This window comes from Luteimonas sp. AC640a (assembly GCF_979256585.1).
On sequence record NZ_CEEDOV010000013.1, the window covers coordinates 1 to 51,342 of the forward strand.

Below are 51,342 nucleotides of genomic sequence, written 5' to 3' on the forward strand. Positions count from 1 at the left end.
GGGCACGCAGCCCAAACTCGCTGCGCTCAGACACGGGCTGCTCTTCGACCCCGCCGCCCTGCGATGCTCGGCTCGCTCTACGGCTCGATTGAAATCAAAAGCCGAAAGCCAAAGCGAGGGCCAGAGCCAAAGCAAAAGCAAGAGCCAAAACAAGCGCCAACGCCCAAGCGTAAGCCCACACCTATCCCCACCCGCGCGACACCGCCTAGACTTCGGGCATGCCGGATCTGATCGCACGCATTCTTTATCTGCTCGCCGCGCTCGTCGGCGCATTGCCGGCGCCGGTGCTGCGCGGCATCGCCAGCGCAGTCGCTGCGCTCGGCCGACTCGCGGGCAGCCGCGAGAGCCGGGTCGCGCTGCGCAATCTCGAACTCGCCTATCCCGAACTGACCGACGACGAACGCGCGGCGCTGCAGCAGGCAATCCTGCGCACGACCGCGCTGCAGACGCTGGAAACATTGCGCCTGTGGACACGTCCGCATGCGCGCAATCTGCAGATGCTGCGCGAACAGCACGGCGTCGGTCTTTTCGACGCAGCACTGGCCGATGGCCGCGGTCTGATCGTCTGCGCCCCGCATTACGGCAACTGGGAGCTGCTCAACCAGTGGCTGGCCGCACGCACGCCGATCTCGATCCTCTATCGCGCGCCGGATTCGGCGATCGGTGAAGCGTTCCTGCGCCGCGTGCGCGCCGGCGTTCCGGACCGCGTGCGGCAGGTGCGCGCGGAAGGCCCGGCTGTGCGGCAGCTGTGGAAGACGCTCAAGGACGGCGGCGTCGTCGGCATCCTGCCCGACCAGCAGCCCAAGGCCGGCGACGGCGAATTCGCACCATTCTTCGGCTTGCCCGCACTGACGATGACGCTGGCATCGCGCCTCGCAGAGCGCACCGGCGCGACCGTGCTGTTCGCGTACTGCGAGCGCATTGGCGACGGTCCGGATTTCGCGTTGCGTATCGAACCCGCGCATCCCGCGATCGCCGATGCCGATCTGGTGCGTGCGACCACCGCACTCAACGCCGGCGTCGAACACATCGCGCGGCGCGATCCGGCGCAGTACCAGTGGACCTACAAACGTTACAAGGCCCGGCCGTCCGGCTCCCACGACGACAACCCCTATCTCGACCTCGAACGCCGACGATGAGCCCGTGCCGATGACCGCCAGCGAAGACCACGTGTCCACCCCGCCACCCTTGCCCGACGCATCGATGGCGCCCGCGCCGCAGCTGCAGCTCGAGACCGACGTCTGGCAGCCGCTACCGCTGCGTGCGCGCACGCTGGCGACGATCGCCACGCTGATCGGCACCTTGATTCCGCTGGCGATCGCGCTGGGCGTCGGCCTGATCGCCGCCGATCGCCAGCCGCTGTCGTTCGCGATCGCCGGCGCGCTGCTGCTGGTGATTCCGGCCTGGACGGTGTGGGTTGCGCGACGGCGCTGGCTGCGCACGCACTGGCGACTCGACGACGACGGCTTCGGCGTGCGACGCGGGCACATGTGGCGCAGCGACACGCGCGTGCCCGGCAACCGGGTGCAGCATCTCGACGTGCGACGCGGCCCGCTGGAACGCGCGTTCGGACTGGCGACGCTGATCGTGCACACTGCCGGCACCCGCAATAGCGCGCTGTCGCTGTCGGGTCTCGACTTCGAAGAAGCCGAGCGTCTGCGCGACACGCTGGCCGCGCGCGCCGCCCGTGACGACGACCATGACGACGCCTGAGCCGGCCGCGCCCGAGGCGTTGCTGCCCGAGAACCACGAGCGCCGCCTGCATCCGGGCTCGTGGCTGTTCGTGCTGCTGCAGAACCTGCGGCAGTTCATCGTGCCGTTGGCGGTGCTGCTGTTCGCCGGCGGCCGTCGCGACGACGGCTATCCGTGGTGGCTGCCGATGATCGGCGTCGGCGCACTGGTCGTCGTGTCGGTGTGGCAGTACCTGACGTTCCGCTACCGCATCGACGACGACCGCCTGATCGTGCGCAGCGGTCTGCTCGAACGCAGCGTCCGGCAGATTCCGTATTCGCGCATCCACAACGTCGCCATCCACCAGACCCTGCTGCATCGCCTGATGGGCGTCGCCGAAGTGCGACTGGAATCGGCCGGCGGTACCAAGCCCGAAGCGCAGATGCGCGTGCTGCGCATGCCCGAGGCACTGGCGCTCGAACAGCTGATCCGCGATCGCGGCCGCACCGATGCCAGCGTTGCGACGCCCGACGGCACGCCGGTCGCCGCACCCGCCGGCACGACACTGCTGGCCCTGTCGACCTGGGAGGTGATCAAGCTCGGTCTGATTTCGAACCGTGGGCTGATCGTCGTCGCCGGTGCGGTCGCGCTGTCGTTCCAGGTCATGCCCGAGCGCGCCATGGGGCGCCTGCTGGTCGAATACGGCCGCGAGGCGTTCGGCTACGCCAGCGGCTTTGCGACGACGTGGATGGCCAAGGGTCTGGTGCTGATGGGCGCGCTCGCGACGGCGCTGGTGCTGATCCGCGCGTTCTCGGTGATTCTGTCGCTGCTGCGCTATCACGGCTTCCGACTGCAGCGGCAGGGCCGGCGGCTGACCGTCGAGCGCGGCCTGCTGGGCCGGTCGCGCAGCAGCGTGCCGCGCCGGCGGATCCAGGCGTGGACACAACAGGAAGGCGTGCTGCACCGCCTGTTCGCGCGTCGCACGCTGGAGATCGACACCGCCAGCGCGCGCACCGGCGACGGCCAGGGCAATGCGAACGCGCAGCGCGGACTCGATGCACTCGCGCCGATTGCATCGCCCGACACCTGCGATGCGATCGTGCGCGACGTCGCCCTGCTGCCGTCATGGCCGCCGCAGCACTGGCAGCCGCTGCATCCACGCGCCTGGCAACGGCTGATGCTCGGCGATCTGTTCGTGACCGTCGGCCTGTGCGCCGCGCTGGCCTGGTTCTTCCAGTGGTGGGGCGCGCTGGGCCTGCTGTGGCTGCCGTGGTCGATGTTCGTTGCCCGCCGCCACGCCGCGCGCGCCGGTTACGCGGTCGACGATGCACTGGTCGCCGTGCGCGAAGGCTGGTGGTCGCGCACCTGGCGCTTCGCCGAACTCGGCAAGCTGCAGGCCGTCGAACTGCGCCAGTCGCCGCTGGACCGCCGCTTCGGCATGGCCTCGGTGTGGCTCGACACCGCCGGCGCCAACGCCCTGACCACTCCATTGCGATTGCGCTTCCTGTCGCTCCACGATGCCCAGCGCATCCACGCGACACTCGCCCACACGATCGCGAGGCGCCCGCTGCGCTGGTAATCGGCGACTGATCCTCTGTTTTTAGCAATGAGATTCATTATCATGTGCGGCCCGCACCGTCTGGCTGCCTCGCAATGCGTCTCCGTCGATCCGTTTTCCTTGCCGTTGCAGTCGCGCTCTGTCTCCCAACGCTCGCCACCTTTGCGCAGGACGTCGCGGATACTGCAGCGACCGACCTCGACACGGTGCGTGTCGTCGGGCGCGCGCAGAGCCTCTATCGCCGTGACGATGCCGCGGTGGGCACACGCACCGATACGCCGCTGTCGCAGGTGCCGCAGTCGATCCAGGTGCTGCCGCGCGAGCTGATCGACGATCAGGCGGCGCACGATGTCACCGATCTCTATCGCAGCATCAGCGGGATCAGCTTCTTCAGCTATGCCGGCGTCACGTTGCGCGGCTTCCGTCAGGAAAACGTGCTCTATGACGGACTGCGCGGCGATCCGTACGCCGGATTCTCGGTGCCCCAGCTGTTCAACATCGAACGCCTGGAAGTGCTCAAGGGACCGGCGGGCGCACTGTACGGCGGCGGCGAACCGGGCGGCATCATCAACTACGTGACCCGCAAGCCGCAGGCACAGGCACGGCGCCGGATCGACGTGGCCACCGGCAACGCCGACTACGCGTCGGGCTCCTTCGAAGCCACCGGCGCCATTGCGCCCGGCGCCCGCTATCGGCTCGGCCTGCATGCCGACGGCGACGCGGGCGTGCGCTGGAATGCCGACAGCGAAAGCCGGATCGGCGACGCATCGGTGGCGTTCGATGTCGGGCAGACCGGCGAACTGACGCTGCAGCTCACCGACATCACGCAGAACCAGGGCGGCAACCGCCTGCGCGGCGTGCCGGTGAACAATGCCGGCACGTTCCTGACCGACCGCCGCTGGAACCACAACGAGGCAACCGACTTCCTCGACATGGACGCGCGCGTCGCGCTGGCGCAGTACCGCGCATCGCCCTCGGCGGACTGGGATGTCGATCTGTCGGCGCGCTGGTTCGAAAACAGCGAGCACCAGATCTATCACGAGCCGATGGGGTTGATCGATCGCGACCGCGACGGCACCGCCGAATGGATGACACGCCAGCTGCGCAACCAGATCCGGGATAACGAAGGCCTGACCGTGGCGGGTAATGCGGTGTGGCGCTTCTCCACCGGCGCCATCGAGCACAAGCTCCTGTTCGGCGCCGACTGGTACCGGCTCGACGCGGACTTTGCCGCGCAGACGGCGAACAGCGCGGACCTCGCCCGCAATGCAGGCCCGGTGCCGGGCATCGACCTGTTCGCGCCGGTGTACGGACGCAGCGGCTGGTTCGATTACGGTCTCGACGCGCTGCCGTGGCGCACGACGCGCACACGCGGCGTCCGTTACGGCGGCTACGTGCAGGACGAGATCGCACTGACCTCGCGCTGGCGCGTGCTGGCGGGTCTGCGCTGGGACGGGTTCGACGACGAGGATCGCGTTACCGGCCGAGCGGGCGACGGCCAGGATCTGAGCTGGCGCCTGGGCAGTACCTACGCGCTGACCGACGGCATCAACGCCTACGCCAACGTGGCCAGCGGTTTCCTGCCGCAGGCCACCGCGAACCAGGATCCGGCCGCCGGCGGCCCGTTCGAAGCCGAGCGCAGCCGGCAGTGGGAAGCGGGCCTGAAAACCGAACTGGCCGGCGGACGCATCACGCTCGGCACCGCGCTGTATCGCATCGAGCGCAGCAACATCGTGCAGGCGACCGGCGATGTCGTGGACGGCGTCAACCAGCTTGCCCCGCTGGGCCTGGTACGCAGCGAAGGCCTGGAGCTCGACCTGCTGGCCGACGTCACCGATCGCTGGGTGCTCAACCTCGCCTACGCCTGGAACGATGCGCGCGTGATCGATGCCGGCAGCAACGGCATCGTCAATGCATCCGGCGACCGCTTTGCCAACGCGCCGCGCAACAAGCTGGGGCTGTGGTCGCGTCACGATCTGCCGGCGCTGTCGTCGGCCCTTGGATTCGGCCTCGACTACACCGGCGAACGCGTCAGCCTCGACGGCCAGCGCGTGAAGCCCTACACCGTGTTCGACGTGAGCTGGCAGACGCACTGGCGGTCGTGGAAATTCCAGGCCAACGTCAAGAACGTCTTCGACAAGGTCTACGCGGCCAGCGGCTTCATCGCCCGCAACGGGCACTTCCCCGGCGAACCGCGACGCCTTTACCTGCAGGCCGCCTACACGTTCTGATCGACGCACGTGAGCACCACGCCAGCCGCGCGCCAGCACACGACCGCCGCAGCCCCGAAGGGCGGCGGCGGGCGTCGCCTGTGGTTCGACCTGCACAGCTGGATCGGCCTGAAGCTGTCGATTTTCATGGCGTTCGTGTGCCTGACCGGCACGCTGGCGACGGTCTCGCAGGAGATCGACTGGCTGGTGTTTTCCGAAGCGCGCGTCACGCCGAACACGCAACACGCCAGCTGGGGCGACATGACGGCGGCCGTGCAGCGGGCGTATCCGCAGTGGACGCTTGAATCGTTGTCTGCACCGCATGCGTCGCGCTTTGCTGCGCGCGCGGTGATGCGCCTGCCCGATGGCGCGCGCCGCTTCGTCTGGGTCGATCCCTACAACGGACGCGTCACCGGTGACACGACGTGGTTCAACGCGCAGCGGATCCTGCGCAATACGCACCGGCACCTGATGCTGCCGCTGAAGATCGGCGTGCCGCTCGTCTCGGCATTGGCGGTGCCGCTGCTGCTGACGCTGATCAGCAGCCTGTACATCTACAAGCGCTGGTGGCGCGGCTTCCTGACCTTGCCTCGAGCCGACAGGCCGCGTCGACTGTGGGGCGACGTGCATCGTCTGGCGGGCGTCTGGAGCGTGTGGTTCATCGTGGTGATCACGCTGACCGGCGGCTGGTATCTCGTCGAATCGCTGGGCGGCGGCGCAGGCCGTGCTGCGGAGATCGCGCTCCCCTCCGCCGAGATCGCCACCGCCCCCGCCGATGCGGACGCGATCGATCACGCGGTCGCCGATGTCGCACGACGGTGGCCGGAACTGCAGGTCCGCGGCCTGCACGACGTGAGCACGCGCAGTCTGCTGCTCGATGGCGAAGCGCAGGCCTGGCTGGTGCGCGACCGTGCGAATGCGGTCGGCTACGACCTGCAGGACCGCCGCATGACAGGCCAACGCGATGGCCGCGACATGGGCATCCACCAGCGCATCTCCGAGATGGCCGATCCCCTGCATTTCGGTACGTTCGGCGGGTGGCCGGTCCGCTGGCTGTGGTTCGTGTCCGGCGTCCTGCTCACCACGCTGAGCGTGACCGGCGTCTATCTCTATGGCCTGCGCGTGTCCGATGCGCTGCGCTCCGCGGCGCGGCGCCAGGGCAACACGGTCGCCCGGGCCATCAGCCCATGGCGCCAGGTGTGGACCGGCGTGGCACGTTGGCGCTGGATCTGGATTCCGCTGCTGTGCGTTTGGGCCTGGCTCCTGGCCACTGCGCTGCGCGCCGCCTAGCGCGCGCGTCGCGACTTGAGGTAGTGCGAGACCATGCCGACCCAGTGTTCGATGCGCTTGGCCAGCGGCATCGGCGCCTGGAACAGCAACCAGCTGTAAGCGCGCAGTTCCCAGAACGTCGGCGCGGGCTTGGTGCGGAATTCGGCCTTGGCCATGCGCAACCAGCGCGGCGTGATGCCGGCCTGCTGGCGATAGAACTCGAGCATGCGCTCGCTGCCGACGACGTGGCGATACACGCGCAACGGCGATGGCCCGAACGACTTCAGCGCGTTGCTGCCGTGTTCGCGATGGCCAACCAGGGTGTCGGACAGATAGATCTTGTGCGCGCCGAGGATGTCGGCGCCGTAGACGATGCAGTCGTCAGGACGCGAGAGCCAGTCGGCGGCGCGCTCGGGCGGCAGCGTCAGCAACCGGGTCATCAGTGTGCTGCGCAGGCTCACCGCCGATGTCGCCGCGCCCTGGAAGCGGTGGTAGTAGGCGTTGAGCAGGATCGACAGGCCGAGATCGCGATCCGGACCGGGCTTAAACATCGGCTTGTCCAGATCGCCGAACAGCTGCATGTTCGTGTAGACGAAATCGACTTCCGGCCGCGCGGCATAGACGTCGACAATGCGCTGCAGATAGTCGGGGTTCCAGCGGTCGTCGGAATCGAGCAACGCGATGATGTCGCCGCGCGCCTGCGCGAAGCCGGTGATCCAGGCCTGCAGCTGGCCGCCGTTGGCCTGCTCGATCACCTGGATCTTCGGGTGGTCACCGTAATGGCGGCGCAGCAGCTCGGGCGAGCCGTCGCGCGAGCCGTCGTCGACGATGATGATTTCCAGCGCGCTTTCCGCCTGCGCGAGCACCGACTTGATCGCCTCGACGACGAACGCGGCGTAGTTGTAGCTCGAGACGAGCACGCTGACGGTGGGGCGGACGGGAGCGGTCATGGACATCGGGGCGACGCCGCGCATGCGGCGCCGGCATCATAACAATGCGCCCCGCCACGCCCGGACGCCGCCGGCGCGATCGGCGACAATCTCGGCATGTCGATTCCCGCACCCGCACCCGCCGCCGCGCCGCTGCCGATCTCCGGCGTCGTCATCACCAGGAACGAGGGCGACCGCATCGGCCGCTGTCTCGATTCGATGCGCGGCCTGTGCGCTGAACTGGTCGTCGTCGATTCCGGATCGACCGACGACACCGTCGCGGTCGCCACCGCGCATGGCGCACGCGTCGTGCACCAGGACTGGCTGGGCTATGCGGCGCAGAAGACCTTCGCCAATACGCTGGCCGTACACGACTGGCTGCTGCTGCTCGACGCCGACGAATGGCTGTCGCCCGGCACCGACGCAACAGTCCGCAAGCTGTTCGCGGACGGCCGCGTGGAGACCGCCGACGCCTGGCTGCTGACCCGTCGCAACTGGTTCCTCGGCCATCGCCTGCGCGGCGGCGAACCGATGGAACGTCTGGTCCGCGCGGGCTGGCGTTACCTGCCCTCCCAGGTCCACGAGCGCCCGGATCTCGAAGGCAAGACGGTCGCGAAACTCGACGCCGACTTCGAACACGACACCTCGCGCAGCCATGCCGAGCACGTCGCCAAGCTGTCGAAGTACGCCGCGCTGTGGGCGCAGCAGCGGCGCGATGCCGGCAAGCGCGCCAATGCAGTCGATGGCCCGCTGCACGCGGCCGCGTACCTGCTCAAGCAATACCTGTTGCGCGGTGCATTTCTCGACGGCGCCCCGGGCTGGCGCTTCCACAAGGCGCAGGCCGACTACGTGCTGGAGAAATACCGGCGGCTGCGCAGCCTGTCCTGACCGCCACGCGCTTCAACCGATCCGCAGGATGGATCGAGCGCAGCGACACCCATCGAATTTCGGGATGCCATGCGTGGCGTCTCGCGAGTTTTCTGTCCGTCATCCCCGCGTAGGCGGGGATCCATGGACATTGCGTTCAATGAATTGACCTCCATGGATTGACCAGCCATTCGGCTGTTGAAAAGCGCTTCAGCCTGCGCGGTAACGACGCCTGCAGGTGTCTTGCGGGAGGTCCCCCCCTAACGCCTGGGCCCGTGCACCAGACCGAACTCGGTCCACGTCAGCCGCCCGGCGGCGACTGCATCGCGGATCGCCTGGTTGGCCGCCTTCATTTCCGGCTTCACGTAGCCACGCGCGTGGTCGAGATGGATGCACACCGCCGAGAAGCGGATCTGCTTGCCGATCACGCCGGCATTCGCGAGCCGCTCGCCGAGTTCGAGATCCTCGCCGCCGTAGGTCATGCGCTCGTCGAAACCGTTGACGCGCACGAGGTCCCCTTTCCAGCCCGACGCATTGTTGCCAGCCCAGCGCGCTTTCGTCGGCGTGGTCGCATTGAGCACGCGCTCGCGCCACCCAGGACGCGCCCAGAGCTTCAGCGAACGCTTCTTGCGCGGCAGGCCATTGGCCTTGAGCCAGTCGAGATCGGTGTGCAGCCCGCGTGCGATGACGGCCTGGTCGATCTTCAGACTCAGGTCCATCGGCAGCTTGCAGTAGCCACCGCCGAGATACCGGCCCGGTTCGCGCAGGCGCAGATGCTGGCTGACGAAATCAGCGCGCGGCACGCAGTCGCCGTCGGAGAAAATCAGATAGTCAGCGCGTGCATCCTCGATGCCGCGATTGAGGATGGTGCACTTCCGGAAACCGGCGTCCTCGTGCCAGACGTGTCGCAGCGGATACGGCAGGTCCGGCGCGAGCGCCGCGAGCATCTCGCGCGTCGCCGGGCCGGAACCATCGTCGGCGACGATCAGTTCGAAATCCTGCCGGTCCTGCTGCGCATAGCCCCACAGACACCGCTGCAGCCAGTCGGCGTTGTTGTAGGCGCTGATGATCAGGCTGGCGGCGGGTGTCTGCATGCCGGTGATTCTAAGCGAGGGCCCGGTGTCGGGTCGGGCTCAGCGCAGGCGCTTCAGGCGCGCGTAGAAGAAGCCGTCCATGCCCGATTCGCCGGGCAGGCGCTGGTGGCCGGCGCCGGTGTCGCGGCCGAAGCGCGCATCCAGCGGTTCGAGCGCAAAGTCCGCATGGCGCGCGAGGAACGCTTCAACCTGGTCGGCGTTCTCGCGTCGCAGGATCGAACACGTCGCGTACAGCAGCGTGCCGCCCGGCGCGACGACCGCGGCCAGCGCATCGAGCAGCTGCGCCTGCAGCGCGGCGAGCGCATCGAGATCGGCGGGGCGACGGTGCAGCAGCACGTCGGGCTGACGACGCACGATGCCAGTCGCCGAGCACGGCGCATCCAGCAGCACGGCGTCGAACGGCGTGCCGTCCCACCAGCGCGCGGTGTCCAGTGCATCGGCGGTGCGCACACGTGCCTGCGCGCCGATGCCCAGACGCCTGAAGGTCTGTTCGATGCGCGCGACGCGCGGCGCGGCGATGTCGATCGCCAGCAGACGCAGCGCGGGATCGCATTCGAGCAGATGCGCGCTTTTGCCGCCGGGCGCGGCGCAGGCATCGAGTACATGCGCGCCGGGCGCCAGCTGCATCGCATCGGCCACGCGCTGCGCAGCGCCGTCCTGGATCGACACATCGCCATCGGTGAAGCCCGGCAAGGCATCGACCGGCACCGGCGTCGCGAGACGCAAGGCGTCGGGCATGCCGTCCGGCACGTCGGCCTGCAGACCGGCCTGGATCAGCCGCGTGTAATAGGCGTCGCGCGTGCCGCGGCGGGTGTTGACCCGCAGCCACTGCGGCGCGGCGGCGGCGCTTGCGGTGAGGATCGCCTCGACATCCTGCGGCCAGTCGGCGCGCACTTCCTGCAGCAACCACGCAGGCCAGGCGGCATCGGCGCCCGCGCTCGGCAGACCGTCCTTCTGCGCGCGTCGCAGCAGCGCGTTGACGAGGGCTGCCTGGTGCGCGCGGCCCAGCAGGCGCGCGGCATCGACGGTCGCATTGAGCGCGGCGTGCGCCGGCAGGCCCATCGGATCGAGCTGGGCGAAGCCGGCGTAGATCAGCGCGCGCAGCGGTGCATCGCGCGCACCGGGCGGACGCGGCATCCAGCGCGACAGCGCGGCGGCATAGCGGCCCTGATGGCGGATCGCGGCGAAGGCCATGGCCTCGACCAGCGCGCGGTCGCGCACGTCGTCGATGCCGGCCAGTGCCGTCGACAGTTCCGCTTTCAACGAGCGGCCGTGATGCAGCACCGCGTCGATGACGCGCGCCGCTGCGAGCCGGGCCTGTGCGCCGTGATCCACGTCAGGCGCCCGCGCCGCGCAGATCACTGCGCGCGTTGAGGTAGTCGGCCACGTCGATCACACGACCGCCGGCGCGCTGCACGCGCTGCAGGCGCAGCGCGCCCTCGCCGCATGCGATCACGATGCCCGCGCGGCCAGCGGCCAGAACGCTGCCCGGTGCCTGCCCATGCACCAGTGGCGCGAGACTCGCGCCATGGATGCGCAGACGCTCACCGGCGACATCCGCCTCCGCCACCGGCCAGGGATTGAAGGCACGTACGGTGTCGGCCAGCACGCGCGCCGGCTGCGACCAGTCCAGTCGCGCCTCGGCCTTGTCGAGCTTGTGCGCGTAGGTCACGCCTGCCTCCGGCTGCGCGGCCGGCCCGAGCTGCATACCGGCACGCAACAGGCCCAGGCCGTCGGACAACACCTGCGCACCCAGCGCCGCGAGCCGGTCGTGCAGGCTGCCGCCGGTGTCCTCGTGCGTGATCGGCGTGGACTGGCGCAGCAGGACTGGCCCGGTATCGAGCCCCTTCTCCATCTGCATCAGGCACACGCCGGTCTCGACATCGCCGGCCTGGATGGCGCGCTGGATCGGCGCGGCACCCCGCCAGCGCGGTAGCAGCGAGGCATGCACGTTCCAGCAGCCGTACTTGGGGATGTCGAGCACCGCCTGCGGCAGCAGCAGACCATAGGCAACGACGATCATCAGGTCGGGTTCTAGCGCGCGCAGGGTGTCGAGCACCTCGGCGCCCTTCAGCCGCTCGGGCTGGTGCACGGTCAATCCACGCTCGACCGCCATCTGCTTGACCGGTGACGCGGTCAGTGCGCGGCCGCGGCCGGCGGGACGATCGGGCTGGGTATAGACGGCGACCACTTCATGGCGGGCATCGGCCGCAAGCAGCGAGGGCACGGCGAAATCCGGCGTACCGGCGAAGACGAGTTTCATAAGCGTGGTGTCCTGGAAGGCGTACTGCCTCGGCGTGACGCGGTGACGGCGAGCGCCGTCGGATCCATCGGCGCCGCGCGCGGCGGTCGACTCAGCCGCGCTCGTCCTTGCGCAGCTTCTCGAGCTTCTTCAACGCGCGGTCGCGCTTGAGCGGCGACAGGTAATCGATGAACAGCTTGCCGTCGAGATGGTCGATCTCGTGCAGCACGCAGGTCGCCAGCAGGCCATCGACACTGAGTTCGAACGGCTTGCCGTGACGATCGAGCGCGGTCACGGTGATGCCGTCGGCGCGGGTCACGTCGGCAAATATCCCCGGGATCGACAGGCAGCCTTCGGTATGGACACGCAGATCCGCAGAGCGGTCACGGATCTCCGGGTTCACGAACACCAGCGGCTGCTCGCGGCCTTCGGTCACGTCGATGACCATGAAGCGTTCGTGGGTATCGATCTGCGTCGCGGCCAGGCCGATGCCGGGCGCCTCGTACATGGTCTGGAACATGTCGTCGAGCATGCGCTGGAAGGCGGGGTCGGCGAAACGGTCGGCCGCAACGGGCTCGGCCAGTTTGCGCAGGCGGGAATGGGGGTATTCGAGGATCTCGAGCAGGGCCATGGGGTCGAATAGCGAAGGCGGTCACAGCCGCGTGGACGAAACAACCATTGTAACGCGACGCACACTTGCGTCCGCGCGGACCTTTCAGGCTATATTGCGCCGCTGCAAGGGGAAAAATCCAAGGGGAGCAGGTAGATGGCCGGCACGCTTCAACGCCTTTCAAGGTCGTTCCGCACGGGTTGTGCCGTTGCGTTGCTGACTGTCACCACGTTCGCAGCTGCCCAGCAGATGCGCGGCGATCATCCCGAGACCTATGTCGTGGTCCGCGGCGACACCCTCTGGGGCATCGCCGGTCGGTTCCTCGAAAAGCCATGGCTGTGGCCGGAAATCTGGCAGGCCAATCCGCAGATCGCGAACCCGCACCTGATCTATCCGGGCGACGTGATCAGCCTGGCGTATCTCAATCGCGTGACGATGCGACCGGGCCCGCGCCCGGTCGACGTCGCGCCGATCGGTGCGATCCCGCTGTCGGATATCGAGCCGTTCCTCAAGAACCGCCGCATCGTGTTCGACTTCGAGACCCTGCCTTACGTGCTCGGTTACGAGGACGGCCGCCTGCGCGGCAGCGTCGACCGCAACGTCTACGTCAAGGGCCTGGACACCGCACGTCCGGGCGAACGCTACGCGGTGCTGCGCGCCGCCACCGAGTTCTACGGCGCGCGTCGTTCGCGTGACCTCGACTTCCGCGGCAAGCGCATCCCGGGTGAAAGCAACCTGTGGTCGCACACCCAGCCCAAGTCGCGCCAGCAGGACGCGTTCCTCGGCTACGAGATGGTGCAGATGGGCGTCGGCACGGTGGTGCACGGCCCCACCGCGCAGAGCGACACCACAGCGCTGGCGCTGGACAACAACGGCTACGAGGCCCGCGCAGGCGACCGCATCGTGCCGGTGAATCCGCAGCCCTACGACCTGCAGTTCTTCCCACATCCGCCGAGCGCCGACGCACTCGCCTCCGAAGCCCGCGTGATCGGCGTCGCCGACATGCTGGTCACCGGCGGCCCGCGCGACGTCATCGCGATTTCGGCCGGCCACCAGAACGGCGTCGACAACGGCACCGTGTTCTCGGTCTGGCGCACGGGTTCGCACAACGTCGATCGCGTGGCGCATCCCAACACCTCGCGCATCACCGAGTCGCCGAATGCAGGCACCCGTCGTGACCGCCTGCCGGACGAGTACGCCGCGCACGCAATGGTGTTCCTGACCTTCGACTTCGTCAGCTATGCGCTGGTGATGGAAGGCGAGAAGCCGGCCGGCGTCGGCTACACGCTCAAGCACCCCGACGCCGAACAGTAAGGGCGCGCCCGCGTTGCGCGGGCTTTCCCGACGGCATCAGACGACGGCACCTTCGGGTGCCGTTTTCGTGTGCGGCCTAGGCTTCAGTCATGGACGACGATGCCGATCTGCACGCGCTGCTGCGCTTGATCCACGCCGGTGGCGCTGCTGCGCCGCGGCGCCGCCTGCTCGAACATGCACAAGGCCCGGCCGCCGCGCTGGCGGGCGGCGCGTCGGCCTGGCGCGAAGCCGGTCTCGATGCCGCGCAGCGCGCGGCGCTAAGCGGTCCGGAAGACGCGGTCGACGACTGGCGCCGCTGGCTCGCCGGCGCACCTGCGCGCCATGTGATCGGTTGGCACGATCCCGACTACCCCTTGCTGCTCAAGCGCATGCAGGCGCCGCCGCTGGCGCTGTTCGTCGAAGGCGATCCCTGCCGCCTGTGGCACGCCGGCGTGGCCGTGGTCGGCAGCCGCGCGCCGACCGCGGGCGGCCGTGACAACGCGGCGCTGTTCGCGCGGCGCTTCGCCCTCGATGGCCTGTCGGTGGTCAGCGGTCTGGCCAGCGGTATCGACGCGGCCGCGCACAGTGCGGCGCTCGATGCGGGTGGCGATACCGTCGCCGTGCTCGGCAGCGGCATCGACATGCCCTACCCGCGCTCGAACCTCCGCCTGCACGCGCGCATCGTCGAAGCCGGCACAGTCGTGAGCGAGTACGCGCCCGGCACGCCGGCGCGACGCGAGCAGTTTCCCAGCCGCAACCGCATCGTTGCCGGGCTCGCGCTCGGCACCCTGGTGGTCGAGGCCGCGCAGCGCTCGGGCGCATTGATCACCGCGCGCCTGGCTGCCGACGCGGGTCGCGAGGTCTTTGCCATCCCCGGCTCGATCCACAACCCGATGGCCCGCGGCTGCCATCGCCTGCTGCGCGATGGCGCCACCCTGGTCGAAGCGCCCGAGGAGGTGACCGGCGCCCTGTCCGCGATCGCCGGCGAACTCGCCGACGCCTTGCGAGAGAGGCTCGACGCCCCCATCCAGAGCGTCGAGACGATACTGAACACGGCTGGCGCGGGTGCCGCATCCGATCCCGACAGCGTCGACCCTGACTACAACCGGTTGTGGAAGGCCCTCGGGCACGACCCAACCGGTATGGATGAACTGGTCGCGCGCAGTGGATTGACGGTCGCCCGGGCGTCGGCCATGCTGCTGTCCATGGAGCTGGATGGACGTGTGGCTCAGCTGCACGGTCGGTATTCCCGAAAGTCCTGACACGACGCGCCCAAGGGCGCAGGCCGAGGGGAAATGAAAGAAAGCATCCTGGATGTGCTGCTGTACCTGTTCGAACACTATTTCACCGAGGATGCGGACCTCGTCCGCGATCGCGACTCCCTCCAGAGCGGCCTGCTCCAGGCCGGTTTCAGTCCCGCCGAAGTCAGCAAGGCCTTCGACTGGCTCGATGCGCTGGCCGACCAGCGTCCGGCCGTGCCGGTGGTTCGCGCAAACGGCCCGACCCGCGTGTTCTCCGGTCCCGAACTCGACCGGCTCGATGTCGATTGCCGCGGTTTCCTGCTGTTCCTGGAACAACACGGTGTGCTCGATGCCGACCAGCGCGAACTGGTCCTCGACCGGGCAATGGCGCTCGATCAGGACGAACTGGATCTCGACGATCTGAAGTGGGTCGTGCTGATGGTGCTGTTCAACCAGCCCGGCAGCGAAGCGGCCTACGCGTGGATGGAAACGCAGATGTTCGCCGACGAGCCCGAGCCGGTGCACTGACGCGGCAACCCGTTCGACGAAGACACCGACAGGCGCCCACCCGGGCGCCTGTCGCGTTTCAGGTGTCTTGGGCCGCCCACAGTGCCGCTGTAGGATGAACACGGGGAGCGGCCGGACGTCCGGCCCGGCAGGATCATCGATGGCGGACACCTCGTTCCACGCGACGCCCGACGATGGGCGCACCGGCCAGATGCGCGCCGACGCCGGGTTCTCTCCGACGCCGCCCCGGGCGAGCGCTTCACAGACACCACCGGAACGTCGCCGAGCCTGAGTCCCGTCACCCACCGCCACACCGCCTGTACGCCCGAACGAGAAGGACGCCTGCCCGATGACCGAGTGGTACTACGCCGACACCACCAACACCCGTCAGGGCCCGATCACGACGCCGGCGCTGCTGCAGCTGCGCCAGCAGGGCACGCTCGGTGACGGGACGCTGCTGTGGCGCGACGAGCTGGATGGCTGGACGCCGCTGCACGCGCTGGCGCACGAGCTGGGACTGGTGGATCCGACGGCGTCGCCCGTCGCGGCCACGACGACGGACGGCCGGGCGCTGGAACCGGTCGCGCCTGCAACAACAGATGCCGGAACGCCGGCAGAATCCGTCGACGACGGCTGGCGCCCGGCCGGCGATGCGCGGGTTCCGCCCGCACAGCCAGCGACTGCGTCCGACGCGGCCTCGCCCTATTCGCCGCCGGTCGCGCCGGTGGTCCGCGCCGCGCATGTCGTGCACGGCGGCGATGTCATCGATGCGGGCTTTCTCAAGCGCGCGGCGGCGTTGTTCATCGATTCGCTGCTGGTCACCGCGGTCTACTACGCCATCGTCCTCGCTGCGATCGTGCTGTTCGGACTCGGCGGCACGCTCGGGCGGCTGGGATCCGGCACGCCCGATTTCGGCGTCGCGGGCATCTTCCTGATCGCGGTGATCTATCTCGCTTGGCCGCTGGTCAGCGGGCTCTACTACGTGCTGATGGAGTCGTCCGCGCGCCAGGCGACGCTCGGCAAGATGGCCGTCGGCATCAAGGTCACCGGGCTCGACGGCGGCCGCATCAGCCGCGGGCGAGCGTTCGCGCGATGGGCGTCGCACCTGCTCGCCTACGTCACGCTGTGCATCGCGTACCTGGTCGCGTTGTTCACCGAGCGCAAGCAGGGCCTGCACGACATGGTCGCGAGCACCTACGTCGTGGACCAGTGGGCCTACACCGACCATCCCGAACACCAGCAGCGCACGCTGGGCACGGTGGCCATCGTGATCCTCGTGCTGTGGGCCGGCCTGCTGCTGCTCGGTGTCGGCGCCGTGGTCCTGGCCGGTATCGCCGCCTCGCTCTGACCCCACACACCACCGCGTTTCCATCACCCGACAAGGACGTCCACCGATGACCGACTGGTATTACGCCGACGGGCGCAACACGCGCCACGGCCCCGTGACCCAATCCGCGCTGCTGCAACTCCGCCAGGACGGCATCGTCGGCGACGCCACGCTGATCTGGCGCGATGGCCTGGCCGGCTGGCAGCCGTTCCGCGAACTGGCAGCCGAACTCGGCGTCGCGCCTGCCGCCGGCATCGAGGCGTGGGCACTGGAGCCGGTGGCACCGGTCGCGACAGCGGCCGCCAGCGACGAGGTGGATGCGAGCTGGCGCCCGCTCACCGCCACCGGCGCAGGTGACTCGGGATATGCAGGCTCGCCCTACGCACCGCCGACCGCCAACGTCGCCCGAGCCGATGCCGTCACCCAGGGCGGCGATGTCGTGCTGGCCGGCTTCCTCAAGCGGGTCGCGGCGTATGCCATCGACGCCGTCATCGTCGGCATCGCCAGCGCGGTCGTCGGCGGGCTGATCTACGAACTGCTCGGCGTCGGCGGTTTCGGCCGCGGATTCTGGCTGGAGCAGGCGGTCATCAACGCGGTCTCGCTGGTGCTCTCGGCGCTGTACTTCGCCTGGTTCCATGCCGCCTACGCGATGGCGACGCCCGGCAAGATGGCGGTCGGCATCAAGGTCGTGCGGCTGGACGGCGCGCGGATCTCGTTCCTGCGCGGCATCGGCCGTTATTTCGCGACCATCCTCAGCAGCGTGATCCTGATGATCGGCTTCCTGATGGCCGGCTTCACCCAGCGCAAGCAGGCCCTGCACGACATGGTCTGCGACACCCTGGTGGTGGACCGCTGGGCCTTCACCGACCGGCCGGAACTGCAGCGCCGCGAGCTGGGCACGGTCACCGTGGTGGTCCTCGTGCTTGTGGGCATCCTGACCGGACTCGGCCTGCTGGCGCTCCTCGCGCTGGTCGGAATCGCGGCCTTTTCCTGACCGGCAGCCACGGCGGCGCTTGACACACCCCCCCGCGCGTGATTCCACTATAAAAGCAACCGACGCCCGGGGCTCGTCCCCGGGCGTCGTCATCTTCACCTTTTTTGTTGGGCCGCCCCCCGGCGTGCCCCGGATCCCGCCGCCATGGCCAAGCACCTTCTCATCGTCGAATCGCCCGCCAAGGCGAAGACGATCAACAAATATCTCGGCAAGGATTTCCACGTCCTCGCCTCCTACGGCCATGTGCGCGACCTGATTCCGAAAGAGGGCGCCGTCGACCCGTCGCAGAACTTCGCGATGCGCTACGACCTGATCGAGAAGAACGAGAAGCACGTCGAGGCGATCGCCAAGGCCGCAAAAGCCGCCGACGACATCTATCTCGCGACCGACCCGGACCGCGAGGGTGAGGCGATCAGCTGGCACATCGCGGAAATCCTGAAAGAGCGCGGCCTGCTCGAGAACAAGACCCTGCAGCGCGTGGTGTTCACCGAGATCACGCCGCGCGCGATCAAGGAAGCGATGCTCAAGCCGCGTGCGATCGCGGGCGATCTGGTCGATGCCCAGCAGGCGCGCCGCGCGCTCGATTACCTTGTCGGCTTCAATCTCTCGCCGGTGCTGTGGCGCAAGGTGCAGCGCGGGCTGTCGGCCGGCCGCGTGCAGTCGCCGGCGCTGCGCATGATCGTCGAGCGCGAAGAAGAGATCGAAGCCTTCATCGCACGCGAGTACTGGTCGATCGACGCCGCGTGCGCGCATCAGGTGCAGCCGTTCACCGCGCGCCTGACCAAGCTCGACGGGCAGAAGTTCGAACAGTTCACCGTCACCGATGGCGACACCGCCGAGTCGGCGCGGGCACGCATCCAGGCCGCGGCCCAGGGCGCGCTGCACGTCACCGATGTCGGTGCAAAGGAACGCAAGCGCCGTCCGGCTGCGCCGTTCACCACCTCGACGCTGCAGCAGGAAGGCGCGCGCAAGCTCGGCTTCACCACGCGCAAGACCATGCAGGTCGCGCAGAAACTCTACGAGGGCATCGCGCTCGGCGATGAAGGCACGGTCGGTCTGATCACCTACATGCGTACCGACTCGGTCAGCCTGTCGCAGGACGCCGTGAGTGAAATCCGCGACGTCATCGCACGCGACTTCGGTACCAGCTCACTGCCCGACCAGCCCAACACCTACCAGACCAAGTCCAAGAACGCGCAGGAAGCGCATGAGGCCGTGCGCCCGACGTCCGCGCTCCACACGCCGTCGCAGGTCGCGCGCTTCCTGACCGACGACGAGCGACGCCTGTACGAGCTGATCTGGAAGCGCACCGTTGCCTCGCAGATGATTCCGGCCACGCTCAACACCGTGTCGGTGGATCTGGCCGCGGGCAGCGAACACAGCTTCCGCGCCAGCGGCACCACCGTCGTCGTCGCGGGCTTCCTCGCCGTGTACGAGGAAGGCAAGGACACCAAGGGCAAGGAAGACGAGGACGAGGGCCGCAAGCTGCCGGCCATGAAGACGGGCGACCGCGTGCCGCTCGACCGCATCATCGCCGAGCAGCACTTCACCCAGCCGCCGCCGCGCTTTACCGAAGCCGCGCTGGTGAAGACGCTTGAGGAATACGGCATCGGCCGTCCGTCGACGTACGCCTCGATCATCCAGACGCTGCAGTTCCGCAAGTACGTGGAGATGGAAGGTCGCAGCTTCCGCCCCAGCGACGTGGGTCGCGCGGTGTCGAAGTTCCTGTCGAGCCACTTCACCCGCTACGTGGATTACGACTTCACCGCCAAGCTCGAAGACGACCTCGATGCGGTGAGCCGCGGCGAGGAAGACTGGATCCCGCTGATGGAGAAGTTCTGGGGCCCGTTCAAGGAACTCGTGGATGACAAGTCCGAGTCCGTGGATCGCAACGAGGCCACCGGTGCGCGCGAACTCGGTACCGATCCCAAGACCGGCAAGCCGGTCAGCGTGCGTCTGGGCCGTTTCGGGCCGTACGCGGCGATCGGCAGCACCGCCGAGGACGCCGAGGACAAGCCCAAGTTCGCATCGCTGCGCCCGGGCCAGTCCATGCACACGATCTCGCTCGAGGACGCGCTGGAGCTGTTCCTGCTGCCGCGCATCCTAGGTGAGGACAAGGACGAACAGGTCAGCGTGGGCATCGGCCGTTTCGGCGCGTTCGCCAAGCGCGGCAGCGTCTATGCGTCGCTGAAGAAGGAAGACGATCCGTACAAGGTCGATCTGGCACGTGCGGTGTTCCTGATCGAAGAGAAGGAAGAGATCGCGCGCAACCGGATCATCAAGGAGTTCCCGGACAGCGACATCCAGGTGCTCAACGGTCGCTTCGGCCCCTACATCAGCGACGGCAAGCTCAACGGCAAGATCCCCAAGGATCGCGAGCCGGCGTCGCTGACGTTCGAGGACGTGACCAAGCTGCTCGAAGAGACCGGCAAGCCGGTGCGCAAGGGCTTCGGCAAGAAGGCGCCGGCCAAGAAGGTCGCCGCAAAGAAAGTCGCGGCGAAGAAGGAACCGGCCGCGAAGAAGGCCGCGACCAAGAAGGCACCTGCGAAGAAGGCCACCAAGAAGACCGCAAAAAAAGCGACGAAGAAGACCACCAAGTCGATCGCAGCTGCGGTCGAGCCGGCGAAGTCGCTGCTGACCGCGTCCAAGGTCGCGCCGGGCAAGAAGCGCGTGATCAAGGCCGGCAGCGACAAGCCGGTCACGGACGACGCGCCGTTCTGACACGCCGCGCATGACTGCGCCCGTGCTCGACATCCCCGCCGCCGCCGCGTTGCTCGCGCGCGGCGGCGTGGTCGCCTACCCCACCGAAGGCGTGTGGGGCCTGGGCTGCGATCCCTTCGATCGCAACGCGGTGGCGCGGCTGCTCGACATCAAGCAGCGCCCGGTCGACAAGGGCGTGATCCTGATCGCCGGCGCACGCGCGCAGCTCGATGCGATCGTCGACTGGACAGGCCTGTCTGACGACGCGCGCACGCGCGTGACGGACAGCTGGCCCGGCCCGAACACCTGGGTCGTGCCCGCCCGCGCGGACGTCCCCACCTGGATCACCGGTTCGCACGCGAGCGTCGCAGTGAGGCTCAGTGCACATGCCGATGTCGTCGCACTGTGCGCAGCGTTCGGTGGCGCACTCGTCTCCACCAGCGCGAACCTCACTGGCGAACCCGCGGTCGCGGATCGCGATGCACTCGACGTGCGACTGCTCGCGCGCATCGATGGTCTGCTGGACGGCCGGACCGGCGGACGCACAGGTCCGTCGACGATCCGAGATGCCCTAACCGGCGACGTGTTCCGCACCTGAATCCGCGTCGCAGAGGCGCGTTCGTGAACGTTGCGCTGCGGTTGCATACGCAACTGAAATCCCGCGGGAAATCAGGTTGCCGCACTGCACAAACTATGATCTAGTCGTGACCCGGTGTGGACGCGTTGTCGCGATGCAAGGACCTTGGCGCTCCGATTCCCGCGCCGGCCATGCACCTCTCCACGGACTGCGATGACGACGATGCGGGAACTCCCGGATCGGGGCCTTTACGACCCCGCTGACGAACGCGATGCCTGCGGTTTCGGCCTGATTTCGACGATTGGCGGCGACGCCTCGCGCGAGATCGTGGACGGTGCGCTGCAGGCGCTCTCCCGCATGGCCCATCGTGGCGGCATCGCCGCCGACGGCCTCTCGGGCGATGGCTGCGGTGTGCTGCTGTATGCCGCCGATGCGTTCATCGACACGCTCGCCGCCGAAGCCGGATTCGAATTCTCCGGCGCGCGCCGCGCCGCCGGCATGGTGTTCCTGCCGCACGAGGCCGAGGCCGAGGCCGCTGCGCAGTGCCGCGAGACGCTCACGCAGCTGCTGCGCGATGTCGATGTACGCGTCGCCGGCTGGCGCGAAGTGCCGCTCGACGACGCAGCGCTGGGGGCACTCGCCCGCAATTCGAAGCCGCGCATCGAACAGGTGTTCGTGACTGCCGACGGTGACGACGCGCAGGCGTTCGAACGCGTGCTGTATCTCGCCCGCCGCCGCGCCGAACAGGCATTGCGCGCGCATGAGAACTTCTACGTCGTCGGCCTGACGCCCGGCCTGCTCGGCTACAAGGGCATGGTGCTGCCGAGCCATCTGACCCAGCTGTTCCCGGATCTCGCCCGCGCCGATCTCGCCGCCAAGACCGTCGTGTTCCATCAGCGCTTCTCGACCAACACGCTGCCGCGCTGGCCGCTGGCGCATCCGTTCCGGCGCCTGGCGCACAACGGCGAGATCAACAGCATCGAAGGCAACCGGCGCTGGGCGCAGGCGCGCCGTGGCGTGTGGGCGTCGCCGCAGCTCGACATCGGCGAGTTCGAAGAAACCGTGACCATGCACGGCTCCGATTCGCAGACGCTCGACAACATGCTCGAGTGGATGCTGCTCGGCGGCATGGACCTGCTGCAGGCGATGCGCATCCTGATGCCGCCGGCCACGCAGTCTCTGGAATACAAGGACGCCGATCTCGCCGCGTTCTACGAGTACTACGCGATCAACTCCGAGCCGTGGGACGGCCCGGCGGGCGTGGTGATGTGCGACGGCCGCCATGCCGCGTGCACGCTCGACCGCAACGGCCTGCGCCCCGCGCGCTGGACGTTGTCGCAGGACGGCATCTTTGTCATCGCGTCGGAGGCCGGCGTCTGGGACGTCGCGCCGGAACGCGTCAAGGCCAAGGGCAAGCTGGGCCCGGGCGAGATGATTGCGATCGATCTGACCACCGGCACGCTGCTCGACAACGAGGCCATCGACGAGGTCAACCGCGCACGGGCGCCGTACAAGCAGTGGCTCAAGCGCGGCATGAGCTATCTGCACACCGAACTGATCGATCCCGCGCTCGCTGCCGAACCATTCGCGCCTGACACCCTGCTCGCGTTCCAGAAGCTGTTCCAGCTCACCCGCGAGGAACAAGAATCGGTGCTGCGGCCGCTGGCCGAGACCGAGCAGGAAGGCATCGGTTCGATGGGCGACGACGTGCCGATGGCGGCGATCAGCCAGCGCGTGCGGCCACTCTACGACTGTTTCCGCCAGGCATTCGCGCAGGTCACCAATCCGCCGATCGATCCGCTGCGCGAAGGCGCGGTCATGACGCTGTCCACGCAGATCGGCCGCGAGGGCAACATCTTCCTCGACCGCGCCGAGAACGTGCATCACGTGCTGCTCAATTCGCCGGTGCTGTCGCAGCGCAAGCTGCGCCAGCTGCTGGCGCTGCCGCGGTTCGCCGAATCGAATCTGTTGCTGGATCTGTACTTCGACGCCGACACCGAAACGCTCGAAGGCGCGCTGCATCGTCTGTGCGCCGAGGCCGAAGCCGCAACGCGCGCGGGCGTCGAGATCCTGCTGCTCAGCGACCGCTACCCGAAGCGCGGCACCGTGCCCGTGCACGCACTGCTGGCCACCGGTGCGATCCATCTGCATCTGGTGCGCGCGGGCCTGCGCTGCGACGTCAATCTGGTCATCGAAACCGGCACTGCGCGCGACCCGCATCACTTTGCCTGCCTGATCGGCTTCGGCGCGACGGCGGTCTATCCGTATCTCGCGTTCCAGACCCTGCACGCGCTCGGCCGCCGCGGCGTACTCGCGACCAAGGTCGGCAACGAACATCTGCAGCTCGGCCGCAGCTACCGCCGTGGCATCCGCAAGGGCCTGCTGAAGATCATGTCCAAGATGGGCATCGGCAGCATCGCCAGCTATCGCGGCGCGCAGTTGTTCGAGATCGTCGGTCTGGCGCCGGACGTCGTCGACCTGTGTTTCGAAGCGACGCCATCGCGGATCGGCGGCGCCGGCTTCGCGCGCCTCGAAGCCGACGCGCGCCATCTCGCCGACCAGGGCTGGGACGATGCCGCCCTGCCCGAGCCCGGCGGCCTGCTGCATTACGTGCACGGCGGTGAGTACCACCAGTTCAATCCTGACGTGGTGACCTCCCTGCAGCGCGCGGTGTTGACCGGCGACCGTGAGGACTGGAAGCGTTACTCGGATTTCGTCGACACGCGCCCGCCTGCCGCGCTACGTGATCTGTTGCGCCCGAAGGCGGCAGTGTCGGCAATCCCGATCGACGATGTGGAACCGGTCGCGTCGATCGTGCGCCGCTTCGACTCGGCCGCGATGAGTCTCGGTGCGCTATCGCCCGAGGCGCATGAAGCGCTGGCAATCGCGATGAACCGACTCGGCGGTCGCAGCAATTCCGGCGAAGGTGGCGAGGATCCCGAGCGTTACGGGTCTGAGCGCCGCAGCAAGATCAAGCAGATCGCGTCGGGGCGTTTCGGCGTCACGCCGGAATATCTGATCAATGCCGAGGTGCTGCAGATCAAGGTGGCGCAGGGCGCCAAGCCTGGCGAAGGCGGCCAGCTGCCCGGCAGCAAGGTCAATCCGCTGATCGCGCGCCTGCGCTACGCCAAGCCAGGCATCGGCCTGATCTCGCCGCCACCGCATCACGACATCTATTCGATCGAGGATCTCGCGCAGCTGATCTTCGACCTGCGCCAGGTCAATCCCGATGCGCTGATCTCGGTGAAACTGGTCAGCCATGCGGGCGTCGGCACGATCGCCGCCGGCGTGGTCAAGGCCGGCGCGGATCTGATCACGATTTCCGGCCATGACGGCGGCACCGGCGCGAGCCCGCTGGGATCGATCCGCTACGCCGGCGCACCGTGGGAACTCGGTTTGTCGGAAGCGCGTCAGGCGCTGCAGTTCAACGACATGCGCGGCCATGTGCTGTTGCAGACCGACGGCGGCCTGAAGACCGGTCTCGATGTCATCAAGGCCGCGATGCTCGGCGCCGACACCTTCGGCTTCGGCACTGCGCCGATGATCGCGCTGGGCTGCAAGTATCTGCGCATCTGCCATCTCAACAACTGCGCGACCGGCGTGGCCACGCAGGACGAGCGCCTGCGCGCGAACCACTACAAGGGCCTGCCCGAGCGCGTGGAAACGTTCTTCCGCAACGTCGCCGAGGACGTGCGCGAACATCTGGCCGCGCTCGGCGTGCGCTCGCTCGACGAGATCGTTGGCCGCACCGATCTTCTGGAGCAGCACCTGCGCCACACCCGCGACGCGGTCGACATCGACCTGTCGATGCTGCTGCGCCGCGATCCCGACAAGCCGCTGTCGTACTGCGGCAGCCCGGCACTGCAGTCGCCGCCCGATGGCCTGGCCGCGGCGCTCGATGCGCGGGTTTCGAAGGCGATCGAACGCGGTGACGGCGGCACGTTCGACTTCGAGATCCGCAACACCGACCGCAGCATCGGCACGCGCCTGTCGGGCCTGATCGCGCGCCATCACGGCAATACCGCGATGAGCGATCGCCCGGTGACGCTGAACCTGCGCGGCACCGCAGGCCAGAGCCTCGGCGCGTTCAACGCCGGTGGCCTGCACATCGATCTCGAAGGCGACGCCAACGACTACGTCGGCAAGGGCATGGCCGGCGGGCGCATCGTGCTGCGCCCGCCCGCGGGCAGCGTGTTCGAATCGCGCAATACGCCGATCCTCGGCAACACCTGCCTGTACGGCGCGACCGGTGGCGAAGTCTATGCCGCGGGTCGCGCGGGCGAACGCTTCGGCGTGCGCAACTCGGGCGCGGTCGCAGTCATCGAAGGCGCCGGCGATCACTGCTGCGAATACATGACCGGCGGCGCAGTCGCGGTGCTCGGCCGGATCGGCCTGAACTTCGGCGCCGGCTTCACCGGCGGCATCGCCTACGTGCTCGATCTCGATCGCGATTTTGTCGACCGCTACAACCACGAACTGATCGACATCCTGCGCGTCACGCCCGAAGCCTTCGACAACTACCGGTCGCACCTGCGCGATCTGATCGAGACCCACGCGCGCCTGACCGGAAGCGCCTGGAGCGGTCGCATCCTCGACGAGTTCCGCGATTTCGTCGGCAAGTTCTGGCTGGTCAAGCCGAAGGCCGCGAGTCTCGAAGCACTCGCCGAAGATCTGAGGAGAGCTGCGTGATGTCTGTGCTGCGCACATCCATCCCCACGATCTGCTTCGCATATCGCGGGCCTCGCTCTGCTTCCGATCCCCGCCCCTTCGGGGCGCCCCCTTACCAAGGGGGCTCTAACTCGCTCGGCCCGCTGCGCACGAAGGAGTTCACTTCATGACTAAGCGAGACGTCTTCCGGTTCTTGAACGAACCGCGCGAGATGCCCGACAAGGTGCCGCTCACCCTGCGCACCGATGGCGACTGGAACGAGCTCTACGGCAGCTTCGAGGACCGCGAGGCCGCGCATCAGGCCGACCGCTGTCTCGACTGCGGCAATCCGTACTGCGAATCCAAGTGCCCGGTGCACAACTACATTCCGAACTGGCTGAAGCTGGTGCAGGAAGGCCGCGTGCTCGAAGCCGCGGCGCTGTGCCACGAGACCAATCCGCTGCCCGAGATGTGCGGCCGCGTGTGTCCGCAGGATCGTCTGTGCGAAGGCGCGTGCACGCTCGACGACGGTTTCGGCGCGGTGACCATCGGCGCGGTCGAGAAGTACATCGTCGACACCGCGTTCGCACAGGGCTGGCGGCCGGATCTGTCGAAGGTCGTCGCCACCGGACAGCGCGTGGCGGTGATCGGCGCCGGGCCTGCGGGCCTGTCGTGCGCGGACCGTCTGGCGCGCGCCGGCATCGCCGCGGTCGTCTATGACCGCTACGAACAAATCGGCGGTCTGCTGCAGTTCGGCATCCCGAGTTTCAAGCTCGAAAAATCGGTAATCGCGACGCGCCGCACGGTGCTCGAAGGCATGGGCGTGGAGTTCCGCCTCGGTGTCGAGATCGGCAAGGACATCGCGATCGACACCCTGCTCGAAGAATTCGATGCGGTGTTCGTCGGCACCGGCGCCTATCGCTACACCGACGGTGGCCTGCCTGGGCAGGATCTGCCCGGCGTGCTGCCGGCTCTGCCCTTTCTCGTGCACAACGGCCGCATCGTCACCGGTGGTGACACCTGGGGCCGTCCGGTCGCCGGCTGGGAAACCTCGTTGACGCTACCCAATCTCGAGGGCCAGCGCGTCGTCGTGCTCGGCGGCGGCGACACCGGCATGGACTGCGTGCGCTCCGCGGTGCGTCTGGGTGCGGCCAGCGTGACCTGCGCGTATCGGCGCGACGAAGCCAACATGCCCGGCTCGGCGCGCGAAGTCGGCAACGCGCGCGAAGAAGGCGTGCGATTTTTGTTCAACCGCCAGCCGCTGGGCGTGGAAGCGAACGCGAGCGGCGACGTGGCCGGCGTGCGCGTGGTCGAAACGAAGCTCGGTGAGCCCGACGCCAACGGCCGCCGCGCAGCGGTGCCGCTCGACGGTACGGAATCGCTGCTGGATGCCGACGTCGTGATCATCGCGTTCGGCTTCTCGCCGGTGGTCCCCGAGTGGCTCACCACGCATGGCGTCGAGTCCAGAGGGAACGGGCGCATCGGCGTGGGCGGCGAACGTCGCCTGCCGTATCAGACCGCGCACCCGAAGCTGTTCGCGGGCGGCGATGCAGTGCGCGGCGCGGACCTTGTCGTCACCGCCGTGCAGGAAGGCCGCGACGCCGCGGCCAGCATCGCGCGCATGCTGCGCAAGGCCACGCGTCCAGCCAGCGCGGCGCTCGACGCCGCCTGACCAGAGCGCGTCGCCGGCCTTCAAGCCGGCGGCGTCGCCTTGCAATGCCGATCGATGAAGACCTGGTGCGGCGGCATCGCATCCACGCAGGCCGTCAACGTGCGACCGATGCTGTCGATGAAGCGGTGAACCTCTTCGTCCGGCATATTGTCGACCAGCGGATGCCAGCCCTTCGGCACGATGCCCTGCCCGATCATCACCTGCACCCAGCTGATCTCGGCGAACATCTCGCTGCCGTTGCGGAAGAACCGGCCGCTGTCGCGGAACAGATCGATGACGCCCTGCAGCGTCGCGGGCACGTCCATCGTCCGGCACTGGCGCCAGAACGGCGTGTCGTCGCGACGCGTCGCCTTGTAGTGCAGGATGATGAAATCACGGATGCGGTCGAACTCGAACGCGAGTTGCGCGTTGTAGCGCTCGGCCAGCACCGGATTGAAGCCGTCGCGTGGCAGCAGTTCGAGCAACTTCGAGATGCCTGACTGGATCAGATGGATGCTGGTCGATTCCAGCGGCTCCAGGAATCCGCTCGACAGTCCGATCGCGACGACGTTGCGATTCCAGCACTGCTTGCGGCGGCCAGTGACGAAACGCAGCGGGCGCGGATCGCCCAGCGCTTCGCCTTCCAGATTCGCCAGCAGGGTGGCCGCGGCCTCGTCGTCGCTGACGTGCGCGCTCGAATAGACGTAACCGTTGCCGGTGCGGTGCTGCAGCGGAATGCGCCACTGCCATCCGGCCGGGCGAGCGGTCGAACGCGTGAACGGTGCGGGCGGTCCCACGTTTGCGGTCGGCACGGCCAGCGCGCGATCGCAGGGCAGCCAATGGGTGAAATCATAATACCCGGTCTTGAGTGTCTGCTCGATCAGCAGCCCGCGGAAGCCGGAACAGTCCACGAACAGATCGCCTTCGAGCACGCTGCCGTCCTGCAGCCGCACCGAGGTTACGAAACCGCTTTCGGAATGCTGCGCGACGTGATCGATCATTCCCTCGTGGCGGCGTACGCCGCGCTGCTCGGCATAGCCGCGCAGATACCGCGCATAAAGCCCGGCATCGAAGTGGTAGGCGTAGGCAATGTTGCCGAGCGGTGAACCCGCTGGCACGTCGGTTGCCGACGTCATGAAGCGGCCGCGCTGCGCAGCCAGGGTGTTGAGCGTGTAATCGCCGAGCGGGCCCGCGCGTCCGGCGTGCCGCGCTTTCAGCCAATACTGGTGGAACGGCAACAGACCGAGCGGATGTCCGATCTCGGTGCCGAAACCATGGATGTAGCGTTCGCCGATATCGAGCCAGTCGACGAATTCGATACCGAGCTTGAAGCTGCCCTGCGTGCTGCGCACGAAATCGGCCTCGTCGATGCGCAGCAGCTGGTTGAACGCCTTGAGGTGCGGCACGGTGGCCTCGCCAACACCGACAGTGCCGATCTCCTCCGACTCGACCAGGGCGATGTCGTAACCGGGCCCGAGCACGCGCGCGAGCGCGGCTGCGGTCATCCAGCCCGCGGTGCCGCCGCCGACGATGACGATGCGTTTCAGACGTTCCATTCCGGTCTCCTGTTGCGATGGCGACACACAGCACGACGGGACCCGCAGGTCCCGTCGTGGTCACGCGGACGCGATGGACTGCGTCAGAACTTCAGGCCGACTTCGAACGTCACAGTACGCGGCACGTACAGAATGTCGCCCGTGCCGTTGACCGTCAGATCGGGGTCGAACTGGCCATTGCTGCCGAAGCCGTTGTAGGCGTACGACGAGAAGTTCTTGAAGTCGAACGCGTTGAGCAGGTTCACGCGCGTCGACAGCTTGACGTCGCCGGCCAGCACGAAGTCCTTGCTGGCCTGGAAGTCGACCGTGCGGTAGCCCCAGATGTCACCACCGAACAGGAACTTGCCCGTGCCCGGCGGCGTGACACCGACCTGCTGGCAGGTGGCGCCATCGGGATCGGTGAACCCGAAGCACGCGATCGTGTTGATCGGCTCCGGTGTCGCCAGCACGATCTTGGCACCGAGGGTGATGTCCCACGGACCGTCGATCGAACCGGACGCGACGAAGCGGTGCGCCGATGCAGCATTCGACTTCACGAACGGATAGTCACCGATCGTCGCCTTGTCGAACGCGAACGCCTCATCGATGTTGCGGTTCTGACGCGCACTAGTGTGCGTGTAGGCCAGGTTGAGGCCCCAACCCGATTCCTCGGTGTACGGACGCTCCGCCGACAGCAGGATCTGACTGCTGCGCTGTTCCAGACCGTTCGAACCGATGATCGTGTTCTGGTAACCGGGCACCGGCTCACCCCACGGCACGCTGCCGTTCTGGAAGTAGGAGCCGTCCGGATAGCGGTTGATCAGCGACATCGCGAAACCGTCATAGCTCAGCACGCGCTGGAACGTCACATCGGTCAGCCAGTCGCCGACCTGGTTGCTGATGCCGATGCTGAACTGGTCGCTGTAGGGCGTCTTGATCTCGTTGTCGAACATGAAGAGCTCGGCGCTGCCATTGACGCCCGGAATCGCATTCAGCTGGTCGATGCCGTCGAGATAGCTCTGCTGGAACGGGACGCACGTGCGATCTGCGCGATAGCACTGGCCCGTCGCCGGATCCTCGAAATACACCGCCACCGGCGACAATGCCGCCTTACTGGTTTCCAGTGCGAGCTGTTCGAACAGGTTGCGGTCATAGGAGCGCGCGGCGCCGCCGTGCAGCACGGCCGTCTCGTCACCCAGGAAATCGTAGGAGAAGCCGAACCGCGGCGCCCACGCATCCTTGAAGTTCTCGCGGTTGTTGCCGGTGCTGATGTAATCCGCGATATCGATGCCGCTGGGCAGCAGACGGTTCGCCCACGGCTGCTGGCCCGGCAGATCCGGATCGTCGCCATAGAGCGCGTCGACGATGCCCTGCGACGTGACGAAATCGGTATAGGCCGGTGTCTCCTCGTAGTCGTAGCGGATGCCGAGGTTGATCAGCAGCTTGTCGGTCACGGCCCAGTCGTCCTGGATGAAGATGCCGTACTGCTTCGACTGGGAAACCACGGTCGCCGACTGGCCCGGAGTGTCGTAGGGCGCGACAAAGTCGACACGGTACGGCGTCGCCGCGACGCCCGCGGCATCGACCTCATACGAGAACTGCGGATTGACTGACGCCGCGTCCTGCGAGGTCAGTTCCACGTCCTTGTAGTTGAAGCCCATCTTGATGGTGTGATCGCCCCGCCACTCGAAGCTGTTGAAGGTCAGCGCGTTCTGCAGGAACCAGCCCTTCTGGCTCTTGTTCTGCACGCTCAGACCACCGGCCGGACCGGTGGCGAGAAACGCAAACTCATCGACATCGGTCGAATTGGGACGCGGCGGCAGGACCTTGTAGAGGATGCCGTTGCCCAGGCTCGTCGCATTCGGATTGTTCGAAGAATCCTCGGTACCGACGACGAGCTCGTTGATCCAGGTGTCGGCGTAGTGCTGCCAGCGCAGATTGGTGCGCTTGTCGGTATTGAGCTTCTCGGTGGCCTGTTCGAGATTGAAGATGCCGCCGACATTCGCGGTCTGGGTTTCGTCGCGATAGAGCGTGCTGAGTTCGATGCGGTCGTTGTCGCCCGCTTCGAACGTCAACTTGCCGAACACCAGATCCTGCTCGAACGGCATGTTGGCCGCGCCGTACTGGCTGGCGAGATTGGCCGGAAGCAGGCCGACAAACGGGAGCGCGCCGGGATCTGCCTGGATGCTCTTGGGTACGATGTTCTCCTTGCCCTCGTAGGCGACGAAGAAGTGCAACCGGTCCTGCAGGATCGGACCGCCGAGCGCGAAGCCGTACTCCTTGGTCTGCGAATCGATCTTGCCGCTCGTCGCCTCATCGGGACGTTCTTCGCGCAGGTCCTGGTCGGTGAAACGGTAGAAGACTTCGCCTTCGAACTCGTTGGTGCCCGACTTGGTCGCGGCGGTGATCGCCGCGCCGCTGATCTGGCCGTACTCGGCCTTGTAGTTCGACGTGATGACCTTGTACTCGCCAACCGCGAGCTGCGGGAACGGGTTGCCCTGCGTGTCCGCCTGGCCGGCGATGCCGCCGCTGCGCACGTAGCTCTTCTGGCCCACGCCGTCGATGTACAGGTTGCCGGCGCTCGCATTCGACGCACCGCCACGCAGCTTGGTGTTTCCGTTGCCGTCGATCTCGAAGACCATGCCCGGCACGACGTCCGCGAACTCAAGGAAGTTGCGCGTGGCCTGCGGCAGCTGCTGGATCTGACGCTGCGAAATGGTGTTGCCCACTTCCGAGGTCTTGACCTCACGCAGCACCGGCGCGGTGACGTTCACCGTGCCGATGTCGGTCACGTCACCCTGGGTCGGGGTCTCGCTGGTCGTGCCCGAAAGATTCAAGGTCGACGTGGAGGCGACCGTCAGCGTCACCGTCTGCGAGACACCACCCGCGTCGACGCGGTAGGTGCCCGGCGGCAGGCCACCCAGCGTGTAGCTGCCGCTGGCATTCGTCTGCACGCTCCGGGTCGCCCCGGTGGCGATGTTGGTCGCAGTGACCGTGGTACCGGCTTCCGCACCGGCCTGCGAGGACACCTGACCGCGCAGCGTCGCGCTGCTGGACTGGGCGAACGCGGGCGTCGCGACGACGAGACAACCCAGCAGCGCGCAGGCGAGCAGGCTGGGCTTTGGGGCACGCGAGGTGCGCTTGGCTTTCATGGCATCCCCTCCGAGGGACTGGCGTTACGAGGTTTTTTTAGAATTGTTCTGACATCGGGACAGCGGCACAGCGGCACAGCGTTTGCGGTACGCCCACGCGCGACCGCGCACCGGTAGGAACCGGTGATCCGGAAGCGGAATGAGCCTGTAAGTCGACGGGACGGCGCGCGGATGTCGGGTTGCATCCACGTCCTGGCCGGATCGGTCTCCACCGATCGCGCCGTGTCGCGGGACGTGCTGGAGCACGTGGCCGCGTCTGGCGCCGGCGACCGCGTCATCCGCGCGGCCTCGGCTGAAGAGGGGCGCAGTGGTGCAGGTCGGCGCGCATCGTAATCCCGTGCGGTGGCTGCCGTCTACGAGGGCGATCCCCAGGTTGAATCGGGGCGAAGCTGCCCGACGGCCTGTGACCACACGCGTCTCCCCATCCGACCGTCCCATCCCCATACGAACGCCCGCCCTATCCGATTGGGCGGACGCTAGCACCCATTGGAAACGGTTACATCCCGCATTGCAGCAAGTACAAATCTGATGGTTTCGTCGGCCGTTGTGTGCTGGGTGTTGAATCGAAAGCCGATACGTCAAGAGACACGGGTTTGCGCGGCGCGCCGCACGTCCCATGATGTGGACATGCGCCCACACATCCGCTCCCGCACTTTCTTCGCGACGACGCTGTTGGCGACCCTCGCCTGCGCGTCGACACTCCCGGCCATGGCAGACACGCCGCCGCAGGTGACCGTTTACCGCTGCACCGATGCGAACGGCCGTGTGGCCCTGCGCGATTCCCCCTGCGCCGACGGCGCGACGCAGGAAGTCCGCAACATGCTGCGCCCCGTCGATGGCACACCCCTGCCGCCGCGCCCGAGCGCACCCACCGCAGCCGTCGTCGATGCACCGGTGCCGCAGGTGATCGTGCTGCGACCACCGCAGCCGATGTACCGCTGCGTGCGTCCCGATGGCAGCAGCTACACCAGCGATTCGTCGGAAGGCAACCCACGCTGGGTGCCGCTGTGGACACTCGGCTACGGGCCCACGCGACGTGGACCGTCGACACGCGTCGAGGCAGGCGACGGACGCGGCAGCATCGAGGTGGATTCCGGCATCGATACGCGGCCGCGCGCGCGCGGCGGTTACTACGGCGCGGGCACCTGGATCCGGGACGAATGCCGGCAGATGCCGCAGGGCGAAGTCTGCAGTCTGCTGGCCAATCGCCGCGAAGAGATCCGCCAGCGCTTCTTCAATGCGCAGCCGACCGAGCGTAGCCAGCTGACCAGCGAAGAGCAGACCATCAACACGCGGCTGGCGCAGGATTGTGATCGGTGAGACGTCGTGCTGTTCTGGGTATCGCGCTCGCATGCGCGCTGGTGAGTGGTGGCGGTCAGGCGGTGACCACGGTGATCTACCGCTGTACCGACGCGGCCGGGGCGGTGACGTTCCAGAACGGCACGGCCTGCCCCGCGGGTCACACGCAGGAACGTCGCGTCGTGGAGATGGCCGCGCCGATGCCTGCATTCGTGTCGCCGCCGGCAGCGCCGGTGGCGCCCCCCCAGGTCCCGCTGATCTCCCGTCTGCCCGCGGCCGAACCGGTAGCGGCGCGCGAAGACGACGACGCACCCGAACCGCCGCCCGCACTGTTCGCCTGCCGCGTCTTCGACAACAGCACCTACTGGCGCGAAGACGACACGCCGCCGCTGCGCTGCCGCCCGATGCAGACCGTCGGCATCGGCGGATTGCCCGGCATGGAAGCAGGCCAGGCCTGTGAGCAGGTCGCGGATGTGTGCGAGGCGGTATCCGCTGACGCGCTGTGCAGCACCTGGGAAACGCGTGTGCGCGAAGCGGAGTTCCGCTGGCGCTACGCGCAGGGCCGCGCGCAGGATCCGTTGCGACTGGAGTACGAACAGCTGTTCACGACGTGGCGCGACAGTAGTTGCGGCCCCGCCGGCGAGGCGGCATCGGCTCAGAACCAGCGCGGGACCGACGCGCGATAGTCCGCGTAGTCGGCGCCGAATCGGCTCCCCAGACACGCTTCCTCGAACGGGATGATCGCCTTGCGCAGGATCGCGAGCGGGATCGGCATCAGCGCGAGCGCCCACGGTACGTCGAGGATCGCGGCGAGTCCGGCGTAGCTCAGCAGCAGGCTCAGATAGAACGGATTGCGCGTCCAGCGATACGGGCCACGCACGATCAGCCGCGACGGCATGTGCGCCGGCATGATCGTCGTGCGGCGCAACGCGAACAGCGCGATGCACCACAGCGCCAGTGCGAGTCCGGTGTTCGCGAGCACGGTGCCGACGAGGTGCACGGTGTCGAGCGCGGGGCCCGTGGGCAGCGGCAGGCCGAACACGTTCTGCAGCAGCGCGGCCACGGCGAAGGTCACGCAGAAATGCAGCGGCGACGTGGACCGCACCAGCCAGGGCGCGCGCTCAGAAGCCATGGCGCAGAAAGCCGCCGTCGACCGCGATGCATTCGCCCGTGATGTAGGCCGATGCCGGCAGGCACAGGAACGCGACCGCCGCGGCGACCTCTTCCGGTTCGCCGATGCGCCCCATCGGTGTGCGCAGCAGCACATCGTCGAGAAAGTCGGGGTCCGACAATGGACCCGAAGTACGCCGCGTGCGGATGTACCACGGCGCCACCGCGTTGACGCGGATGCCGTCCTCGGCCCATTCGACCGCGAGGTTGCGGGTCATCTGGTGCAGCGCCGCCTTGGCCATGCCGTAGGGCGCGCCACTGCGCACATGGGTGATACCCGACACACTGCCAACGTTGACGATTGCCGAGCTGCCACGGCTCGCGAGCAGCGGATGCGCATAGCGCGCGAGTTCGAACGCGCTGAACACGTTGACCTCGAAGATCTCGCGCCATTCGTCTTCGGCGTAGTCGTTCGCCGCGCGGCTGAGATTGCCGCCGGCGTTGTTGACCAGGACGTCGAGTCCGTCGCCCTGGTCCTCGACCCAGTCGAGAATCTCGCGGCGCTGCTCTTCATCGACGACGTCGGCGATCATCGCGCGCACATCGGCTTGCGGAAATTCCTCGAGCAGTTCGTCGCGCGTCGACTCCAGGGCGTCGCCGTTGCGACCGACGATCAGCACGGTCGCGCCGAATCCGGTCAGTTCGCGTGCGACCGCGCGGCCGATGCCGGCGCTGCCGCCGGTGACGAGGGCCAGTTGTCCATCCAGGCGCCAGCGGTGCGGATCCATCGACATTCCCCAATCTGCGTCGGCATTAGGATAGCGCCGAGTCCACCCATCGGAGTGCCGCATGTCCAGCTCACGCGTAGATCCGTTCGTCGCCCCCAGCGGTCGTCGCGCCCGCGTCGGCGTGATCGCACTGCTGTTGCTGGGATGCGCGGCGTGCACGCCGCCGCCGGACGCGCCCACCGACAAGCCGCCTGAGCCGCAGGCCACGCAGTTGCGCGATGCGATGCAGAAGCCGCTCGAAGACGCGCGTGCGACACAGCAGACACTCGACGACGGCGCTGCCCGGCAGCGCGCCGCCATCGAGGATGCCGGCGGCTGAAACCTCGCGCGCGGACGTGGTCTGCGCCGCAGCGTGCAGCCGAGTCGATGTCCGGATGCATCGCATGCACGGAGCGACCACGTGTCCTGTCAGACGCGCGGACGCGCTGTCCGACGCCACGATGTCATTCACTCGCTTTCGCGCGGTGTGCCGCAAGCGAACGAGGACGCGATCTTTCGCGAAACGCATGAAATCAAGCTGTTTTTCGACGGTTTATCCAACGCAGAGCATCGCGTCAAGACGGCGCGCACTGATACCCATGTCAAAGGCTGCGTGATCGCGGGTGTTATCATGTGTCCCTGTTGGACCGGTTTTCCGGCGCGATTTCTGCGTTTCCGATGTCTGGTCCACTCTTGCGCTGCCCCGCCGATGACCGGCACCGCCAGCGTCTTCTGCCTGGTGTGCGCCCTGATGCCGACCCGTCGTCGGCACGGTGCTTTGCGTATTCGCATCGGCACCCGGTACGCGTCCACTCCCCCCAAAGACGAGGACTCCTGCACACGATGTCGCATCCTTTTCCCGAACAACCTCTCCCGAACTGGCGCCGCGCCGTCATCAAGGTCGGCAGCAGCCTGTTGACCGATGGCAAGGGCCGACTCGCCAAGCGCAACGCCGCAGCACTCTCCGGCCTCATCGCCCAGTTCCATGCGCAGGGCCGCGAAGTCCTGCTGGTGTCCTCCGGCGCCGTCGCTGCAGGCCGCGGCCTGATGGCCGGCACACGTACCGGCCTGGTCCAGCGTCAGGCACTGGCTGCGCTCGGTCAGGCGCCGATGCTGGCGTTGTGGCAGGGCATGGTCGAACAGCCGGTCGCGCAGGTGCTGCTGAGCCACGACGATCTGCGCAATCGCCGCCGCTATCTCAACGCGCAGAAGGCGTTGCTGGAACTGCTGCGCATCGGCGCGCTGCCGATCGTCAACGAGAACGACACCGTCGCCGTCGATGAGCTCAAGCTGGGCGACAACGACAACCTGGCCGCCGCCGTCGCGACGCTGGTGGATGCCGACATTCTGCTGATCGCGACCGATACCGGCGGGCTGTACACCGGCCACCCGACCGACGATCCCGACGCGCGTCCGCTGTCGCGCATCGAGACGATCACGCCCGAGATCATGCGCATGACGCAAGGCGGCGCTGGCACCCTGGGCACCGGCGGCATGTACACCAAGCTGGAAGCGGCGACCAAGGCCGCGGCGGCCGGCGTGCACACCGCGCTGTTCTGCGGCCGCGATCCCGCCGCGCTCTCCGCACTGGGCAATGACCGCCTGCGCGGCACCTTCATTCCGGCCCACGGCGAACGCCTGGTGGCGCGCAAGCTGTGGCTGCGGCACACGCCCCCCAGCGGCGGCGTGCTGCGCGTCGACGCCGGCGCGTTCGAAGCAATGACCAAGCGCGGCGCGTCGCTGCTGCCCGGCGGCGTGGTCGGCGTGGAAGGCGATTTCAATACGTCGGCGATGGTCGACGTGGTCTGCGTCAAGGGCCGTCGCCTGGCCCGCGGACTGGTCCAATATCACTCGGCCGACCTGCAGCGCATCGCCGGACGGCACAGCCGTGAGATCGAAGATGTGCTGGGCTTCCACAATGGCCGGTCTGTCATCCGCCGCGAAGACCTGGTGCTGTTGAGCCCGGCCGCATCGGTGCTGCAATGAACCTACAGGAGACCCCCATGACCGGATATGTCCGCCCCCTCGCCGAGCGCGCCCGCGCCGCTTCGCACGTCATTGCCAGCCTCGATTCGGCGCAGCGCGCCGCGCTGCTGGTGTCGATGGCCGATGCCGTCGCTGCAGGACGCGACACGATCCTGGCCGCCAACGCCGCCGACATGGCGCGTGCGGAACAGGCCGGCACCGTCAGCGCGATGCTAGACCGCCTGCACCTCGATGCCGACCGCGTCGACGGCATCGTGACCGCGATCCGCGAGATCGCCGCCCTGCCCGATCCGGTCGGCCAGGTGACCCGCACCCAGACCCATGCCAACGGCATGGTGGTCGAGAAGGTACGCATCCCGCTCGGTCTGATCGCGATGATCTACGAAGCACGTCCGAACGTGACCGCCGACGCCGCGGCGCTGTGCGTGCGCGCCGGCAATGCCGTGCTGCTGCGTGGCGGCTCCGAAGCGCGCGACAGCAACGCTGCGATCGCTGCGTGCCTGCATGCGGCGCTACGCGAGCACGGGCTGCCGGTCGAGGCCGTTGCGCTGATCGAGGACACCGCACGCGAGCATGTGCTGGAACTGCTGCAGCTCAGCGACCTCGTCGATCTGGCGATCCCGCGCGGCGGCGAACGGCTGATCCGCTTCGTCGCCGAGAACGCGCGCGTGCCGGTGATCAAGCACTACAAGGGCGTCTGCCACCTGTACGTCGATCGCGCCGCCGATCCGGCGCTGGCCCTGCAACTGGCGATCGACGGCAAGCTGTCGCGTCCCGGCGTGTGCAATGCGCTGGAAACGATGCTGGTGCATGCCGATGTCGCAGACGGTTGGCTGCCCGATGCACTGGCCGAACTCGGCGCGCGCGGCGCCGAGATCCGTGGCTGCGAGCGGACACGCGCGCTGTTTCCAGGCGCAAGCGCGGCGACCGAAGAGGACTACGCGGCTGAGTTCCTGTCGCCGATCCTGGCGGTGCGCGTGGTCGATTCGATCGACGCCGCCATCGCGCATATCCAGACACACGGTTCCGACCACACCGAGGTCATCGCTACCGACGACACCGCCGCCGCGGACCGCTTCGTGCGTGGCATCCGCAGCTCGGCGGTGATGGTCAACGCCTCGTCGCGCTTCAACGACGGCGGCAGTCTGGGCCTCGGCGCGGAGATCGGCATTTCGACCACGCGCCTGCATGCCTACGGCCCGATGGGGCTGGAGTCGCTGACCATCGAGCGCTACGTCATCCGCGGCGCCGGTCAGGTGCGGCATCCGGAATCGGTGCTCGCCGCCGGCTGAGTGCGGCCTGTGCACCGGCATTCCGTGGGGATGCCGGTGCGCTGCGTGAGATCAATCGTGTACCGGCGCACCCGCGTTGACCAACCGCCCATCGGGGCACGGCGTGCGACGCGCAGCCGCCAGCGTCCTGGGCAGCGCTGATCAAGTCCGCCTCTGCCCGTCATTCCCGCGGCATTCAACAGACGCACGTCTGGTCAGGCGGGAATGACGGATTTTTTCAGCATTGCGCTTACCAGTCCGTCGGCTTGTAGTCCTTGAGGAACTGGCCCCAGACGTGGGTGCCGGTATTGATGCCGTCGATGATCGGATCGACGATGCGCGCCGCGCCGTCGACGATGTCGAGCGGCGGATGGAAGCGTTCCTCGACGATCTTGCGCTCGGCGATCTCCACCGGATCCTCGTCGGTCACCCAGCCGGTGTCGACGGCATTCATGTGGATGCCGTCGCCGTGGTAATCCGCCGCCGAGGTGCGCGTCATCATGTTGAGCGCGGCCTTCGCCATGTTGGTGTGCGGATGCTTGGTGGTCTTGAAGTTGCGATAGAACTGCCCTTCGACCGCGGACACGTTGACGATGTGCTTGTCGCGCTCCGGGCTGCGCACCATCAGCGTCTTCAGGCGCGCATTGAGGATGAAGGGCGCAACGGCGTTGACCAGCTGCGTCTCCAGCAGCTCGACCGCCGGCACTTCATCCATCTGCAGACGCCATGAATTGCGCCCGCGCAGATCGACCTGCTGCAGATCCTTGTCGACGCGACCTTCCGGGAACAGATGCGCTTGGCCGACCAGTTCATCGGCGAGCAGCGGCACCTGGGACAGCTCGGCCGCGCGTGCGAGCCCGGCGCGGCCTGCACTGCTCTCGACCAGCGACTGGCTGCCGCCCGGCAGCAGATCGGCCGCGCGCAGGCCCTCGTAACCGCCGACGAGCTTGCGCACGTGTTCGGGCAGTTCGTGCAGCGCGGCAGTCTCGCCGGCCATCATGTGCGCGTAGAACGCCGGCGGACGGCGCACGGTCTGGCAGGCGTTGTTGACGATGAAGTCGAGCCGGTCGCGCGTGGCGACGAGTTCGGCGCAGAACGCTTCCACGCTCGGTGTGTGGCGCAGGTCGAGGCCGAACACTTCCAGCCGGTCGCCCCACTCGCCGAAGTCCGGCTCCTGCGCGTAGCGCTGCGCGGAGTCGCGCGGGAAACGCGTGGTGACGATCAGCGAACAGCCCGCGCGCAGCAGCTTGAGACCGGCCTGGTAGCCGATCTTGACCCGGCCGCCGGTCAGCAGCGCAACGCGCCCGGTGAGGTCGGCGGTCTCGGTGCGCTTGATGAAATTCAGCTCCGCGCAGGTCGGGCACAGCTGGTCGTAGAAGTGGTGCACCTGCGTGTACTTCTGCTTGCAGACATAGCAGTGCAGCAGTTCCGGCGATTCGGTATACGGCAGCTCTTCCGGGACGGCGTTGCGCGGATCGTGCTGACCCGGCGGCTGCGGCGGGAAATAGTTCGGCGTGGTGAACACGGGCTTGCGGCGTAGCGTGCGGATGCCGGTCTGGTCGAGCAGCGCCTCGGTACGCCGCACCTTCTCGCGGTTGGCTTCGCGCAACGCTTCCTTGGCCTGCTTGCGACGCGCGCGCGGCTCGGGGTGATGCACGAGCGCGACCGCCTGCAGCAGGCGGATACGGGCCTCGTCCGGCAGGCCGTCGAGCACGCTGCGGTCGTCACGGATCGCCTCGAGCAGTTCGAACGCGATGCGTGCGCGCTGCGGCAGGGAATCGTCGGCGTCGGAGGCCGGGAGCGGAGCGGAGGTCGAATTCAAGAGCGTGTCCGTGGGCGTGCGCGACGTGTCGGACGCGGGGCGCCGGTGTCGTGCGGGGAAAGCGTGCGGTGCATCGGCGGGTCGGCCGTCGCGGGCGTGGGGTGGTCGCGATGCCAGCGCGGGGCGCCTGGTGCGTGACCGTGCCGGGATCTGAGGGATCCACGGCCGGGGCATTTTCGCCGATTGGCGGGGGCTGTGCCATCGGGGGGATTCTGGACAACGTCCAGGTAACGCCAGCGCTCACCGGTTGCAGCGACCGAAGAGCAGAATGGACCCCAGCTTGACCAGCCATTCGACTGTTGAAAGCTGCTGGGGCGACGGAATGCCTGAAAGACCTCGAAAACCGCAGATTGCAGGGTCGCCGCCCGTCATCCCAGCGCACGCTGGGATCCAGTTTCCGATGCAGCCGGAAGCTTACGGCGTGGGTAAGAAATGACGGTGTTTCCAGAAAGCGCTGGGCAAACAGCCGTCATTCCCGCGAAGGCGGATGCGCTTTTTCAACAGCCGAATGGTTGGTCAATCCAGAGACTTTCGCTTTGGAAGGCACAACATCCTTGGATTGACCAGCCGTTCGGCTGTTGTGAGACGCATCCGCCTTCGCGGGAATGACGATTTCGGCAATTCGCGAACCGTTCGAAAGCCGCCCACCCCGTCAGAGCGCCCAAAACGATTCGCTGAAAGGCCCTAGCGCTTCACCGGCTGATACACGATGAAGATCACCAGTGCCTCGTCGCCGATCTGGTCCAACGCATGGCGGTCGCCGTTGCGGGTCAGGATCGCGTCGCCGGGGCCGACTTCGCGGACGGAGTCGTTCAGCGTCAGTCGCCCACGGCCGGACAGTACGTAATAGATCTCGTCCTTGTCGTTGACGTGGTCGCCGATCGTCGCGCCGGGGTGGAAGGCACGCTTGCGGAAGATCAGGTCGAAGCCGGTGGCGTCCGAGAAGAACGGATACGCCGTCGTCGTGCCCAGCCCCTCGTGCGGGCCGGGCTGTTCCATCGCGATGTCGCGCTCCTGCACGACGACCGACGGCGACACGGGCGCAGCGGGCGGTGCCGGCAAGGCGTTGCACTCGGCCTCAGTCACGGCCTTCACCGGTGCATCGGCATCGATGCCGCGCCAGCTGGCGGCGACGAGACAGGCGACGGCATCGGCGCCGGCCTCGCTGAAATGGGTGCCGTCGGTCTTGCCCTGCGTGAACATGAAATAGGGCTTGGCGCCTTCTTCCCCGTGCGCGCGGATCCAGTCGCTGGACGTGGCATTGAGATCGATCAGCGCGACGTGCTCGCGCGTCGACAGGGCCTGCATCGCCAGCGTGTAGCGGCCATGCGTGTCGACCAGCGAACGGAAATCGTAAAGCAGCCGCGCGACCGGGGTGACCAGGATCGGCGTCGCGCCCTTCTCGCGCGCGACCTCGATGTAGCGTTGGAGAAAACGCGGGTAATCGGTTGCGGGATCGGTGTAGCGCGTGGCGTCCTCGCGCTTGGCATCGTTGTGGCCGAACTGGATCAGCAGGACGTCGCCTGCGCCGATCTCGCTGGCGATCGCGTCGAGCCGGCCTTCATCGATGAAGCTGCGCGTGCTGCGCCCGCCCACGGCGTGGTTGCGGACCTCCCAGCCTTCGACGGTCCAGTCCGGAAATTTCTGGCCCCAGCCGGCCTGTGGCGCGCGCTCGGCGCCGTAGGTCGCCGCGGTGGAATCACCGGCGATGAAGATGCGGTGCGTGGCGGGCGGTGCGGCGACCGCGGTGCTTGCGGCACCCAGCAGCAGCAGCGACAACAGACGTTTCATCGTGAGGGCGCTCCGCTCAGAATGCGGGTGGAACTACAGGCCGCCGCACCGGGCGGCGGCCTGCGTCGTGCAACGGTGTCGCGCGGGGCTTACTGGCCCAGCACACCCTTGACGTAGGCGACGATGGCGTCGTCCTGGGCGTTGTCGAAGAACGCCTTCTGGAAGCGGTCACCGCCGACGGCCTGCTTCACCAGTTCCTGGTCGATCGCCTTCAGGCCTTCGACGAAGTCCTTCGACGCGCCCTTCTTGACGTCCGCCAGGATGCCGGCGTTGGTCATCTGCGATTCCTTGCGCTCGGCCGGGTAACCCTGGCCGCGCTCGCCGGCGAACGCCTTCTCGAAGATGTAGCGGATGTTGATTTCCGCGCCCCAGCCGTAGCCCTTGGCGAACGGCAGGGCCAGCGCGTTGCCGTTGTTGACCTGCGCGAACAGGAACGCGTCGGTCGGCTCGATGCAGTAGCCGCAGTACACGCCCGGCCATGCATTGAGCGACATCAGCGCGCCCTGGCCCGTGCCACAACCGGCGACGACGAAATCGACCGCCTTCGAATTGAGCAGCAGCGAAGCGCAGATGCCGAGGTGGATGTAGGTCAGGCGGTGATCGTTGTCACCGTCCATGCCGACGTTGTAGACCGTGTAGCCCTTGTCGGCGGCGACGGTGTTGAGCTGCTCCAGCACGACCGGGTTCTTGGCGGCCTGGCTGAATTCCTGCATCAGTGCGATTTTCATTGCGTGTCTCTCTTGCGTGTTCGAAAGGGAAAGAAACGACAGGCCCGCCGACGTGGCAGACCGGTCGGAAAACGTGCGTGGATCAGCGCGCGAGCCAGCCGCCGTCGACCGGGATCACCGCGCCGTTGACGTAATCGGACGCGCGGCTGGCGAGGAACACTGCCGTGCCGCCGAGATCCGAGGGCTCGCCCCAGCGCGAAGCCGGGATGCGATCGAGGATCGACTTGTTGCGGGCTTCATCGGCGCGCAGCTGCGCGGTGTTGTCGGTCGCCATGTAGCCCGGCGCGATGGCGTTGATGTTGACGCCTTTGCCGGCCCACTCGTTGGCGAGCAGGCGGGTGATGCCGGCGATGCCCGACTTGCTGGCCGTGTACGACGGCACGCGGATGCCGCCCTGGAACGACAGCATCGACGCGATGTTGATGATCTTGCCGCTGCCCTGCGCGATGAAATGACGGCCGACGGCCTGCGACAGGAAGAACGCGGACTTGATGTTGACGTTCATGACGTCGTCCCAGTCCTGCTCGCTGAAATCGACGGCATCGGCGCGGCGGATCAGGCCGGCGTTGTTGACCAGGATGTCGACGCCGCCGAGGCCGTCCAGCGTTTCCTTGAGCAGACGCGCGACCGGCTCGATGCTGGTCAGGTTGGCTTCGATCGACACGAACCTGCGGCCCAGCGCCTTGACCTTGGCTTCGGTCTCGGTCGGCGGGCTGATGCCTGCCGCGGCGATGTCGGCGCCGGCTTCCGCCAGTGCCACTGCGATGCCCTGTCCCAGGCCGGTATTGGCGCCGGTGACCAGCGCGACCTTGCCTTCGAGACTGAACGGATTCGTCATTGCGTTGCTCCCTGTTGCGATACGGGTGGTGGCCACGTGCGGCCGGTTACTTGAGCTGGCAGATGTCCAGCACGTGCATGTCGGTGTAGTCGAGGTTCTCGCCGCCCATCGCCCAGATGAAGCAGTAGTTCGACGTGCCCGCGCCCATGTGGATCGACCACGGCGGCGAGGCGACGGCCTCGTTGTTCTGCACCACGATGTGGCGCTGCGCGTGCGGCTCGCCCATGAAGTGGTAGACGCGGTCGGCGTCGCCGAGATCGAAGTAGAAATAGACCTCGCTGCGACGGTCGTGCAGATGCGGCGGCATCGTGTTCCAGACGCTGCCCGGCTTGAGGATCGTCAGGCCCAGCAGCAGCTGCGAGGACTGGCAGGTGGCCGGCACGATGTACTGGTAGATGGTGCGCTCGTTGCTGGTTTCCAGCGCGCCGCGTTCGAGCGGCACCGCGTCGGAGATCGAGATCTTCTTCGTCTCGAAACGCGCATGCGCGGGCGTCGAAGCGAGATAGAACTTCGCCGGCGCGGACGCGTCGTCGGATGCGAATACGACCTCGGCGCTGCCCATCGGCACGTAGAGGCCGTCCTTCGGCGCGAGTGCATACGCGGTGCCGTCGACGGTGACCGTGCCGGCGCCTGCACCGACATTGACGATGCCGAGCTCGCGACGCTCCAGGAACGGACGTCCGGCGGCAGAGGCAGGCTCGGTCTGCGCGGGCAGCGAAAGCGGCCCTGCGACTGGCGAGGCGCCACCGATGACGAAGCGTTCGTAGTGCGTGTAGCTCAGACGGATCGCGTCGTCGACGAACAGACCGTCGAGCAAGTACAGATCGCGCAGCGCGTCGTTGTCGATGCCCTGCATCACACCGGGATGGGTCGCGTGATAGGTCTTCTGGTACATGACGGGCTCCAGACGGGACAGGGCACGGTCACCACGGCACGTCGCCGGGCTCTTGCGCGGACGGCCATTCTATGATGTCCGGTAACCGGTGTCATTCCGCGGCGCGGCATGGGCGCATGAGTTGGATAGATGACTGCGCGGCCAGACTCCAGACCCCTTCAGATTGCCGCGCAGTAGCGTTGCTTGGCGCGCGCTACTTCTCACCTGTCATTCCGGCGAAGTCCGGAATCCAGTGGCTTTGAGCATCTGAACGATTACGAATTCTTGTTGGTGCGCATTAGGGTCGGCCGAAAACGGCATTGTGTGGATTGGCGCCGTCCGCGCCCTCGATCAAAGTCACTGGATTCCCGCCTCCGCGGGAATGACGGACGTTGGATTGCTCGCCAACTGAGACGGCACGCCGCAGCTCTGCACTGAGAATCCAGCAAAAGCCCCTCACCCCACCACCTGCTTCGCAGGCGGTCCTCCCCTCTCCCGCAAGGGCGAGGGGCACTGGCGTCAGCCGCCGTCGTCGGCAGACAGCGTCTTATTTTGGTGGCTGGCAGGAATCCCGCAGGATCAGATGCGGGCGCACGCTGGCCAGCGGCCTGGGGCCGTCTTCAGGCTGGATCAACATCGCCGCGGCGATGCGGCCGGTGTCGCGGGTGTCGCGGCGGACCGACGTCAGTGGCGGCCACAGGCGCGTCGCCAAGGGGCTGTCGTCGTAGCCGACCACCGATAGATCGCGCGGCACGTTGATGCCGTCTCGCATTGCGACGCGATAGACGCCGGCGGCCATTTCGTCATTGCCGCAGAAGATCGCGGTCGGACGCTTCTTCGCCGACAGCAGCTTTTCCGCGGCGGCGACGCCGGATTCGAAGGTGTAACCGGCTTCGACGACGCGCGACTTGGGCAGATCGATGCCGCGCTTCTGCAGCGCCGACAGGAAGCCGCCGGTGCGTTCGATCGATGAGCGGTAATCGCGTGGACCGGTGATCAGGGCGATGTCGCGGTGACCGAGCGACTGCAGGTAATCAGCCACTTCCGCCGCGCCGTCATGGTCGTGCGTGACCACCATGCGCTCGGGCTTGTCCATCGATACGGCGGCGATGCGCACGTAGCGCACACCGATCGAATCGAGCATCGCGGCCAGCGCAGGATCTTCCGACACGCGCGGTACCAGCATCACGCCGTGCAGCTTCTGCTGCTGCACGAAGCGGCGCACGCCGTCGACGTAATCGGGGCTGCGGCTGTCGCAGGGATGCACCACCAGCTCGTAGCCCGATCCGCGCAGCGAATCCAGCGCGCCGTACTGCATGTTGACGATGAACTGCGCGGTCGGATTGTCGTAGACCATGCCGATCAGGAACGAACGGCGGAATGCGAGTCCGCGCGCCAATGGGTCGGGCGAATAGCCGACCTCGCGCATCAGGGTTTCGACCTTCTCGCGCGTGTCCTGACGGACCAGCGGCGAGTGGTTGATGATCCGCGACACGGTCTTCTTCGAGACGCCGGCGAGCCGGGCGATGTCGTTGATCGTCGCTGGGCGCGATGGATCCCGCACGGCCGCCGCCTTCGTGGTCTTCTTCGCTGCGGGCATCGGTCGTTCCGTCCGTCGGGTTGTCGCGCGGTTTCCATTCTAGCGGTACATCCCGGAGCGTCGTGTCGTCGACGCCCCGGCCACGCAGTCGAACCGCTCAGTCGAGCGCGCGATACTGGAAGTTCCGGAAATGCACCTTGCCGTCGCCGGCTGCGTAGATCGCCGGCTTTACCGCGAGGAAGCGGCCTGCCACGTTGTGGTGGTAGCCCGAGATCTCCATCTGCACCGGGTATTTGGTCCAGGTCTCGCCATCGGTGCTCGTATGGATTGTGACGATGTGCTGGGCGTTCCTGACCCGCATCCACAGCTTGCCGCCGGTGGCGCTGGGGGCGATCTGGCTCGGCCGTTCTTCGCCGTAGCGATGCATGATGAAGCGCTCGCCGTTGCTGCCCACGCCGACGTAGAGCTTGTCGCTGTAGAACAGCAGCGCCCCACCCTGCGCACACGGCTCGATCTCCATTTCCACTTGGAATTCGTAGGACTTGTCACCGGCGATCACCGTCAGCGGCGAACTGTCGCGCGGCTGCGTGCCCTTGCCCTGCAGTGTCAATGCGCCGTCGCCGAAGCCCAGACGCGTGTATTCGGTCTGCGTGGGGTTGTAGAACGACCACTGCGCGCCCAGCGTCCCGCCGCTGAAATCGTCCGACAGCGCCATGCCGTGCTGGCCGACCGATTCGCCTGCAGGCTTGGCCAGCGGCTGGCCGAGATCGCCGCCCTTGGCGACGAACCAGCCGTCGTCGGTCCATTCGATCGGTTCCAGCAGCGCCTGCCGGCCGAGCGTCCAGTACCCGTTCTCGTAGCCGTGATAGATCATCCACCAGCGGTCGTCGATGCCTTCGACGATCGTCGCGTGGCCGCGCGACCACCACGGCTCACTGCGATCCACGGTGCGCACGATCGGATTGTGCGGCGAGTTCTCCCACGGGCCGTGGATCGAACGCGAGCGCGCGGTGATCACCATGTGGCCGGTCGGCGGGCCGGCCGTGCCACCGACAGCGGTGGTCATGTAGTACCAGCCGTCGCGGAAATTGATCTTCGGGCCTTCCTGCGCGTAGGCCTCGACGTCCCATTCTTCGGGGTACTGCCAGCCGTCGTAGACGTGCTTCGGCTCGCCGAGCACGCGCAGGCCATCGTCCGACAGCTGCACGTAGGCGCCGCCGCTGAGGAACAGATAACGCTTGCCGTCTTCGCCGACCGCATGACCGGGATCGATATAGCGGCCGAGCCCCAGGTCGACCGGCTCGCTCCATGGGCCCTTGATGTCGTCGGCCCAGACCACGTAGTTGCTGCGCTCGCTGCCTTCGGTGCCGCCGGTGCGCGCGGGGAAATAGATGTAGTAGCGCTCGCCGTGCTTGATGATGTCCGGCGCCCAGATGGAACCGACGTTCTTGGTGATCGCGTGGCCCAGCGGCTGCCAGTTCACCAGATCGCGCGAATGCCACAGCGGCAGGCCTGGATAGGCGTCGAACGACGACAGGGTGAGGTAGTAATCGTCGCCATCCTTGAGCACCGACGGATCCGGGCGATCGCCCGCGAACACCGGATTGAGGAAGGTGCCGTCGCCGAGATCGGCCTGGCGCTGGTGCTCGATGCCGCGCGCCCAGGGCGACGTCTCCATTGCGTCACTGGCAGGCGGTGCAGCGATTGCACTGGCTGCGAGCGACAGGCCCGCCATGCAGCAGGCAACGAGAACGCGGGCACGCAAGATCGATTGCGACATCAGCAACTCCAAAGAGGAACGGCCGGTGCATCCTCAAATGACACCGATAGTCAAACGACCCTAGCAGACGCTTCCGGATCCATCATTTTGCGTCGCAGCAAGGCTTTCATCGACCACGGCGCTACAGTCCCACGATCCGAGCCGCCGTGGTCCGCCGCACGATGACACCGATGGCCAGTCAATCCGGCGCGATGGCACCGATGCCACACCCGTCCGATGTCGACAGCGCGACCTGCGTCGGCTTGCTGCGTGCGCACGGTCCGGCCCAGGACTTCAAGCGCGGCATCGAGGCCAGTCACGCGACGCGGTCGGGGCGCAGGTTCGCGCACCATCTGCAGGTGAGCAGCAACGCCGGCATGCCCGGCAGCCTCGATGCCCACCGCGGGAATCCGCAGAACGGCTTTGGCACCGACCAGTTCCGCCGCGATGTCTACGACACCGTCGCGGCGATGCGGGTGGCGCTGCGTCAGCGCGGACCGAACTTCGACGCCAGGGTGTACCGCGAATCGAGTGACGCCGGAGGCCTGTTCGCCTCGCATATCGGCGACGTGGGGGCGCCCGCGCGTGGCCTCGAAGTCGCCTGCGAGGCATCGCCGCCGGAAGACTGCTGTCGGGAACGCGACGCCGGTTTCGACGACGGGGACGGCCTGGCGTTCGCCAACGGCGAACATGGTCTGCAGGACCCGCATGCGATTGCGCTACGCTCCGGCGAGCCGCGCCAGCGCAGTGATCGCCAGGAACTCGCCGAGAACCTGGTCAACCAGTACCTGCGTCGCTGGGCGCATCACGACACGCCCTCGGGAGGGGATGCACATGACGGCAATACAGAGCGGTGAGAACACGCGACTGATCATCCTGATCAGCTGCGTCGCCACCATCGGTGGCTTCCTGTTCGGCTTCGACAGCGGCGTTATCAACGGCACCGTCGACGGGCTGCAACGCGCGTTCAATTCCGACTCGGTCGGCACCGGCTTCAATGTCGCGTCGATGCTGCTGGGCTGCGCGGTCGGCGCGTTCTTCGCCGGCCGCCTGGCCGACGTGTTCGGTCGACGCACACTGCTGATCGTGGCCGCCGTGCTGTTCCTGGTCTCAGCCTGGGGCTCAGGCATCGCGACCGGATCGCTGGAGTTCGTGATCTACCGGGTTATCGGCGGTCTGGCCGTCGGCGCGGCCAGCGTAATGTCGCCGGCGTACATCGCCGAAGTCTCTTCGGCACGCTATCGCGGAAGACTGGCGACGGTGCAGCAGATCGCGATCATCGGCGGCCTGTTCGCCGCATTCCTCAGCAACTATCTGCTGGCGCGCGTGGCGGGCGGCTCGACGGTCGAGTTCTGGGGCGGCTATCAGGCCTGGCGCTGGATGTTCTGGATCGAGGTTGCGCCGGCAGCGCTGTTCCTGATCGCGCTGTTCGCGATTCCGGAAAGCCCGCGGTTCCTGGTCGCGCGCGGCAGGCTCGAGCAGGCCGAACGCGTGCTGGTGCGCCTGTACGGTGATGCCGAAGGACGCCGCAAGCTCGGTGAGATCCGCGACTCGCTGGCGGCGGATCTGCACCGGCCCAAGTTCTCCGACCTGATCTCGAAGGTCACCGGACGCGTGCGTCCGATCGTCTGGATCGGCATCGGCCTGGCGGTGTTCCAGCAACTGGTCGGCATCAACGTCGTGTTCTATTACGGCGCCGTGCTGTGGCAGGCGGTCGGCTTCTCGGAAAGCGATGCACTGCTGATCAACGTGCTGTCGGGTGCGCTGAGCATCGGCGCCTGCATCGTGTCGCTGCTGCTGGTCGACCGCATCGGCCGCAAGCCGCTGCTGTGGATCGGCTCGGTCGGCATGGCGGTCACGCTGGCAGCGGTGACCGGTGCGTTCTGGACCGGCACGCTGGGCGATGACGGTCGCCTGCTGCTCTCCGATTCGATGGGCCTGCTGGCGCTCGTCGCGGCCAATCTCTACGTGATCTTCTTCAACGCCTCTTGGGGTCCGGTGATGTGGGTGATGCTGGGCGAAATGTTCCCCAACCAGATCCGCGGCTCCGGTCTTGCGGTGGCGGGTCTGTTCCAGTGGGGCGCGAACTTCCTGATCACCTGGACCTTCCCGATGCTCTTGGCCGGTATTGGCCTGGCCGGCGCCTATGGTCTGTACGCGATTGCCGCGGCGCTGTCGGTAGTGTTCGTGCTGCGCTACGTCAACGAAACCCGCGGCCGCGAACTCGAGCAGATGGAAGGCTGATGCGGCTGGGGTTGGCCGCGAACCGGCTGCATCACGCACGTCCCGACGCTGCCCTGTTCCGCTGGCTGCACGCCAGCGGCGCCGGCATCCGCGCACTTGATATCGGCCTGCATGCCGTGGGCCGCACCTTCGATGCAATCGTCGAGCGCGACGCGCTTGCAGGCCACGCCGGCCTGCGGCGCTATCCCTACGGCCGCGAAGGCGGCCTGATGACCCTGGTCGCCGAGATCGTCGGCCTCGGCCCCGAGCGCACGCTCGATGGCGTGGTGTATCTGATCGACCCCGTCGACCCCTCGTCGATCTTTCCCGAAGCGGTGGCCCTGAAGCGACAGTGTGTGATCCAGGGCAAGCCATTCCTGTCGACCGTCGCCTCGGCGCGTGACTTCATCGAAAGCGAGCGCCTGCACGCAGGACTCGCCGCCGATCCGGGCGCCGATGATCTGCATGCGTTCGAAGGCCAGACAGTCGCGCTGATCGCGCACGACGCGATGAAGCCGCGGATGCTGGAGTTCGTCGAACGCCACTTCGATCTGCTGTCGCGTTTCGGTGGGCGTGTCGCCACCGGCACTACCGGCCAGCTGCTCAACGACCTCGCCTGGCGACGTGGCTTTCCACTCGACCTGGCCTGGACGCAACGCTTCCAGAGCGGCCCGCTCGGTGGCGACGCCCAGATCGCCGACCTCGTGCTGTCCGGCCGTTGCCAACGCGCAGTGTTCTTCGAGGACCCGCATGTCGCACGTCAGCACGAGGCGGATATCCAGTTGCTGGAGCGGGCGGTGACGACAGTGACCGACACCGTGGCGTGTCTGACATCGCCGGCCGTGGCGGATCGATGGGCGGTGGCGGCGCGGATGCGGGTGGGGATGGAGATGGGTTAAGGGTTTGCTTCTTTGGCCTCGGTGCTTTGGCTTCGTTGCTTGCCTTCGTTGCTTGCCTTCGTTGCTTGCCTTCGTTGCTTGCCTTCGTTGCTTGGCTTCGTTGCTTTGGTTTCTTTGCCTTGCTTTTGTTTCGTTGCTTTGGCTTCGCTTTTAGCCTCACCGCCGTCATTCCCGCGAAAGCGGGAATCCATTTTGATCTTGCCCTGCTTCGCCTTTGGCTTTGGCTTTGGCTTTGGCCTCTGATCTCAATCGAGCCGTAAAGCGAGCCGAGCATCGCAGGGCGACGGGGTCGAAGAGCAGCCCATGTCTGAGCGCAGCGAGTTTGGGCTGCGTGCCCCGTCGTCCGAGAAGCGCAGGGGAC

40 protein-coding genes are annotated in these 51,342 nt (G+C 67.3%); 23 read left to right on the forward strand and 17 right to left on the reverse strand.

The features are described 5' to 3' along the window. Positions 1-218: 218 nt before the first annotated feature. The 5 genes from ACZ9YD_RS12915 to ACZ9YD_RS12935 all read left to right on the forward strand — a co-directional run bounded on the left by ACZ9YD_RS12915 (position 219) and on the right by ACZ9YD_RS12935 (position 6,729). Positions 219-1,139 (forward strand): lauroyl acyltransferase, encoded by a 921-nt coding sequence (locus ACZ9YD_RS12915; RefSeq protein ID WP_465075656.1) that lies wholly within the window; start codon positions 219-221, stop codon positions 1,137-1,139. A 10-nt stretch (positions 1,140-1,149) separates the two neighbouring features. Next, the gene (locus tag ACZ9YD_RS12920; RefSeq protein WP_465075657.1) at positions 1,150-1,713 is read left to right on the forward strand and encodes a PH domain-containing protein; all 564 of its coding nucleotides are present in this window, start codon (positions 1,150-1,152) and stop codon (positions 1,711-1,713) included. Then, complete coding sequence (locus ACZ9YD_RS12925) at positions 1,700-3,250, forward strand: PH domain-containing protein (RefSeq protein ID WP_465075658.1); 1,551 nt, start codon at positions 1,700-1,702, stop codon at positions 3,248-3,250. Before ACZ9YD_RS12920 ends, ACZ9YD_RS12925 begins: the two co-directional genes overlap by 14 nt. 74 nt (positions 3,251-3,324) lie before the next feature. After that, a complete protein-coding gene (locus ACZ9YD_RS12930; protein WP_465075659.1) occupies positions 3,325-5,460 on the forward strand; it encodes a TonB-dependent siderophore receptor in 2,136 nt (711 codons plus the stop codon). A 9-nt stretch (positions 5,461-5,469) separates the two neighbouring features. Then, positions 5,470-6,729, forward strand: coding sequence for a PepSY-associated TM helix domain-containing protein (locus ACZ9YD_RS12935; RefSeq protein ID WP_465075661.1), 1,260 nt, complete (start codon positions 5,470-5,472; stop codon positions 6,727-6,729). Here ACZ9YD_RS12935 and ACZ9YD_RS12940 read toward each other — a convergent pair. Beyond that, positions 6,726-7,658 carry a glycosyltransferase family 2 protein gene (locus ACZ9YD_RS12940; protein WP_465075662.1) on the reverse strand — a complete coding sequence of 311 codons (933 nt, stop codon included), beginning with the start codon at positions 7,656-7,658 and terminating at the stop codon, positions 6,726-6,728. The genes ACZ9YD_RS12935 and ACZ9YD_RS12940 overlap by 4 nt on opposite strands. Before the next feature lie 96 nt (positions 7,659-7,754). Here ACZ9YD_RS12940 and ACZ9YD_RS12945 point away from each other — a divergent pair, with 96 nt between their 5' ends. Next, positions 7,755-8,525 carry a glycosyltransferase family 2 protein gene (locus ACZ9YD_RS12945; RefSeq protein ID WP_465075663.1) on the forward strand — a complete coding sequence of 257 codons (771 nt, stop codon included), beginning with the start codon at positions 7,755-7,757 and terminating at the stop codon, positions 8,523-8,525. 239 nt (positions 8,526-8,764) lie between these two features. On the opposite strand, the gene ACZ9YD_RS12950 is transcribed toward ACZ9YD_RS12945, so the two are convergent. From ACZ9YD_RS12950 to def, 4 genes are all read right to left on the reverse strand, one after another. Further along, positions 8,765-9,598, reverse strand: a complete 834-nt coding sequence (locus tag ACZ9YD_RS12950; protein ID WP_465075664.1) for a glycosyltransferase family 2 protein — start codon at positions 9,596-9,598, stop codon at positions 8,765-8,767. Between the two features lie 39 nt (positions 9,599-9,637). Continuing rightward, positions 9,638-10,933: a 16S rRNA (cytosine(967)-C(5))-methyltransferase RsmB gene (gene rsmB, locus ACZ9YD_RS12955; RefSeq protein ID WP_465075665.1), complete on the reverse strand. Its 1,296-nt coding sequence runs from the start codon at positions 10,931-10,933 to the stop codon at positions 9,638-9,640. A 1-nt stretch (position 10,934) separates the two neighbouring features. Further along, positions 10,935-11,861, reverse strand: coding sequence for a methionyl-tRNA formyltransferase (gene fmt, locus ACZ9YD_RS12960; RefSeq protein WP_465075666.1), 927 nt, complete (start codon positions 11,859-11,861; stop codon positions 10,935-10,937). A 91-nt stretch (positions 11,862-11,952) separates the two neighbouring features. Beyond that, positions 11,953-12,471 (reverse strand): peptide deformylase, encoded by a 519-nt coding sequence (gene def, locus ACZ9YD_RS12965; RefSeq protein WP_465075667.1) that lies wholly within the window; start codon positions 12,469-12,471, stop codon positions 11,953-11,955. A 135-nt stretch (positions 12,472-12,606) separates the two neighbouring features. On the opposite strand from def, the gene ACZ9YD_RS12970 reads away from it, so the two are divergent. From ACZ9YD_RS12970 to ACZ9YD_RS13010, 9 genes are all read left to right on the forward strand, one after another. Then, positions 12,607-13,764, forward strand: a complete 1,158-nt coding sequence (locus tag ACZ9YD_RS12970; RefSeq protein WP_465075668.1) for a LysM peptidoglycan-binding domain-containing protein — start codon at positions 12,607-12,609, stop codon at positions 13,762-13,764. 89 nt (positions 13,765-13,853) lie between these two features. Further along, the gene (dprA, locus tag ACZ9YD_RS12975; RefSeq protein WP_465075669.1) at positions 13,854-15,005 is read left to right on the forward strand and encodes a DNA-processing protein DprA; all 1,152 of its coding nucleotides are present in this window, start codon (positions 13,854-13,856) and stop codon (positions 15,003-15,005) included. A 33-nt stretch (positions 15,006-15,038) separates the two neighbouring features. Continuing rightward, positions 15,039-15,512, forward strand: a complete 474-nt coding sequence (locus ACZ9YD_RS12980; protein WP_310152417.1) for a DUF494 family protein — start codon at positions 15,039-15,041, stop codon at positions 15,510-15,512. A 328-nt stretch (positions 15,513-15,840) separates the two neighbouring features. Next, complete coding sequence (locus ACZ9YD_RS12985) at positions 15,841-16,839, forward strand: RDD family protein (protein ID WP_465075670.1); 999 nt, start codon at positions 15,841-15,843, stop codon at positions 16,837-16,839. 46 nt (positions 16,840-16,885) lie between these two features. Beyond that, positions 16,886-17,812 (forward strand): RDD family protein, encoded by a 927-nt coding sequence (locus tag ACZ9YD_RS12990; protein WP_465075671.1) that lies wholly within the window; start codon positions 16,886-16,888, stop codon positions 17,810-17,812. Positions 17,813-17,956: 144 nt separating this feature from the next. Beyond that, on the forward strand, positions 17,957-20,533 hold the full coding sequence (locus ACZ9YD_RS12995; protein WP_465075672.1) for a DNA topoisomerase I: 2,577 nt from the start codon (positions 17,957-17,959) through the stop codon (positions 20,531-20,533). Positions 20,534-20,543: 10 nt separating this feature from the next. Continuing rightward, on the forward strand, positions 20,544-21,110 hold the full coding sequence (gene tsaC, locus ACZ9YD_RS13000; protein ID WP_465075673.1) for an L-threonylcarbamoyladenylate synthase type 1 TsaC: 567 nt from the start codon (positions 20,544-20,546) through the stop codon (positions 21,108-21,110). Positions 21,111-21,302: 192 nt separating this feature from the next. Continuing rightward, a complete protein-coding gene (gene gltB / locus ACZ9YD_RS13005; protein WP_465075674.1) occupies positions 21,303-25,778 on the forward strand; it encodes a glutamate synthase large subunit in 4,476 nt (1,491 codons plus the stop codon). 145 nt (positions 25,779-25,923) lie between these two features. Continuing rightward, the gene (locus ACZ9YD_RS13010) at positions 25,924-27,408 is read left to right on the forward strand and encodes an FAD-dependent oxidoreductase (RefSeq protein WP_465075675.1); all 1,485 of its coding nucleotides are present in this window, start codon (positions 25,924-25,926) and stop codon (positions 27,406-27,408) included. Positions 27,409-27,428: 20 nt separating this feature from the next. Here the strand turns inward: ACZ9YD_RS13010 and ACZ9YD_RS13015 are convergent, their stop codons facing one another. Beyond that, positions 27,429-28,943, reverse strand: coding sequence for a tryptophan halogenase family protein (locus ACZ9YD_RS13015; RefSeq protein WP_465075676.1), 1,515 nt, complete (start codon positions 28,941-28,943; stop codon positions 27,429-27,431). A gap of 83 nt (positions 28,944-29,026) precedes the next feature. After that, positions 29,027-32,074, reverse strand: a complete 3,048-nt coding sequence (locus tag ACZ9YD_RS13020) for a TonB-dependent receptor (protein WP_465075677.1) — start codon at positions 32,072-32,074, stop codon at positions 29,027-29,029. Positions 32,075-32,782: 708 nt separating this feature from the next. Here ACZ9YD_RS13020 and ACZ9YD_RS13025 point away from each other — a divergent pair. Together ACZ9YD_RS13025 and ACZ9YD_RS13030 are read left to right on the forward strand one after the other, a co-directional pair. After that, complete coding sequence (locus ACZ9YD_RS13025) at positions 32,783-33,394, forward strand: DUF4124 domain-containing protein (RefSeq protein ID WP_465075678.1); 612 nt, start codon at positions 32,783-32,785, stop codon at positions 33,392-33,394. Next, positions 33,391-34,059, forward strand: a complete 669-nt coding sequence (locus tag ACZ9YD_RS13030; RefSeq protein WP_465075679.1) for a DUF4124 domain-containing protein — start codon at positions 33,391-33,393, stop codon at positions 34,057-34,059. Before ACZ9YD_RS13025 ends, ACZ9YD_RS13030 begins: the two co-directional genes overlap by 4 nt. Here ACZ9YD_RS13030 and ACZ9YD_RS13035 read toward each other — a convergent pair. Together ACZ9YD_RS13035 and ACZ9YD_RS13040 are read right to left on the reverse strand one after the other, a co-directional pair. Beyond that, positions 34,029-34,505 carry a methyltransferase family protein gene (locus tag ACZ9YD_RS13035; RefSeq protein WP_465075680.1) on the reverse strand — a complete coding sequence of 159 codons (477 nt, stop codon included), beginning with the start codon at positions 34,503-34,505 and terminating at the stop codon, positions 34,029-34,031. The two genes, ACZ9YD_RS13030 and ACZ9YD_RS13035, sit on opposite strands and share 31 nt — an antisense overlap. Next, complete coding sequence (locus tag ACZ9YD_RS13040; RefSeq protein WP_465075681.1) at positions 34,495-35,271, reverse strand: SDR family oxidoreductase; 777 nt, start codon at positions 35,269-35,271, stop codon at positions 34,495-34,497. Before ACZ9YD_RS13040 ends, ACZ9YD_RS13035 begins: the two co-directional genes overlap by 11 nt. A 61-nt stretch (positions 35,272-35,332) precedes the next feature. On the opposite strand from ACZ9YD_RS13040, the gene ACZ9YD_RS13045 reads away from it, so the two are divergent. The 3 genes from ACZ9YD_RS13045 to ACZ9YD_RS13055 all read left to right on the forward strand — a co-directional run bounded on the left by ACZ9YD_RS13045 (position 35,333) and on the right by ACZ9YD_RS13055 (position 38,528). After that, the gene (locus ACZ9YD_RS13045; protein WP_465075682.1) at positions 35,333-35,590 is read left to right on the forward strand and encodes a hypothetical protein; all 258 of its coding nucleotides are present in this window, start codon (positions 35,333-35,335) and stop codon (positions 35,588-35,590) included. 503 nt (positions 35,591-36,093) lie between these two features. Further along, positions 36,094-37,236, forward strand: coding sequence for a glutamate 5-kinase (proB, locus tag ACZ9YD_RS13050; RefSeq protein WP_465075683.1), 1,143 nt, complete (start codon positions 36,094-36,096; stop codon positions 37,234-37,236). Between the two features lie 17 nt (positions 37,237-37,253). Continuing rightward, positions 37,254-38,528 (forward strand): glutamate-5-semialdehyde dehydrogenase, encoded by a 1,275-nt coding sequence (locus ACZ9YD_RS13055; RefSeq protein ID WP_465075684.1) that lies wholly within the window; start codon positions 37,254-37,256, stop codon positions 38,526-38,528. 229 nt (positions 38,529-38,757) lie between these two features. Here the strand turns inward: ACZ9YD_RS13055 and ACZ9YD_RS13060 are convergent, their stop codons facing one another. The 7 genes from ACZ9YD_RS13060 to ACZ9YD_RS13090 all read right to left on the reverse strand — a co-directional run bounded on the left by ACZ9YD_RS13060 (position 38,758) and on the right by ACZ9YD_RS13090 (position 47,835). Next, entirely contained in the window at positions 38,758-40,329 is a 1,572-nt protein-coding gene (locus tag ACZ9YD_RS13060; protein ID WP_465075685.1) for an SDR family NAD(P)-dependent oxidoreductase, read from the reverse strand. Between the two features lie 684 nt (positions 40,330-41,013). Continuing rightward, positions 41,014-42,120, reverse strand: coding sequence for a GDSL-type esterase/lipase family protein (locus tag ACZ9YD_RS13065; protein WP_465075686.1), 1,107 nt, complete (start codon positions 42,118-42,120; stop codon positions 41,014-41,016). 89 nt (positions 42,121-42,209) lie between these two features. Next, positions 42,210-42,848 carry an RpiB/LacA/LacB family sugar-phosphate isomerase gene (locus ACZ9YD_RS13070; RefSeq protein ID WP_465075687.1) on the reverse strand — a complete coding sequence of 213 codons (639 nt, stop codon included), beginning with the start codon at positions 42,846-42,848 and terminating at the stop codon, positions 42,210-42,212. Positions 42,849-42,930: 82 nt separating this feature from the next. Next, positions 42,931-43,686 carry a 2-dehydro-3-deoxy-D-gluconate 5-dehydrogenase KduD gene (kduD, locus tag ACZ9YD_RS13075; RefSeq protein ID WP_465075688.1) on the reverse strand — a complete coding sequence of 252 codons (756 nt, stop codon included), beginning with the start codon at positions 43,684-43,686 and terminating at the stop codon, positions 42,931-42,933. 46 nt (positions 43,687-43,732) lie between these two features. Continuing rightward, positions 43,733-44,581: a 5-dehydro-4-deoxy-D-glucuronate isomerase gene (kduI, locus tag ACZ9YD_RS13080; RefSeq protein ID WP_465075689.1), complete on the reverse strand. Its 849-nt coding sequence runs from the start codon at positions 44,579-44,581 to the stop codon at positions 43,733-43,735. 526 nt (positions 44,582-45,107) lie between these two features. Continuing rightward, positions 45,108-46,160, reverse strand: coding sequence for a LacI family DNA-binding transcriptional regulator (locus tag ACZ9YD_RS13085; RefSeq protein WP_232138308.1), 1,053 nt, complete (start codon positions 46,158-46,160; stop codon positions 45,108-45,110). Between the two features lie 97 nt (positions 46,161-46,257). Next, positions 46,258-47,835 carry a family 43 glycosylhydrolase gene (locus ACZ9YD_RS13090; RefSeq protein WP_465075694.1) on the reverse strand — a complete coding sequence of 526 codons (1,578 nt, stop codon included), beginning with the start codon at positions 47,833-47,835 and terminating at the stop codon, positions 46,258-46,260. 215 nt (positions 47,836-48,050) lie between these two features. Here ACZ9YD_RS13090 and ACZ9YD_RS13095 point away from each other — a divergent pair, with 215 nt between their 5' ends. The 3 genes from ACZ9YD_RS13095 to ACZ9YD_RS13105 are packed head-to-tail and all read left to right on the forward strand — an operon-like array spanning position 48,051 to position 50,981. Beyond that, positions 48,051-48,716 carry an apurinic/apyrimidinic endonuclease family protein gene (locus tag ACZ9YD_RS13095; RefSeq protein ID WP_465075690.1) on the forward strand — a complete coding sequence of 222 codons (666 nt, stop codon included), beginning with the start codon at positions 48,051-48,053 and terminating at the stop codon, positions 48,714-48,716. Further along, the gene (locus ACZ9YD_RS13100) at positions 48,694-50,103 is read left to right on the forward strand and encodes a sugar porter family MFS transporter (RefSeq protein WP_465075691.1); all 1,410 of its coding nucleotides are present in this window, start codon (positions 48,694-48,696) and stop codon (positions 50,101-50,103) included. The genes ACZ9YD_RS13095 and ACZ9YD_RS13100 overlap by 23 nt, the downstream gene beginning before the upstream one ends. Then, positions 50,103-50,981, forward strand: coding sequence for a methylglyoxal synthase (locus tag ACZ9YD_RS13105; protein WP_465075692.1), 879 nt, complete (start codon positions 50,103-50,105; stop codon positions 50,979-50,981). Before ACZ9YD_RS13100 ends, ACZ9YD_RS13105 begins: the two co-directional genes overlap by 1 nt. Here the strand turns inward: ACZ9YD_RS13105 and ACZ9YD_RS13110 are convergent. Next, positions 50,978-51,172 carry a hypothetical protein gene (locus ACZ9YD_RS13110; protein ID WP_465075693.1) on the reverse strand — a complete coding sequence of 65 codons (195 nt, stop codon included), beginning with the start codon at positions 51,170-51,172 and terminating at the stop codon, positions 50,978-50,980. The genes ACZ9YD_RS13105 and ACZ9YD_RS13110 overlap by 4 nt on opposite strands. Between the last annotated feature and the right edge of the window lie 170 nt (positions 51,173-51,342).

Excerpts from the sequence above, each read along its gene's own strand:
- ACZ9YD_RS13105 (WP_465075692.1), top strand. The coding sequence starts at position 50,103 with ATGCGGCTGGGGTTGGCCGCGAACCGGCTGCATCACGCACGTCCCGAC.
- ACZ9YD_RS12915 (WP_465075656.1), top strand. The coding sequence starts at position 219 with ATGCCGGATCTGATCGCACGCATTCTTTATCTGCTCGCCGCGCTCGTC.
- ACZ9YD_RS13110 (WP_465075693.1), bottom strand. The coding sequence starts at position 51,172 with ATGGATTCCCGCTTTCGCGGGAATGACGGCGGTGAGGCTAAAAGCGAA.
- ACZ9YD_RS13035 (WP_465075680.1), bottom strand. The coding sequence starts at position 34,505 with ATGGCTTCTGAGCGCGCGCCCTGGCTGGTGCGGTCCACGTCGCCGCTG.
- ACZ9YD_RS13055 (WP_465075684.1), top strand. The coding sequence starts at position 37,254 with ATGACCGGATATGTCCGCCCCCTCGCCGAGCGCGCCCGCGCCGCTTCG.
- ACZ9YD_RS13045 (WP_465075682.1), top strand. The coding sequence starts at position 35,333 with ATGTCCAGCTCACGCGTAGATCCGTTCGTCGCCCCCAGCGGTCGTCGC.
- ACZ9YD_RS12980 (WP_310152417.1), top strand. The coding sequence starts at position 15,039 with ATGAAAGAAAGCATCCTGGATGTGCTGCTGTACCTGTTCGAACACTAT.
- ACZ9YD_RS13020 (WP_465075677.1), bottom strand. The coding sequence starts at position 32,074 with ATGAAAGCCAAGCGCACCTCGCGTGCCCCAAAGCCCAGCCTGCTCGCC.
- def (WP_465075667.1), bottom strand. The coding sequence starts at position 12,471 with ATGGCCCTGCTCGAGATCCTCGAATACCCCCATTCCCGCCTGCGCAAA.
- ACZ9YD_RS13065 (WP_465075686.1), bottom strand. The coding sequence starts at position 42,120 with ATGAAACGTCTGTTGTCGCTGCTGCTGCTGGGTGCCGCAAGCACCGCG.
- ACZ9YD_RS12985 (WP_465075670.1), top strand. The coding sequence starts at position 15,841 with ATGACCGAGTGGTACTACGCCGACACCACCAACACCCGTCAGGGCCCG.
- ACZ9YD_RS12945 (WP_465075663.1), top strand. The coding sequence starts at position 7,755 with ATGTCGATTCCCGCACCCGCACCCGCCGCCGCGCCGCTGCCGATCTCC.
- kduI (WP_465075689.1), bottom strand. The coding sequence starts at position 44,581 with ATGTACCAGAAGACCTATCACGCGACCCATCCCGGTGTGATGCAGGGC.
- ACZ9YD_RS12940 (WP_465075662.1), bottom strand. The coding sequence starts at position 7,658 with ATGACCGCTCCCGTCCGCCCCACCGTCAGCGTGCTCGTCTCGAGCTAC.
- gltB (WP_465075674.1), top strand. The coding sequence starts at position 21,303 with ATGACGACGATGCGGGAACTCCCGGATCGGGGCCTTTACGACCCCGCT.
- ACZ9YD_RS12920 (WP_465075657.1), top strand. The coding sequence starts at position 1,150 with ATGACCGCCAGCGAAGACCACGTGTCCACCCCGCCACCCTTGCCCGAC.
- ACZ9YD_RS13015 (WP_465075676.1), bottom strand. The coding sequence starts at position 28,943 with ATGGAACGTCTGAAACGCATCGTCATCGTCGGCGGCGGCACCGCGGGC.
- ACZ9YD_RS12950 (WP_465075664.1), bottom strand. The coding sequence starts at position 9,598 with ATGCAGACACCCGCCGCCAGCCTGATCATCAGCGCCTACAACAACGCC.
- ACZ9YD_RS12990 (WP_465075671.1), top strand. The coding sequence starts at position 16,886 with ATGACCGACTGGTATTACGCCGACGGGCGCAACACGCGCCACGGCCCC.
- dprA (WP_465075669.1), top strand. The coding sequence starts at position 13,854 with ATGGACGACGATGCCGATCTGCACGCGCTGCTGCGCTTGATCCACGCC.
- ACZ9YD_RS13100 (WP_465075691.1), top strand. The coding sequence starts at position 48,694 with ATGACGGCAATACAGAGCGGTGAGAACACGCGACTGATCATCCTGATC.
- fmt (WP_465075666.1), bottom strand. The coding sequence starts at position 11,861 with ATGAAACTCGTCTTCGCCGGTACGCCGGATTTCGCCGTGCCCTCGCTG.
- ACZ9YD_RS13070 (WP_465075687.1), bottom strand. The coding sequence starts at position 42,848 with ATGAAAATCGCACTGATGCAGGAATTCAGCCAGGCCGCCAAGAACCCG.
- kduD (WP_465075688.1), bottom strand. The coding sequence starts at position 43,686 with ATGACGAATCCGTTCAGTCTCGAAGGCAAGGTCGCGCTGGTCACCGGC.
- proB (WP_465075683.1), top strand. The coding sequence starts at position 36,094 with ATGTCGCATCCTTTTCCCGAACAACCTCTCCCGAACTGGCGCCGCGCC.
- ACZ9YD_RS13010 (WP_465075675.1), top strand. The coding sequence starts at position 25,924 with ATGACTAAGCGAGACGTCTTCCGGTTCTTGAACGAACCGCGCGAGATG.
- ACZ9YD_RS13095 (WP_465075690.1), top strand. The coding sequence starts at position 48,051 with ATGGCCAGTCAATCCGGCGCGATGGCACCGATGCCACACCCGTCCGAT.
- ACZ9YD_RS12970 (WP_465075668.1), top strand. The coding sequence starts at position 12,607 with ATGGCCGGCACGCTTCAACGCCTTTCAAGGTCGTTCCGCACGGGTTGT.
- ACZ9YD_RS12930 (WP_465075659.1), top strand. The coding sequence starts at position 3,325 with ATGCGTCTCCGTCGATCCGTTTTCCTTGCCGTTGCAGTCGCGCTCTGT.
- ACZ9YD_RS12925 (WP_465075658.1), top strand. The coding sequence starts at position 1,700 with ATGACGACGCCTGAGCCGGCCGCGCCCGAGGCGTTGCTGCCCGAGAAC.
- tsaC (WP_465075673.1), top strand. The coding sequence starts at position 20,544 with ATGACTGCGCCCGTGCTCGACATCCCCGCCGCCGCCGCGTTGCTCGCG.
- ACZ9YD_RS13090 (WP_465075694.1), bottom strand. The coding sequence starts at position 47,835 with ATGGCGGGCCTGTCGCTCGCAGCCAGTGCAATCGCTGCACCGCCTGCC.
- ACZ9YD_RS13040 (WP_465075681.1), bottom strand. The coding sequence starts at position 35,271 with ATGGATCCGCACCGCTGGCGCCTGGATGGACAACTGGCCCTCGTCACC.
- ACZ9YD_RS13025 (WP_465075678.1), top strand. The coding sequence starts at position 32,783 with ATGGCAGACACGCCGCCGCAGGTGACCGTTTACCGCTGCACCGATGCG.
- ACZ9YD_RS13085 (WP_232138308.1), bottom strand. The coding sequence starts at position 46,160 with ATGCCCGCAGCGAAGAAGACCACGAAGGCGGCGGCCGTGCGGGATCCA.
- ACZ9YD_RS12995 (WP_465075672.1), top strand. The coding sequence starts at position 17,957 with ATGGCCAAGCACCTTCTCATCGTCGAATCGCCCGCCAAGGCGAAGACG.